The organism is Ralstonia sp. RRA, assembly GCF_037023145.1.
Lineage (GTDB): Bacteria > Pseudomonadota > Gammaproteobacteria > Burkholderiales > Burkholderiaceae > Ralstonia.
The window spans coordinates 287,855-341,600 of the sequence record NZ_CP146093.1; the positions used below are offsets into that span (position 1 = coordinate 287,855).

The 53,746-nt window shown below is 64.7% G+C and carries 60 protein-coding genes, 2 pseudogenes and 1 riboswitch (2 of these 63 cut by a window edge); of the genes and pseudogenes, 14 read left to right on the forward strand and 48 right to left on the reverse strand.

Going from position 1 to position 53,746, the window contains the following annotated elements; genetic code table 11:
* Together V6657_RS28350 and V6657_RS28355 are read right to left on the reverse strand one after the other, a co-directional pair.
* Nucleotides 1-1,343, reverse strand: the 5' portion of a protein-coding gene (locus tag V6657_RS28350; RefSeq protein ID WP_047219614.1) for a TonB-dependent siderophore receptor. It extends 865 nt beyond the left edge of the window; the window shows 1,343 of its 2,208 coding nt (coding positions 1-1,343); its start codon is at nucleotides 1,341-1,343; its stop codon lies beyond the left edge, outside the window.
* A 12-nt stretch (nucleotides 1,344-1,355) separates the two neighbouring features.
* Nucleotides 1,356-1,772, reverse strand: coding sequence for a hypothetical protein (locus V6657_RS28355; protein ID WP_039016599.1), 417 nt, complete (start codon nucleotides 1,770-1,772; stop codon nucleotides 1,356-1,358).
* A 182-nt stretch (nucleotides 1,773-1,954) separates the two neighbouring features.
* Here V6657_RS28355 and V6657_RS28360 point away from each other — a divergent pair, with 182 nt between their 5' ends.
* From V6657_RS28360 to kdsA, 3 genes are all read left to right on the forward strand, one after another.
* Complete coding sequence (locus V6657_RS28360; protein WP_338755778.1) at nucleotides 1,955-2,653, forward strand: DUF305 domain-containing protein; 699 nt, start codon at nucleotides 1,955-1,957, stop codon at nucleotides 2,651-2,653.
* Nucleotides 2,654-2,663: 10 nt separating this feature from the next.
* Complete coding sequence (locus V6657_RS28365) at nucleotides 2,664-2,921, forward strand: glutaredoxin family protein (RefSeq protein WP_017512741.1); 258 nt, start codon at nucleotides 2,664-2,666, stop codon at nucleotides 2,919-2,921.
* Between the two features lie 170 nt (nucleotides 2,922-3,091).
* Nucleotides 3,092-3,964, forward strand: a complete 873-nt coding sequence (gene kdsA, locus V6657_RS28370; RefSeq protein ID WP_017512742.1) for a 3-deoxy-8-phosphooctulonate synthase — start codon at nucleotides 3,092-3,094, stop codon at nucleotides 3,962-3,964.
* A 50-nt stretch (nucleotides 3,965-4,014) separates the two neighbouring features.
* Here kdsA and mobH read toward each other — a convergent pair whose 3' ends face one another.
* On the reverse strand, nucleotides 4,015-5,886 hold the full coding sequence (gene mobH, locus V6657_RS28375) for a MobH family relaxase (protein WP_039016600.1): 1,872 nt from the start codon (nucleotides 5,884-5,886) through the stop codon (nucleotides 4,015-4,017).
* Between the two features lie 316 nt (nucleotides 5,887-6,202).
* Between mobH and V6657_RS28380 the strand changes: the two genes are divergently transcribed.
* The 3 genes from V6657_RS28380 (at nucleotide 6,203) to V6657_RS28390 (ending at nucleotide 7,924) form a co-directional block, all read left to right on the forward strand.
* A complete protein-coding gene (locus tag V6657_RS28380) occupies nucleotides 6,203-6,829 on the forward strand; it encodes an integrase (RefSeq protein WP_003821129.1) in 627 nt (208 codons plus the stop codon).
* Between the two features lie 12 nt (nucleotides 6,830-6,841).
* On the forward strand, nucleotides 6,842-7,474 hold the full coding sequence (locus tag V6657_RS28385) for an RES family NAD+ phosphorylase (RefSeq protein ID WP_039016601.1): 633 nt from the start codon (nucleotides 6,842-6,844) through the stop codon (nucleotides 7,472-7,474).
* 84 nt (nucleotides 7,475-7,558) lie between these two features.
* Nucleotides 7,559-7,924, forward strand: a complete 366-nt coding sequence (locus tag V6657_RS28390) for a DUF3742 family protein (RefSeq protein ID WP_003821127.1) — start codon at nucleotides 7,559-7,561, stop codon at nucleotides 7,922-7,924.
* Between the two features lie 11 nt (nucleotides 7,925-7,935).
* Here V6657_RS28390 and V6657_RS28395 read toward each other — a convergent pair whose 3' ends face one another.
* The 16 genes from V6657_RS28395 to V6657_RS28470 all read right to left on the reverse strand — a co-directional run bounded on the left by V6657_RS28395 (nucleotide 7,936) and on the right by V6657_RS28470 (nucleotide 21,985).
* Nucleotides 7,936-9,456, reverse strand: coding sequence for a conjugal transfer protein TraG N-terminal domain-containing protein (locus tag V6657_RS28395; RefSeq protein WP_003821126.1), 1,521 nt, complete (start codon nucleotides 9,454-9,456; stop codon nucleotides 7,936-7,938).
* A gap of 15 nt (nucleotides 9,457-9,471) precedes the next feature.
* Entirely contained in the window at nucleotides 9,472-9,843 is a 372-nt protein-coding gene (locus V6657_RS28400; RefSeq protein ID WP_039016602.1) for a hypothetical protein, read from the reverse strand.
* On the reverse strand, nucleotides 9,840-11,237 hold the full coding sequence (locus V6657_RS28405) for an integrating conjugative element protein (RefSeq protein ID WP_039016603.1): 1,398 nt from the start codon (nucleotides 11,235-11,237) through the stop codon (nucleotides 9,840-9,842). The genes V6657_RS28400 and V6657_RS28405 overlap by 4 nt, the downstream gene beginning before the upstream one ends.
* A gap of 9 nt (nucleotides 11,238-11,246) precedes the next feature.
* Entirely contained in the window at nucleotides 11,247-12,194 is a 948-nt protein-coding gene (locus V6657_RS28410) for a TIGR03756 family integrating conjugative element protein (protein WP_017640439.1), read from the reverse strand.
* Nucleotides 12,191-12,637, reverse strand: a complete 447-nt coding sequence (locus V6657_RS28415; protein ID WP_026083770.1) for a TIGR03757 family integrating conjugative element protein — start codon at nucleotides 12,635-12,637, stop codon at nucleotides 12,191-12,193. Before V6657_RS28415 ends, V6657_RS28410 begins: the two co-directional genes overlap by 4 nt.
* A gap of 154 nt (nucleotides 12,638-12,791) precedes the next feature.
* The gene (locus tag V6657_RS28420) at nucleotides 12,792-13,286 is read right to left on the reverse strand and encodes a JAB domain-containing protein (RefSeq protein WP_003821118.1); all 495 of its coding nucleotides are present in this window, start codon (nucleotides 13,284-13,286) and stop codon (nucleotides 12,792-12,794) included.
* Nucleotides 13,287-13,468: 182 nt separating this feature from the next.
* The gene (locus V6657_RS28425) at nucleotides 13,469-14,254 is read right to left on the reverse strand and encodes a thioredoxin domain-containing protein (protein ID WP_012614069.1); all 786 of its coding nucleotides are present in this window, start codon (nucleotides 14,252-14,254) and stop codon (nucleotides 13,469-13,471) included.
* Nucleotides 14,255-14,267: 13 nt separating this feature from the next.
* Entirely contained in the window at nucleotides 14,268-17,144 is a 2,877-nt protein-coding gene (locus V6657_RS28430) for a conjugative transfer ATPase (RefSeq protein WP_039016604.1), read from the reverse strand.
* Entirely contained in the window at nucleotides 17,144-17,584 is a 441-nt protein-coding gene (locus tag V6657_RS28435) for a TIGR03751 family conjugal transfer lipoprotein (RefSeq protein WP_003821115.1), read from the reverse strand. Before V6657_RS28435 ends, V6657_RS28430 begins: the two co-directional genes overlap by 1 nt.
* Entirely contained in the window at nucleotides 17,565-18,983 is a 1,419-nt protein-coding gene (locus V6657_RS28440; protein WP_003821113.1) for a TIGR03752 family integrating conjugative element protein, read from the reverse strand. The genes V6657_RS28435 and V6657_RS28440 overlap by 20 nt, the downstream gene beginning before the upstream one ends.
* Nucleotides 18,973-19,890 (reverse strand): TIGR03749 family integrating conjugative element protein, encoded by a 918-nt coding sequence (locus tag V6657_RS28445; protein WP_039016605.1) that lies wholly within the window; start codon nucleotides 19,888-19,890, stop codon nucleotides 18,973-18,975. Before V6657_RS28445 ends, V6657_RS28440 begins: the two co-directional genes overlap by 11 nt.
* Nucleotides 19,887-20,579, reverse strand: coding sequence for a TIGR03746 family integrating conjugative element protein (locus tag V6657_RS28450; protein ID WP_003821110.1), 693 nt, complete (start codon nucleotides 20,577-20,579; stop codon nucleotides 19,887-19,889). Before V6657_RS28450 ends, V6657_RS28445 begins: the two co-directional genes overlap by 4 nt.
* Entirely contained in the window at nucleotides 20,576-20,986 is a 411-nt protein-coding gene (locus V6657_RS28455) for a TIGR03750 family conjugal transfer protein (RefSeq protein WP_039016606.1), read from the reverse strand. Before V6657_RS28455 ends, V6657_RS28450 begins: the two co-directional genes overlap by 4 nt.
* 12 nt (nucleotides 20,987-20,998) lie before the next feature.
* Entirely contained in the window at nucleotides 20,999-21,358 is a 360-nt protein-coding gene (locus V6657_RS28460) for a TIGR03745 family integrating conjugative element membrane protein (protein ID WP_003821107.1), read from the reverse strand.
* A 16-nt stretch (nucleotides 21,359-21,374) separates the two neighbouring features.
* The gene (locus V6657_RS28465; RefSeq protein ID WP_003821106.1) at nucleotides 21,375-21,608 is read right to left on the reverse strand and encodes a TIGR03758 family integrating conjugative element protein; all 234 of its coding nucleotides are present in this window, start codon (nucleotides 21,606-21,608) and stop codon (nucleotides 21,375-21,377) included.
* Nucleotides 21,605-21,985 carry an RAQPRD family integrative conjugative element protein gene (locus V6657_RS28470; protein ID WP_003821105.1) on the reverse strand — a complete coding sequence of 127 codons (381 nt, stop codon included), beginning with the start codon at nucleotides 21,983-21,985 and terminating at the stop codon, nucleotides 21,605-21,607. Before V6657_RS28470 ends, V6657_RS28465 begins: the two co-directional genes overlap by 4 nt.
* 208 nt (nucleotides 21,986-22,193) lie before the next feature.
* On the opposite strand from V6657_RS28470, the gene V6657_RS28475 reads away from it, so the two are divergent.
* A complete protein-coding gene (locus V6657_RS28475) occupies nucleotides 22,194-23,123 on the forward strand; it encodes a hypothetical protein (RefSeq protein ID WP_039016607.1) in 930 nt (309 codons plus the stop codon).
* 46 nt (nucleotides 23,124-23,169) lie between these two features.
* On the opposite strand, the gene V6657_RS28480 is transcribed toward V6657_RS28475, so the two are convergent.
* From V6657_RS28480 to V6657_RS28515, 8 genes and pseudogenes are all read right to left on the reverse strand, one after another.
* Entirely contained in the window at nucleotides 23,170-23,931 is a 762-nt protein-coding gene (locus V6657_RS28480; protein ID WP_003821103.1) for a TIGR03747 family integrating conjugative element membrane protein, read from the reverse strand.
* Nucleotides 23,928-26,120 carry a type IV conjugative transfer system coupling protein TraD gene (gene traD / locus V6657_RS28485; protein WP_039016608.1) on the reverse strand — a complete coding sequence of 731 codons (2,193 nt, stop codon included), beginning with the start codon at nucleotides 26,118-26,120 and terminating at the stop codon, nucleotides 23,928-23,930. Before traD ends, V6657_RS28480 begins: the two co-directional genes overlap by 4 nt.
* 4 nt (nucleotides 26,121-26,124) lie before the next feature.
* Nucleotides 26,125-26,664 carry an integrating conjugative element protein gene (locus V6657_RS28490; RefSeq protein ID WP_039016609.1) on the reverse strand — a complete coding sequence of 180 codons (540 nt, stop codon included), beginning with the start codon at nucleotides 26,662-26,664 and terminating at the stop codon, nucleotides 26,125-26,127.
* Nucleotides 26,661-27,251: a transglycosylase SLT domain-containing protein gene (locus V6657_RS28495; RefSeq protein WP_039016610.1), complete on the reverse strand. Its 591-nt coding sequence runs from the start codon at nucleotides 27,249-27,251 to the stop codon at nucleotides 26,661-26,663. Before V6657_RS28495 ends, V6657_RS28490 begins: the two co-directional genes overlap by 4 nt.
* Entirely contained in the window at nucleotides 27,233-27,958 is a 726-nt protein-coding gene (locus V6657_RS28500; protein WP_039016611.1) for a TIGR03759 family integrating conjugative element protein, read from the reverse strand. Before V6657_RS28500 ends, V6657_RS28495 begins: the two co-directional genes overlap by 19 nt.
* A gap of 14 nt (nucleotides 27,959-27,972) precedes the next feature.
* Nucleotides 27,973-28,614, reverse strand: coding sequence for a hypothetical protein (locus tag V6657_RS28505; RefSeq protein WP_039016612.1), 642 nt, complete (start codon nucleotides 28,612-28,614; stop codon nucleotides 27,973-27,975).
* The gene (locus V6657_RS28510) at nucleotides 28,611-29,210 is read right to left on the reverse strand and encodes a PilL N-terminal domain-containing protein (protein WP_039016613.1); all 600 of its coding nucleotides are present in this window, start codon (nucleotides 29,208-29,210) and stop codon (nucleotides 28,611-28,613) included. Before V6657_RS28510 ends, V6657_RS28505 begins: the two co-directional genes overlap by 4 nt.
* Nucleotides 29,211-29,413: 203 nt before the next feature.
* Nucleotides 29,414-30,503, reverse strand: a pseudogene (locus tag V6657_RS28515) (MFS transporter); the annotation flags it as partial.
* A gap of 80 nt (nucleotides 30,504-30,583) precedes the next feature.
* Nucleotides 30,584-30,656: riboswitch (Fluoride riboswitch) on the forward strand.
* An 83-nt stretch (nucleotides 30,657-30,739) separates the two neighbouring features.
* Here V6657_RS28515 and V6657_RS28520 point away from each other — a divergent pair.
* The 7 genes from V6657_RS28520 (at nucleotide 30,740) to V6657_RS28550 (ending at nucleotide 35,550) form a co-directional block, all read left to right on the forward strand.
* A complete protein-coding gene (locus V6657_RS28520) occupies nucleotides 30,740-32,098 on the forward strand; it encodes a voltage-gated chloride channel family protein (protein ID WP_048935067.1) in 1,359 nt (452 codons plus the stop codon).
* Complete coding sequence (locus V6657_RS28525; protein WP_048935054.1) at nucleotides 32,095-32,490, forward strand: hypothetical protein; 396 nt, start codon at nucleotides 32,095-32,097, stop codon at nucleotides 32,488-32,490. The genes V6657_RS28520 and V6657_RS28525 overlap by 4 nt, the downstream gene beginning before the upstream one ends.
* A gap of 2 nt (nucleotides 32,491-32,492) precedes the next feature.
* A complete protein-coding gene (gene crcB / locus V6657_RS28530; protein ID WP_039016614.1) occupies nucleotides 32,493-32,882 on the forward strand; it encodes a fluoride efflux transporter CrcB in 390 nt (129 codons plus the stop codon).
* A 10-nt stretch (nucleotides 32,883-32,892) separates the two neighbouring features.
* Nucleotides 32,893-33,216: a DUF190 domain-containing protein gene (locus tag V6657_RS28535; protein ID WP_039016615.1), complete on the forward strand. Its 324-nt coding sequence runs from the start codon at nucleotides 32,893-32,895 to the stop codon at nucleotides 33,214-33,216.
* 41 nt (nucleotides 33,217-33,257) lie between these two features.
* Nucleotides 33,258-33,545: a hypothetical protein gene (locus V6657_RS28540; protein WP_039016616.1), complete on the forward strand. Its 288-nt coding sequence runs from the start codon at nucleotides 33,258-33,260 to the stop codon at nucleotides 33,543-33,545.
* Nucleotides 33,546-33,613: 68 nt separating this feature from the next.
* On the forward strand, nucleotides 33,614-34,897 hold the full coding sequence (gene eno, locus V6657_RS28545) for a phosphopyruvate hydratase (RefSeq protein ID WP_039016617.1): 1,284 nt from the start codon (nucleotides 33,614-33,616) through the stop codon (nucleotides 34,895-34,897).
* A 35-nt stretch (nucleotides 34,898-34,932) separates the two neighbouring features.
* Nucleotides 34,933-35,550 carry a histidine phosphatase family protein gene (locus tag V6657_RS28550; RefSeq protein WP_039016618.1) on the forward strand — a complete coding sequence of 206 codons (618 nt, stop codon included), beginning with the start codon at nucleotides 34,933-34,935 and terminating at the stop codon, nucleotides 35,548-35,550.
* A 67-nt stretch (nucleotides 35,551-35,617) separates the two neighbouring features.
* Here the strand turns inward: V6657_RS28550 and V6657_RS28555 are convergent, their stop codons facing one another.
* The 21 genes and pseudogenes from V6657_RS28555 to V6657_RS28655 all read right to left on the reverse strand — a co-directional run.
* Nucleotides 35,618-37,897, reverse strand: a complete 2,280-nt coding sequence (locus tag V6657_RS28555) for a helicase-related protein (protein ID WP_039016619.1) — start codon at nucleotides 37,895-37,897, stop codon at nucleotides 35,618-35,620.
* Between the two features lie 103 nt (nucleotides 37,898-38,000).
* Nucleotides 38,001-38,312 carry a hypothetical protein gene (locus V6657_RS28560; protein ID WP_048935055.1) on the reverse strand — a complete coding sequence of 104 codons (312 nt, stop codon included), beginning with the start codon at nucleotides 38,310-38,312 and terminating at the stop codon, nucleotides 38,001-38,003.
* Between the two features lie 102 nt (nucleotides 38,313-38,414).
* Complete coding sequence (locus V6657_RS28565) at nucleotides 38,415-39,524, reverse strand: DUF6094 domain-containing protein (RefSeq protein ID WP_039016620.1); 1,110 nt, start codon at nucleotides 39,522-39,524, stop codon at nucleotides 38,415-38,417.
* Between the two features lie 63 nt (nucleotides 39,525-39,587).
* The gene (locus tag V6657_RS28570) at nucleotides 39,588-40,238 is read right to left on the reverse strand and encodes a hypothetical protein (RefSeq protein ID WP_039016621.1); all 651 of its coding nucleotides are present in this window, start codon (nucleotides 40,236-40,238) and stop codon (nucleotides 39,588-39,590) included.
* 76 nt (nucleotides 40,239-40,314) lie between these two features.
* On the reverse strand, nucleotides 40,315-40,575 hold the full coding sequence (locus V6657_RS28575) for a hypothetical protein (RefSeq protein ID WP_011347578.1): 261 nt from the start codon (nucleotides 40,573-40,575) through the stop codon (nucleotides 40,315-40,317).
* A gap of 16 nt (nucleotides 40,576-40,591) precedes the next feature.
* Nucleotides 40,592-40,999 carry a hypothetical protein gene (locus tag V6657_RS28580; protein WP_039016622.1) on the reverse strand — a complete coding sequence of 136 codons (408 nt, stop codon included), beginning with the start codon at nucleotides 40,997-40,999 and terminating at the stop codon, nucleotides 40,592-40,594.
* Between the two features lie 103 nt (nucleotides 41,000-41,102).
* Nucleotides 41,103-41,444, reverse strand: coding sequence for a hypothetical protein (locus V6657_RS28585; protein WP_039016623.1), 342 nt, complete (start codon nucleotides 41,442-41,444; stop codon nucleotides 41,103-41,105).
* A 93-nt stretch (nucleotides 41,445-41,537) separates the two neighbouring features.
* Nucleotides 41,538-42,230 (reverse strand): DUF3275 family protein, encoded by a 693-nt coding sequence (locus tag V6657_RS28590; protein ID WP_039016624.1) that lies wholly within the window; start codon nucleotides 42,228-42,230, stop codon nucleotides 41,538-41,540.
* Between the two features lie 95 nt (nucleotides 42,231-42,325).
* The gene (locus V6657_RS28595; RefSeq protein WP_039016625.1) at nucleotides 42,326-43,153 is read right to left on the reverse strand and encodes a DUF932 domain-containing protein; all 828 of its coding nucleotides are present in this window, start codon (nucleotides 43,151-43,153) and stop codon (nucleotides 42,326-42,328) included.
* Between the two features lie 150 nt (nucleotides 43,154-43,303).
* Nucleotides 43,304-44,221 (reverse strand): DUF3577 domain-containing protein, encoded by a 918-nt coding sequence (locus tag V6657_RS28600; RefSeq protein WP_039016626.1) that lies wholly within the window; start codon nucleotides 44,219-44,221, stop codon nucleotides 43,304-43,306.
* A gap of 342 nt (nucleotides 44,222-44,563) precedes the next feature.
* The gene (locus V6657_RS28605) at nucleotides 44,564-44,842 is read right to left on the reverse strand and encodes a hypothetical protein (protein WP_039016627.1); all 279 of its coding nucleotides are present in this window, start codon (nucleotides 44,840-44,842) and stop codon (nucleotides 44,564-44,566) included.
* Nucleotides 44,843-44,932: 90 nt separating this feature from the next.
* The gene (locus V6657_RS28610; protein WP_039016628.1) at nucleotides 44,933-45,670 is read right to left on the reverse strand and encodes a hypothetical protein; all 738 of its coding nucleotides are present in this window, start codon (nucleotides 45,668-45,670) and stop codon (nucleotides 44,933-44,935) included.
* A gap of 210 nt (nucleotides 45,671-45,880) precedes the next feature.
* Entirely contained in the window at nucleotides 45,881-46,273 is a 393-nt protein-coding gene (locus V6657_RS28615) for a hypothetical protein (RefSeq protein ID WP_039016629.1), read from the reverse strand.
* Nucleotides 46,274-46,294: 21 nt separating this feature from the next.
* The gene (locus tag V6657_RS28620; protein WP_039016630.1) at nucleotides 46,295-46,519 is read right to left on the reverse strand and encodes a hypothetical protein; all 225 of its coding nucleotides are present in this window, start codon (nucleotides 46,517-46,519) and stop codon (nucleotides 46,295-46,297) included.
* Nucleotides 46,520-46,850: 331 nt separating this feature from the next.
* A pseudogene (locus V6657_RS28625) lies at nucleotides 46,851-47,081 on the reverse strand (hypothetical protein); the annotation flags it as partial.
* Nucleotides 47,082-47,631: 550 nt separating this feature from the next.
* A complete protein-coding gene (locus tag V6657_RS28630; RefSeq protein WP_039016632.1) occupies nucleotides 47,632-49,644 on the reverse strand; it encodes a DNA topoisomerase III in 2,013 nt (670 codons plus the stop codon).
* A 146-nt stretch (nucleotides 49,645-49,790) separates the two neighbouring features.
* Nucleotides 49,791-50,570, reverse strand: a complete 780-nt coding sequence (locus tag V6657_RS28635; protein WP_039016633.1) for a hypothetical protein — start codon at nucleotides 50,568-50,570, stop codon at nucleotides 49,791-49,793.
* A 180-nt stretch (nucleotides 50,571-50,750) separates the two neighbouring features.
* Entirely contained in the window at nucleotides 50,751-51,203 is a 453-nt protein-coding gene (locus V6657_RS28640; RefSeq protein WP_039016634.1) for a single-stranded DNA-binding protein, read from the reverse strand.
* 69 nt (nucleotides 51,204-51,272) lie between these two features.
* A complete protein-coding gene (locus V6657_RS28645) occupies nucleotides 51,273-51,800 on the reverse strand; it encodes a DUF3158 family protein (RefSeq protein ID WP_039016635.1) in 528 nt (175 codons plus the stop codon).
* A complete protein-coding gene (locus V6657_RS28650; protein ID WP_039016636.1) occupies nucleotides 51,797-52,603 on the reverse strand; it encodes a TIGR03761 family integrating conjugative element protein in 807 nt (268 codons plus the stop codon). The genes V6657_RS28645 and V6657_RS28650 overlap by 4 nt, the downstream gene beginning before the upstream one ends.
* Before the next feature lie 208 nt (nucleotides 52,604-52,811).
* Nucleotides 52,812-53,746: the 3' portion of a hypothetical protein gene (locus V6657_RS28655; RefSeq protein WP_039016637.1), read on the reverse strand. It continues 88 nt past the right edge of the window; only the last 935 of its 1,023 coding nucleotides appear in the window; its start codon lies off the right edge, out of view; its stop codon occupies nucleotides 52,812-52,814.

The window sequence follows — 53,746 nt, forward strand, 5'->3', positions numbered from 1 at the left end:
ATAGTGGTATGCGTGCTGGTGAAACCGTTCGCTGCGAAATTCGGTTCAGGATACTGGCCGTCATAGCCGAAAATACTCGGCATAGGCATTGAAGGATAAACAAATCCACTGTTGTATTCATCCTCCGTTCGACGAGACGCCAGAACCCCTAGGACCAGCTCATGCTTGCGGCCAAGTAATTCGAATGGACCACTGACCATTGCATCGAAGCTGTTCTGCCTGGACGGAGTTGAATCAGAGATCGCCAGCGGGATCATCCCCAAGCCGGTGTTTCGGTCTGGGTAACCGAGCGGCGAGAGGAGTCGAGCATTGGACTTCGAGCGCTGATTGGTAATGGTCGCGTTCAATTTCCAGCCATTTTCGAATCCGTGTTCGATACCAATGAACGCGTTTTCTAACCGGTTGTCCCAGCGGGTCCAATCAGGCGCCATGGATTTCGAGCGCGACCAATTTGTGTTTGATCCATCGCTAAACCAAAGCGGCACGCCGCCCCAGGTGACGCCTTTGGGCTTGATGTCCTGATAGTCATAGCCCATGCTCAGCACGGTATCGGGAGTGAGATCGACCTCGACTAAACCAAAGAAGGCGTTCTTCTTCTGCTGGTATCGATCTTGATATGAATGCCGATCTTGAGTGACGCCCACGATTCTGGCGCGAACACGGCCATCCTCGGTCATCGGGGTGGAGACATCTAGCATGCTGCGATAGTTGTCCCATGATCCTGCGCTCACCGAGGCATTTGCTTGGAACTCGCGCGTCGGCCTCTTTCTCACCAGGTTGATCGATGCAGACGGGTTGCCTGCGCCCGTGAGCAAGCCCGTGGCGCCGCGCACGATTTCGATGCGGTCATAGAAGGCCGTGTCTAGAAAGCTTGCGCCATTAACGAAGCCGGTGGGGATTCCGTCGTATTGGAAGCTATCAATAGAAAAGCCCCTTGCATGGAAAGTCACTTGCTCGCTGCCCAAGGTGCGAGAGCCGACGCCTGTTGACTGTGCTAAGGCATCCTGAATTGTGTTGAGCTGCTGATCCTCCATGTGCTGCCGGGTTATGACAGTTACAGCTTGGGGCGTGTCCCGGATGGCAAGTGGCAGTCGCGTGGCGGCAGAGGTGCGTGGTGTGGTGTAGGAGTTTGAACCTTCGGTGGTCTCCGAGGAGGTTTCCCCGGTGACCGTTACCGCTGGGAGCGTTACAGCCTCAGGCACCTCGCCCTTTCCCGGGTCACCCAGCCCTTGTGCATCTGCCCCTGGCGCGGCCAGCACCAGCGCGAGACTGAACGGGCCGATGACCTTGCGACCCACGTAATTCGTGCTTGTAGCACGCGATTTATGTTCTGATTTTTTCATGGCGCGGGCCGCTCATACCGAATCGTTCATGCGACCACCGGCGAGAACGTGCCGGCCCAGAGCCTCTGCCTCGTCACGGCTGGCGCGCGCGGCTTGCGGCGTGCCAAAGGCCTTTACGAGCATCGGCAGCATTTCCTCCAACTGCGCTCGCTTGGTCGGTTCGGGTTCTACATGTATGAGCGCCAGCAAGATGCCGTCCAGCATCTCCTTGTGGCTTTTCAGCCAAGCACCGCGCATGACGCGATCGTCGTGTGCCTCATCCGGCCCGCCTGCGACGTAGATGAGGATAAAGGGCTTGCCGCGAGCGAGGAACTCATCCATCTCCGCGCACCAGGGGGCGCCGTAGCCTTCGTAGATGCTGGAGCCTTCGAGTCGGACTATAGGGAAGTCGCTGGCGTCGTGAACTTTTGGCTGTTGCTGTTGCGACATGGTCTATTCCTTTCAGTTTATTTACATCCTAACATCCTACCTTTGTTGAGAATTACTTGCAACTGAAATGGGCATGGGCACACCGCCGTGCAGCGCCAAGTGACAGGCGAAATGAGGGCTTGACCTTCCAACAATGGGAGGCCCTACAGTGAACCCATCAACCTCATTCAAGGAGTTTTTTCATGAAGGTCAACAAGTTCAGCCTCTTGTTCATTGCGGGCGCCGTCGTGGTCGCCGCCGGCCTGGTGGCCGTCCAGAAGAAGGTGGACCCGTCGGGTGAAGCGACGCATGCCAGCGCCAGCGCAGGTCACCAGGGGCACGCGATGCCCTCCAGCGCTTCGGCCAATGACAGCCCCTCCACGACCGCGTATCGCGCCGTGAACGACCAGATGCACGCCGGGATGGGGGCGCAGTTTTCTGGCAACCCCGACGTCGATTTCATGCGCGGCATGATCCCGCACCACCAGGGTGCGATCGACATGGCCAAGGTGGCGCTGCAGTACGGCAAGGACCCGGAGGTTCGCAAGCTCGCCCAGGACGTCATCACCGCGCAGGAAGGCGAGATCGCCATGATGAACAAGTGGCTGGGCGACAACGGCCAGCAGGCGACGACCGGCAGCTCGGGCGATGCCTCGACGGCCGCCTATCGTGCCGGCAGCGACCGCATGCATGCGGACATGATGATCGACTTCAGCGGCGACGCAGATGTGGATTTCATGCGCGGCATGATCCCACACCACCAGGGCGCGATCGACATGGCCAAGGTGGAGCTTCAGTACGGCAAAGATTCAGAGGTCCGCAAGCTGGCCCAGGAAGTCATAACCGCCCAGGAAGGCGAGATCGCCATGATGAAGAGCTGGCTTGCCGCTCGGGGCAAGTGAAGGTGTGACTATGCCTCAGGCCAACACCCCACACATCCTCATCTACAGCACTCCGACGTGCCCTGACTGCCGGGCGCTGAAGGCGTGGCTGTCCCAGCAGGGCATCGCGTTTGAAGAGCGCGACCTGACCGACCCGAAGATTTCCGCGGAGGCTAAGTCACGAACCGGCGTGCGCGTGGCCCCGATCACGATCGTCGGCGACGACGTGTTCTATGGCACCTTCGTGAGCCAGAAGCCGAGGCTGATGAAGGCACTCGGTCTTCAGTGAACCGCTGGAGGAAGACCGTGGTCACAGGCGGAGTCGCCGGTGCGGACCCCGGACTCTGTAAGCGCTGTTGCGGACGCGTCTGTATGCAAAGTCCAAGACCGTGGGGCATTCTTCGCCGACGACGCTCGGAGCTTTCACCTGCGGTCGTTGACATCACGAGAGGAAGTTTTATGCGATCGATATCATCAGCCACCTCCCTGCACGTCGCCATTTCCGAGGGGATCACAGTCGCTAACGACCTGCCGTTCGTGCTATTCGGCGGCATCAACGTCATCGAGGATCTCGATACGACCCTGGCTGCGGCTGAGCACTTCGCGGAGGTGACGCGCAAGCTGGGAATACCCTTCGTTTTCAAGGCGTCGTTCGACAAGGCCAATCGCTCGTCGATCCATTCTTTCCGAGGCGTCGGCCTGGACGAAGGGCTGCGGGTCCTCGATGCGGTCAAGTCGCGGTTCGGATGCCCAGTCTTGACCGACGTGCATGAGGTTGAGCAGGCCGTGCAGGTCGCTGCCGTTGCCGACGTACTGCAAGTTCCGGCTTTCCTGGCCCGGCAGACCGATCTGGTGGTCGCCATTGCCCGCACCGGTCGGGTAGTGAATGTCAAGAAGCCGCAGTTCCTCAGCCCGGGCCAGGTCAGACATGTCGTCCACAAACTGCACGAGGCTGGCAACCCGCGCGTCCTGCTGTGCGAGCGTGGCACGCAGTTCGGCTACGACAATCTCGTCGTGGACATGTTGGGCTTCCGCGAAATGAGCGTTGCCAGCAGTGGCCTGCCACTGGTGTTCGACGTAACCCATAGCCTGCAGCGGCGAGAAGCGGATGCGTTGGCTTCGGGTGGGCGTCGCCAACAGTTGCCCGAACTCGCGCGGGCCGGCATGGCGGTCGGCATTGGCGGTTTGTTCCTCGAAGCACACGCCGACCCGGCGCATGCACGTTGTGACGGACCCAGCGCTCTGCCACTGGACACGCTCGAACCGCTGCTGCGGCAGGTCAAGGCGGTGGACCAACTCGTCAAGTCGTTCGAGCCTCTTCGGATCGACTGAAGCCTGCCACCCGTTCAAACAGAACGTGTGGCACTTCCCCTCTTAGTCGGCTATTTGAGCGACAGATAAGGATTGTTCGGTGGAACGGCATCGAATATGTGCGATGGGTCTTCGAGCAAATAGCCATGCACCTGGCGCGTTTTGCGCGGTCCCATGACCTCGCACGTCCTGATGTTCAGACCCGATGGCTGTTTCCTGTGGAGTCCGAGTTTTTCAAAGCGCTTCTGCACCCACTGCCAGTCCTGCAGGGCCGCGTCCTTCGCAAGCGGCCCAATGGTTGGATGCTCTTGTGCGTAGCGCTGGAAAACACCAGGGCTGATCAGGTAAACCGTGTCGGACACGGTATGTACCAGGGCCTTGGCGTCATTGATGATGAGCTTGCGGGTCTGGACGGCCTGTTTCAGCCAGGCCATGAAATGCTCGCCCGATGGCCGCCCGGTAAATGAGGCGAAATCGTGCGGCGCAGGCGCGGCGGTCGGCGCCGAAGGACCTGGGGCCGATGCGGGAGGGTCGAGCGGCACCGCTGCATCGTCGGCACCCTCTGGCGGGGCTTCGACGGACTGCTCCGGCTCAGGCGTTGTCTCGAACATCGCCAGCATGCTTTCCAGTGGGTCGGCCGGATTGCGCTGCGTGCTGGGAGGTATGGCGCGACTTCCGCCCGACTGATCTGGACGGCTGCTTGCTGCGGGCTCCTTCTCCGTTGCCACCGCTGCTCCAGGTAGCAATGCAGCGTCGGGTGCGGACGGGCGCGGCCCGTCCTCGGCCTCGCCGGCGTTGTCCACGGTCACGGTTCCCGCAAATGGGCTGGGTCGCTCCGAGGGCTCCCAGATCAGCGCCGGGGCCAGGCGCAGGAGCGTGAAGGCATGGGACCAGCCACTCTCACTGGTAATAGTTGCGCGCCAGATGGCCTTGCCGGAGGCGGTGGGCTGCAACATGGCATGATCCTGTAGCACGTTGAACACGGCCGTGTTGTTCGCGGGGATGCCATCGACCCCCTGGGACAGCAGGTGCGCGCGCAGCTTGTCCGAGACTGTCTTGCTCACCAGCCACAGCGCGTCCTCGGTGAGCCAGCCATCGGAGGCCTCCGGCTGGTTCAGTTTCAGCTCTTCCTTGAGCAGGTAGCGCAGCCCGTTGACCAGCTTGCGTTGGAGCGAGTGCTTGGGCGCGGCCATGGCGCGCGCGGGATCGCCGCCCAGCTCCTGGGCGACGGAGGCGCGGTCGGCCTGCACGACAAGCTCGCCCAGAACCCCGGCGTGCTCGTACTGCCCAGCCAAGACGTAGAGCAGCGGCGCCCACAAGGATGGATAGCCACTGAGCCAGTCCAGCAGATCGCGATTGAGCAATTGCTGGTACAGCAAGCCTGTCGCGGCGCTATGAAGCCGGTACTCGCGGTCGTCGCGGTAGCGGAAGCGGTACGGTTGGCGCAGCGGGCCGTGCCATGGGTGCCAGGTGCTGCCGTCGGCCAGCTCGACGTGCAGATCGACGGCCACCTTGCCGATGTCATGGAGCAGTGCGGCATAGGCGACGGCCGCAGTCCAGGCTTCGGCCTGCGCCGCCTGGTCTTCGGGGCTGGCCCCGATGGGCAGCAGATGGGACTGCCGCAGCTTTAGGCTGTAGGCGACGATTTCGAGGCCATGGTCGAGCATGCCGCCCGGGTAGGCATGGTGATGCGCTTCGGAAGCCGGGAAGGCCTGGACCAGCTCGGCGTAGCGCTCCAGCGGCGCGCGGTACAGGGAGGCGAACTGCTTGCGCGAAAGCGAGGTGCGCTGCCAGATGTGTTCCAGCAGCTTCTGCCGGCGCGGGGTGGCGAGCAACGATGCGGCCGACTCCGGCCGCATCAACCCTTTCGGGAGGTCGGTGGCGGGTGCTGGCGACGGCGCGGCAGCGACCGGGGGCCGTTTTCGCTGGAACAGGGAGAGCATGTCGGTGTCCTGATGGCGGGCCGGGCGGGAGGCCTTTTGGCCTTTTCAAGGTAGGGCCTTTCCCCTTGCACCCCATTCCCTTGCCGTTTCGACCCTTTGGCCTTTAACCGTTTCGGTATAGCGGGGCCTGGGCTGCGGCTCCAGCGTCAATGCGGAACCCGCACGAATGGATTAGACGGCGACCTGGCGCTGGGCCCCGGCCTATGCTGCCGGGGCGCTACACCGCCAGGTAGGCTCCCACCCGGGCGACTAAGTTGACAAATGCGACAAAGGAGACTAGAGTGAATCCTGTCTCAAACCTACCTGGGAGCTGACCATGCCCACTGCGATCGAATTCATTGCCGACCGGCTGCCGCGAGTCACGGTGGAGGATGTGCGACGCTTCGCCGATACCGTCGAAATCCGGGATGCACCGGCGTTCGCGGCTGAGTTGCAGGCGTTCATCCACGAGCGCGTGGAGGCGGTGACGCTGCCCGCCAACCTGGAAGGTGAAACGGTGGCGCAGGCCTTGCAGCGCAAGGCGGCCGCGTTGCGCTCCGACACGCGCTGGACACCGGCTGAAACCGATGTCCAGCGAGGCCGCGCCTTGCTGCTGGAAGCCTTCAACCAGCCGGACAACCTGCCGCCTGCCGAGTTCGCCAAGCTGGCGGACAAGTCGCGCCAGCAAATCTACAAGGACATCCTCGCCCGTCGGCTGCTGGCGCTGAACGTGGGGCCGCGCGGCCAGAAGCTGCCCGACTGGCAGCTCGACCCGGTGAAGCAGCAGTTGACCCAAACCGTGCTCCAGGAGGTCGAGGGCATCGACCACTGGACGATCTACCGCGCGCTGTCCGAACCCCTCGAAGGCCTGGGTGGTCGCTCGCCCGTGGATGCGGTGACGCATGGCACGATCGATGACGTGGCCGAGGCCGTGTTCAACGTGCTGGGCGTCCAGGTGCATTGAAGCGAGACCGCCATGAGCCACGAGCTGCCTTCGTTCCTGATCGATGCCGGTGAACTGCTCCAGCATGTGAGCCGCGTCGTCTATCGGGGCAGCCCGCTGTACTATGGCCGCAGCAGCACGAATCGCTACGATGACCCAGCGGGGGCCTACGGCGTGCTCTACCTGGGGCGCGACCTGCCCACGGCGCTGATGGAGTCGGTGTTTCACAAGCACCAGTGGCTTGCGGACACGCAACGCTCGATCGCGCTGAAAGAAGTCCAAGCCCGGATGGTGCGCGCAGTAGGCGTGATGGACGACGTGTTTCTGGCCGATCTCACGGCGCCGGGCGTCATGGCGGGCTACTTCGGCCTGAACCTGGAGCAGTTGGCCAGCCGCGACTACACGCACACGCAGCGGGTGTCCGCCCAGGTGCATGCGATGCTCGGAGATGATGGCCAGGCGCTGTTCGACGGGGTGCTCTATCCGTCGCGCAACAACTATCCCGCCAAGAGCATCGCCCTGTTCGAGCGTGCGGGAGCGAAGGTTGGCGTCATCGAGGACATCGACCTGGTGGACCATGTGGACTGGCCGCGTTTCGTTGTTACCTACCGCATCGGCGTTGAACCCGACCCCGGCCCGGTGGGGCCGGATGACGAAGCGTCCTGAAGCAGCAAGAAAACACATTGAAGCCGCAAACCGAATGAAGTGGAGCAAACTGGAATAGGCATTCCTCAACAGCAGGAGACGACCATGAACACGACGACCCGCACCAGCACCGCAGAACGCCTCGGCCGCGCCTTTGGCCGCGGATGGCGTGCCTATGCGCGACGCGAACGGCGGGCGTCGAACTGGTTGGTGTCCAAGGGCATGCCGCGAGCTGGCGCTACCGCGCTCGTGTGGGTAGCCAAGCTGGCTGTACTGGGGGTGCTGCTCTACGTTGCGTTTTGGTTTGCACTCGTGATGCTGGGCGTTGCGGCGGCGGGATGGGCTGCTGCTGCAAATACTTCGGATGAGGACGAGTGGCCTTTCACCGACCTCACCGAGCTGCGCAAGACGCCGGGCTACGATCCCAACCTGTACAACGACACGTCGCACGAGTTGTACACCGACGACTGACCGGCCTCGCGCTATTTCAGTTTTCCTCCGGTGAGCGCCCCGGCACCCTTGCCGCCAGCTTGGCCGGCGCTCTTGCTGCCATCGGAAAGTCCCTGGATGACGTGCCCGGCCCGAATCCCAACCCAGGTAAGGCTCGCCAGCCAGAATCCCGGCAGAACCAGGAACATCGTGCCCATGACGAACATCAGGAGCATGTCGCCGAAGGCGTTGTTCAACCCTACCAGCGGGTCAAAGTTGGTGTGCGGCCGGTTCCAGCCAAAGCCCCAGCCATAAAGCGCGTCCAGAATCGTTGAATCGATCCAGCGTGCGAGCTGGAACCAGAAGTCCGTGAAGAACAGCGCGAACTGCACGACGCTGACGGTGACGACCGTCTTCAGGTCGTAGGTGCCCACAACCAGCACGAGCGGGATGCAGATGACCAGCGCCATCTTCAGTAAGGCGAGGATCATGGGCAGGGATTGGCGCACGACATCCATGGCAGGAAACGCGGCAATCGCGCCGACTGCCATCCCCACGTCGCCCGTGGCGCGCGTCACGATGTTCGGCAGGGTCTTGTCGATCTGGCCGCCGTAGTCCGTATAGACGCTGCCCTGGTTCAGTTTCTGCTGCCGCGGTGACGCGATGGCGCGGATCACCGAATCGTCCACCTCGGCCCGGCTGAGGAACCCGGCCCAGCCCGCCAGGCGATTCAGCAGGGTCGGGTCCACTTGCCCCAGCAGCCGCGCGCGCAGGCCGTTGCTGCCGTCTGACCACCACTGCCTGCAGGTCGGGTAGCCGCCACCATTGGCAACCTGCGCGAGGCCTGCATCGCGGGTGTCGTCATAGGGCCATGCCTCGCGCGCCGTGCTGGAGCGGTAGCTGTCGTAGTAGCCACCCGTGTCCGTGAAAAAGCGCGAGCCGATCCAGGTTACGTCGTGCATCTGCTGCTCATCGAGATCCGGGCGCTGCATGAACAATTTGGCCCGCGCAGGCCCATAGCAATCCCGCGAGAAGTCCGCGACCTCCTGAGCCAGTACCGGGTCGTCAATGCGGGTCGCGTCGATCTCCATCCTCATCTGCCGCAGGTCCGTACCGCACGGGATCGCCGCTACCGAGGCGCTCGTGACGGCGCGCGAGAGCGCGTGCATGAAAGCCCACCAGACCGGCACCTTCGCCGACTGGTTGTTGATGGTGCTGAAGGACTGCGACCAGCCGGTTTCCGTGGGCTGCGGCACGCTGACCTGGCACTGCGCCGAGCGCGAGCTGTCGTACTGGATGGTGCTGAGGTCCACGTCGATGAACGGAATGCCCGCGAACATCACCACCACGATCGCGACGAACACCCGGTTCTCGATACGGGCGGCACTCAGAACGCCTTTGTTGCCCTCGTCAGCGCCTTCCGCGCGGGCCTTCAGCCACTCCTGCACGACGATGGCGACGAAAGGCAGCGCGAACACCCCGCTGGACACCAGCACGGCCCAGATACCGTTGTTGACGATCCAGGACACGAGGGTGAGGTAGTACTCCAGATAGTCGGTCGTGAAGAGCGTCATGGCCCCGATCTCCCCTCAAGCGGCCTGCATCAACAGGCTGGCTTCCAGCGCGACGATGGCGACGACGCCGGCGACCTCGGTGCGGATCAGCCGGCGCCGCGCCTGCCCATCTGTCCCGCTTTGGTCTTCGCGGGCGAGCACCCGGCGGCGCATCCAGAACCATCCATAGGCCGTTGCCGCGTACACGCACAGCCGCCAGATGAAGAAATACCCTGCGGAGGCCGTCAGCCACCGTTCCCAGCCTGCAACGCTGCCGACTAGGTAGATGCCCGCGACGTTCGCCCCCACGGCGGCGGCAACGATCAGCACCAGCCACAGCAGCGTCTTCGCCGCGCGCCGGCTGAACAACCAGCGCAGCGGCCGCCAGGCCATGCGCGCCGGGCTCATGGCCGACTCCCCGGGTTGCCCTTCTGGAGCTGGTCGAGACGGTCCGGCACAGGATCGCCCTCGTAGATGCCGCGCGAGCCGGCCGCACGTGCGCCGTGGCGCTGGATGATCGCCATGGGTGAGTTGTTCGCCAGCTCGCGCCGCAGCTCCAGTTCGGTCTTGAGGTTGCGAATCTCACGGTCGAGCGTGTCGCTCTCGTGGTTCACCGCCTCAACGGCAAGCTCGTTGGCCGCGACGTTGGGCTCCTTCTTGCCCGTGAGCAGCGTGCGCTGCAGCAGCAGCGCTTTCTCCAGCACGGACGCCAGCGCGACTTCGGACGCCAAGCGCTGCGACAGCAGGTGCTGGTCGGGCTCGTCGCGCAGCGCCTCGATCACGCCGCGCGTGATCGGCAGCGACGCGCTGCCAGCTTCGCGCAGGTTCTCCGGCGTCGTGTTCTTGGCCTTGGTCACCAGGTCCTGGAGCGCCTGCAGCTTGGCGTCGTACTCCTCCTGGATCAGCGGCGTGAGCCCGACGCCCGGCGTCGTCTCGGTCTTGGTGCAGGCATCGCACGTGCGCTGCTCCTTCTCGCCGAGCACGCGCGTGGCCCACTCGACGGCGGCCTGCGGAGAGGCCCAGGTCTGGCACGAGAGGCTGCTGCAACTGGCCGGCGCGATGGATGAGGTGTCGGTCACGCCGCGGCCGTTGACCAGGTTGTAGCCGGCGCGGGTGACATCGCCGACGACCTTGATCGCGGGCTGGCCGGAGCCGCCCGCGTTGCTGCCCCCGACCCACGGCACGCCGTCATTGCCGCGGCGCGTCTCGGCTTGCTCGATGGCCGAGACCGCATCCGTGCTCGACACGGCATCGCGCAGCGCCAGCCCTTCGGCCATCTGGCTCCAGCCGAGCTGGCCGCCCGCCATTTCGGCCATCTTCTCGGCCATGGCACGGCACGTCAGCTTGCTGCGGTCGAAATCGAGTCGCGCCTGCAGCACGCCATTGGTGAGCAGGTTGTACAAACCGGGATCGGCCCGCTGGATGATCAGCGCGGGCAACGATGCCACCGCACTGGTGGCACTCTGGATCACCGACGACATGATTTGCTGGAAGCCGTTGGTGATGCCGTTAAGTTGGTTCTTCAACGTGGTCTGGATGCTCATGTCGCCGCAGATCAAGTTGCTGTTCCAACCCACGCCGACACCGAGAGAGCGCATGCCGGCCGCACGGCCCATCGACACGGCGTTGCCGCCACCGATCGAGTACATGACGTCATCGCCGATGACACTGCCGCTGGTCTGGTAGCCCAGTTGACCCCAGGCCACGCCGCTGCCCAGCGCGAGGGCGCCGGCCAGCGCCAGGACGATCTCCGTGCGACGTGCCCGGCGGGAGAACGGATTGAATGCAGGACGGAACTTCATGGCACCACCTCAGAGAAAATCGACGCTGCCCAGGAACACTTGGCCCCGGCGTTCGCAGCAGGCATACGGCCGCCACAGCGCCCATGCGTAGTCGCCTTGCTGCGCCTGGGTAAGAAAGCCGCTGCGCGGGAAGACCGTGCAGGACGACGACAGGACGGGCGTGAGTTCTTGCCACTTTCCGGTCGAGGCATCGCCCTCCATCAGCGCGCCTGCCGGCCAGTAGCCGTCGCGGGAGTTGGCAAGCAACGGCTGATAGACGTGGATCTGCCCCCGGCGCGTGACCACATCGCCTGCACGCTGGGCCACCACTGCGCCGGCCTTGAAGTCGTCGGTCTGGTGCAGGAAGCCGCCACGGGGATACACGTTGCCCCACAGGTTCATCGTGGTGCGTGCGCCGACCTCACGCCGGCCCGGAATCAGCGCTTCCGGGTAGGCCATCTCGGGCACGTTGTAGCGCCAGGCCAGCGTGTCCAAGGTGCTGAGCAAGTACGGCATGAACGCCGTGCCCGCGCCCTCGCAGAAGTAACCCGACGACGAGACGAACTGGTTGAACACCTCGACGCCGGGGTGGCCGATAACGTCCGAGTTTTTGAACTTGGCGAGGTTGTTTTCGTGATCCTCGTTCGTGGTTCCATCGCCGCCCGCTTGGGCGGACGGGTTGGGCGTGCTCATTGCCCGGACCTCGACCCAGGGGTTTTCGCCGGTATTCGAGTACGACGACACCACCGCATCGGGGATGTAGTGGCGCACCTTGATGGACGTGCGCACCGTGCAGCCGGTCCAGGTGCAATAGAGCCAGTAGCAGATGCCAACGACGCGGTATTCGAGGCAGTCGGGTGACGCTACCGAGCCGACGATGGTGGCAGTGTTGAGGGCGTAGCTGCCCGTGGCGCTGAGCAGCAGCAACGAAGCCACGCCAGCATGCAGACGGCGCATCAGGTCGAATGGTCGGGTCACGGCTGGGTCCTCCGGTGCTGCTCGATGCGCGCGACAGCGCGAGCCACATCCGACTCGCCATAGACCACATAGCGCCTGTCCACCACCACGGCCGGGAGGCTGGTGATGCCGAGACTCCATGCGTCGGTAACGCTTTGGTATGCGGAAGCGATGCGTCGCTGCAGATCGGCACCGCCGCCATTCAGCCGGCGCTTGACGATGGCCGTCGCCTGTTCGGGGTCGGTGGGCAGTCCCGCGGAAAGCTCCGCTTCAATCCTGTGGGCTTCGTTCAGTTCGATCAGCCGCTCGCCGCCCATGGTCTTGACCGGGTGGCGGCTGTCGGTGACGACCACCACGTCGGCGGCGAAGGTGGCCGGGCTGAAAACGGCCAGGGCTGCCGGCAGCGCCACGGCCAGGCCGAGGGTTCGCCAGCCCGGCGCGAACCTGGAAAGAGATGCTGGCATGTCGCGTGCCCTTGAAGTTGATCAGAGCAGTAGTCAAACGCGAAGCCGACGCGGCCCCAACAAACAATGCGCATCGCGCACTGCCCGCATACCTGCTTGTCTCGCGCCCATGAAAAAGCGGAGGCCGAAGCCTCCGCGTGGATCAAGGAGCGGGCTACAGCAGGCCGGATTCCGCGAACGAGTACGGCGTGCCCTGGCCGACGATGAGGTGATCCAGCACCCTCACGTCGATCAGCGACAACGCGGCCCTCAGCGTTTGGGTCAACGCACGGTCCGCGCTCGACGGCTCCGTGCAGCCCGAAGGGTGTTGGTGAGAAAAAATGACCGCTGCCGCATTCAGTTCCAAGGCACGCTGCACGATCGGACGCGCATGCACCGAGGTCGAATGGATCGTGCCTCTGAACATCGGCTCGTAGGCCAGCACCTCGTGCATGCTGTTGAGGAACACGATGGCGAAGACTTCATTGGGCTCGGCGGCCAGTTTCAGGCGCAGGTAGTCCTTGACGGCGGCAGGCCTCTCCAGGGATGGCCCCTTCTTGAAGACCCGCTGCTCCAGCAGCGCGATGGCTTGCCGGATGATCCAGTCATCGGATTGGGACATGGGGGCAAAACGTGGCTCCACGCAGGAGTCGTTGGCGACGAGAGACATGGCGGACCTCCAGAAAGTGAGCGGAGGGCGCCACCCTGGGAGGGCAAGCCCTCCTGGGGATGGAAACAGCGGAACAAGGTGCATCCATCACCGCGCGGCGGTGATTGTTCGCGGCCAGGATGCGAAAGCGAACGGGTAGCGGTCAGCGCGGCGAGCCGCGCCGTAGCCTTCAAGACCGAGGGCTACCTGGGCATGTCGCCGACAACGTCGGCAGGCATTTCGGATGTGGGGGTGGCGGGCGAACCCGGCGCGTCGCTGGCCATTTCCCCGGCCGCCAGCAGGTCCATGGCCGAGAGCAAGGCATCGCCCTCGATCGGCCCCTGCAACAGGATGGCCTGGCCCGTCTGGCGATCGAGCAGTCGCAGCGACGGCGTGGCGGTCACGCCGCTCTTGGTGGCTTCCGCGGCCTGCGCGCGGATGGCCACGTTGGGGCGCTCGCTAGCCATGCACTGTTCGATGGCTGACGTTGTTTCGGGGTAACGCAAGCCATCGGGCAAGCCCTGGCCGTCGCTGCGCGTGTGGGCATAGACCCATTCGACCGCCTGCCAGAACGCCGCATGCCCGCCCGCTTCGGCGGCGCACTCGGCCAGACGTGCCTCGGCCGACGCGGCAGGCTCGTGCGCGGCCAGCGGCTGGTGATGCCATTGCAGCGCCACGTCGGTGTTGTTGCCGACCCAGCGCTTGAGCTGCGGGAAATACTCCCGGCAGAACGGGCATTCCAGGTCGGCATAGAGCGTCAGCGTGAAACGGCCTTCCGGGTTGCCCATCTGCCAGGGTGGCCCAGCGACCTGCGCCGTGCTGACCGGCGCGCGCGACGGCGCTGAGGATTCGCCGGGCGTCCGGGACACCAGCCAGATCAGCAGCAGCGCGACCAGCGCAGCAGCCAATACCCAGGGCCAGCGAGGCCGCCAGCGGCGACGGCGGAACGCCTGGACCTGCATCGGAATGGAAGGACGTTTCTGTTCCATGGCGTTCTCCGGTTTACGACAGTTCCAGGGCCGGCGACTCGATGCCGCGGGCCTGGTCGATCTTCTCGGCCACCTTGAAAGCCGCTTCCAGTTCGGTGCAGCCGTACTGCTGCATGAGCTGGTAGCGTTCGGCCTTCTCCTCGGGTTCTGTCTGCGCGAGGGCGAGGTACAGGGACGGCGGCACGGCGCGGAACAGCACTTCCATGCTCTTGGAGAGGATGACGCCTTCGGTGAATTTCCCCGCTTCCTTGCGCGCCGAAAGCATCAGCGCCTTCTGCGCGGGCGAGAGTTCGCGGAACCGCGCGATCTTCTCAACTTCATCGGGCGGCATGCTGAGACAGATCCACCACTCGATCATGTTGAGCATGGGCTCCGCGGCGCGCGGCAGGTCGTCGATGTTCTGCGTCGCGAGCCAGAACCAGGCCCCCAATTTCCTCCACATCTTTGTAATTTTCACGACGTAGGGCGCGAGCAGCGGGTTCTTCGTGATGATGTGGCCTTCGTCGGTGACGTTGATGATCGGGCGTCCCAGGTATTGGTCGCGCTCGGCGATGTTGTTCACCGTGCTGATCAGGCTGATGTAAGCGATGGAGAGCTGCGCGTTGTAGCCCTCGCGGGCGTATGTCGCGAGGTCAACCAAGGTGATGTCGGCTTCGGGCCACGGCGTGCCGTCGCGGTCGAACATTTCGCCGTCCGTGCCTTGACAGAACATGTCCATCGCATCCGCCATCTCCAGCAGCCGCACGCGGCGCATTTCGGGCAGCGTCGGGTCCTGGCCGCGGGCGCGCAACGCGTTGCGCACGTCGCGCGTAAGCACCGTGCGTTTGTCGGCCACGCAGTGCTCGGCGGCGTCGAGGATGCACTGACGGATCAGCGAGCGGTCAGCCCGCGTCATCCGGGCTTCCTCCTTGTCCTCTCCGCCCGTGATCATCAGCCGCGCCGTGATCTCCAGTTCGCCGAGCACGTCGCGCTGCTCGTCCGCCTCCATGGCCGAGGCATCTGGTGGCGGGTCTTCATCCAGCGCGTCGGCGTCGAGCGTCTGCACGTCGCTGGGCGTCTCGATCAGCCGACGCGCGTCTGCGAATGGCGCGAGGCTGATGCCCGAACCTGGGGCCAGCTTGACCCGGTTTACCGTCAGCCCGAGCATGCGTGCGAAGTCGCTGAACAGGCCGAAGCTGTTGCCAGCCTCCACGATGAACAGCCGCGGTCGGTAGATGGCCGTGACCTGATTCAAGAGGTTGTTGAGCGTGGCGCTCTTGCCGGAGCCGGTGGGGCCGAACAGGAACAGATGGGCGTTCATCTGCCGATCCAGGCGGCTGAGCGGGTCGAAGGTGATCGGCCCGCCACCGCGGTTGAACATCGTGATGCCCGGGTGCCCCGTACCTTGAGCGCGGCCCCACACCGGCGACAGGTTCGCCGCGTGCTGAGCGAACATCAGTTGGGTGTACCACTTGCGCCGATCCTGGCCGGGGTTGTAGCAGCATGGCAGCCACCGCAAGTAGCTGTTGAGCGGCGCCACCTCGTCGTCCTCGCGCACCGGCTGCAAGCCAGCATTGAGCATCACGTTCGCCAGGTCCAGGCCGCGCCGGTCCAGTTCCGCTTCGTCGCGTCCGCGCAGGTAGAATGCCAGCGTCCCCCGGTAGAGCTTGTGTGCGCTGCCGATGAGGGAGCGGGCTTCCTGCACGTCCTTCAACGTCTGCTCCGACGCCAGCGTCTCGCCCACGGCCTTCTTCGCCAGGTGGTTGAGATCCGCTTCCAGGACATCCTGCGGCGTGGCGACCATCGTGAGACACAGCAAGGTGTCTTCCGGCATCTGGTCGAACAGCGTGTTGATGGCATCCCCTTTGCGGGTCTCGCCGGTCAGGTGTCCGGTGCCGGGCGGCATGCGCAGCCGGTCGGTGATCAGCACGCGGTGCGGCATGCCGTCGAAATACCAGGTGCCGTGCTCCACGTCGGAGCGTGGCTGGCCGAAGAACAGCCGCTGGCTGAAATCCCGCCCGCTCGCCAGCTCGATTTCGCCGGCCTCGCTTTCTTCGGTGCTGTCGGGGTAGCGCGCCAGCGCGTAGAAGCGCTCCCGGTCCTCTGCACTCGGTCCAAGCATCGCCGGGCGCGGATTGAACCATCGCAGCAGCCAGTCGTGGACGTCGGCTGCGACCATGCGCCGTGCCTGGATGCCGGCGTTCGCCAGGCCGCCGCACAGGCGGTCGCAGACGATGTTCAGCATCTGCTCGGGCGTCTGGCCGCGGCGGCTTGCCTGCCCAGTTGCACGGCGATAGATCACCATGCGCACCCGCCGCGTCTGGCCGCGCCAGCGCAGCCGCGTGACCACCGTGTCCTCGAACAGGCCGCCCGGCTTGGCGACCGCGCGCAGGTGGTGGCCGAAGAAGCGCAAGTAGAACTCGGTGAAAGCGGTGCCGCGGGCACGCGGCTGCACGTAGTCGCGCAGGGTCTGCATGTACTGGTCGAAGCTGGGCTCGTCCTGGGCATAGAGCTGGAGTACCCAGGGGTTTTCGTCCAGCTCATCGAACGAGTCCTGGAGCGCGTTCTCCAAGGCATCGCGGGCATGTGCGAGCCAGCCGGGCTCCCGCCCCTCGGTGCCCAGCGGCACCAGCTCGTAGAAGGCAGCGACCGACTGCCCATCCTCCAGCAGCATGGACTTCGACTGCGGCAAGAACTCCACCCAAGGCAGCAGTTCCGCGAACGACGGCGCGACGTCGTACAGCGCCTGCTCGTCGGCTACCGTCGCCGGCCTGCGGCCCTGGACCGCTGCGCCGGGTTCAGGGACGCCGGCCTGGCGCAAGGCCTCGACGTGGCGCTGCCAGCCGTCCGGCTTCTCTTCGTCGCCGGTGCCGGATGCGGCCAGCTTCGGCCAGGGAAGTTCACAGCGCATCAATAGTCCTCCAGCCGTTCACCGGGCATGGCGTACTGCACGCGCTGGTACAGGGGGAAGACCGTCGTGTAGCCCGGAACCGGCACGGGGTCCGTGCCCGCCAGGTGCGGGTACACATACATGACGAGATCGGGGTTGGGCAGGCGCTGGAACTGGCGATAAACCTCGTTGCGCGCCGTGCGCGTGTAGCGCATCTGCTCGACGGGCGCAGCCTGCACATCGGCGTCGGTCAGCGGCCGGCGCAGGCTCTGGCGCGCGTCGAGCAACTGCCGGCGCGCGACCTGGCCGGTGCCACTGCCGCCGCCACCCGTTTCCTGCTGCCAGATGTCCATCATGGTGCGGTCGCTATGGGTCAGCAGTTCTTCCTTGCTGGTGGCGCAACCGCTGAGCACGGCGACGGCCGCGGCCAGCGCGAGGCCCTTAATCGAGTTCGAGCGCATGGCTTTCTCCTGCACGGTGATCGACGCGCCGGCCTTCGGGGTCGTGATCGATGGCCAGCGGCTTTTCGAGGTGGACGGCGACCTTGGCGCCTGGCTGCACATAGACGGCGGCGAAAGCCTGTCCGTAGAGCTTGTTGACCCAGGTCGACATGTCCCGGACGCCGCCCGCGAGGATCTGGCCGACTGCTTCCTTGCCGCTGATGCCCACGGTGCCGATGGCGCCGTCCGAGCCGACGTAGGACATGCGGCCGCTGTCGCTCTCGATGAGCGAGGCCACGCCGGCTCCGGCCGCGGTGATCAGAGCTTGCGACCCGAGGTACTGCTGGGCGTTGCTGCGCCGTTCGCCGCTGACGCACGGGATGCCGTGCGGGTCGCTGATCCAGCCCAGGCCGTCGCGCTGCTGGTTGTTCTGCTGGTTGCCTTCGCGGTCTTCGGGAATCGTGCGGATCGTGCCGTCGTTGAAGACGAAGGTGATGCTGCGAACCTGGCCGCGCACGCACGAGAGCGTCCAGTCGCCCGATGCGGTTCCGGAGAACACCGCGCCGGCCACGTCGGGAATGTCGATGCCGTTGGCAGTCAGATTGTCCGGCCCGACCAGCACCTTGAAGGGGTACGGATCGTTCACCGTCCCGTCGATCGGCACGCGCCCAATCAGCGCCGTCATCGCCACGGAGCCCATCAGTGTCGAGTTGGTCGGCACGGTATAGACCGGCTTGGCGCTCTTGACGCCTGCCGCACCTGCGCCGGCGTTCGCCACGGTTTCCGCGGTGGTTTCCAGTGTGCTTTGTGCCGGGCCGAAGCTCGTCGGGAAGCTCATGCCGCTGCCTGCGCCACGACTGCCATTGCGGCCCTCGGCCTTCTTCGCGTCGTCCGGTTCGACCCAGCGCATGCCGCCTTCCATGCCGGCCTCGTCGCCGCCGCGCAGCCCCAGGCCCACCGGCAGATCAGCGTGACCGCCGCCGCGCCCGCCAATGCTGTCCAGGCGCCGCTGCAGGTCGGCGAGCAGCCCCTCGGTCTGCTGGCGCGCGCTGGCCGCCTGTTCCTGGTCGCGGCGCAGGTTGGAGCGCTCGGATTCGAGGGCCGAATTGATGCGCTGATCAATGGAGTTCTCCCGCTGGCGCAGCCGCTGGTTTTCCTCGCGCTGCGACTTGTTGTCGGTCAGCGCGGTCTGAAGCTCGGTGCGCAACTGTTTCACCTGGGCGACGAGCGTTGCCACGGTATCGCGCGGGGTATCGCCTTCGATGCCCAACGCCTTCATTTCCTCGGGCGTGAGCTTGGAGCCGGCATCCGCGGCGGGCGGTGCCGACGTGCTTCCGCCGGAGAACAGCCGGATGGCAACGAACAGCACCAGCAAGGCGACCGGGATCATCAGCCACTTGAGCAAGCCGTTACTGCGCATGGCGGGCCTCCTTGCCGTCGTCGGCTTCCGCTTCCGGCTGCGGCAGGAGCGCAGCCGGGTCGAAGCGGTGGATCGCCGGCAGCAGCGATTGCGCGAGGCCGTGCCCGCGCGTCACCAGGTACAGGACGGTCGTGTCCTCGGGCGTCCCGCGCGGGCCGAGCGCTTCGTGCTGGAAGGTGGCGGTGAGGAAATCGCCTTGCAGCACGCGCGGGTCGAGCGTGACCGAGCCGCTGCTGCTGTTGGTCAGACGCACGGCGGTGACCCACTGGTCTTCCAGACGCCACGACGCGAGAGCGACCGCGCGCACGGGCAGCGTCGGCATCAGCGTGCCGAGGTCGAGGCCACGGCGCAGGTTCACCCGCATGACGCCCGGCAACGGCTCCACGGTGCGCAGCGGCGCGTAGAGGTTCTGCGCGGCAAAGCGCGTCAGGACGACCGGAACCGGCGTCTCGCGCCGCGCTGCCAGCGTACCTGCCTGATCCTGGGCGCGTGCCGGGGCCTCATCGGCACCGCCTGGCTGATCGCCATAGCGCGCCGGGGTGCTGCTGCCCTCGACGATGCGCACCGGCTCCAGCTCGGCTTCGCCGTCCTTGGGCGGCTCGGCCGCGATGTCGAGCAGGATCAGCGCGCCCGTGTCGGCGTCCTGCAATTGCAGCCGCGTGGGCTCGATCGGCTCGCTGGCGCGCAGGTACACCGCGCCACCCGCGCTCTGCACGCGCAGGCGCTCGCCAACGCCCGCAGGCACTCCCACGCGGACGTTCCGATCGATGAACACGATGCGCTCCTGGCCGACTTTCAGCGGCACCGCGAGCGGCATGCGTTCCCAGCGCAGAATCTCCACAGCATGGGAGACGGGTGCCGCGGCCGCGGCCAGCAGCCCCAGCAGCACGAGTACAGGATGCTTCATGGGGTGTTTCCTCCTTGGGGCGCTTGCGGAGACAGGCCGCCAGGCGCCGGGCGCGTCGGCTCCGGGGCGCTGATGCGCTGGGGGGCACCGTCGTAGCAGTCCAGCGCCAGGCCGAACGGGTTGCGGGCGGGGTCAACGTCCACCCGCGTGACCTTCACCGGGTAGCGCACGAGCGCGCGCTTGACCTGCTCGGCGCCGTAGTACTCGTCGGCGGTGATGTCGAGCGTCACCACCCAGTCGCGGTCGGAGACCACGCGCACGCGCGCCGTGGGGTCGTCGCCGTAGCCGCGGCCGGGTATTTCGTAGATGCCGCGCACGCGCTGGCGCAGTTCGCCCGTGCTGCGGCGGTAGTCGTAGTCCGCGCGCAGGAAGGCCTGGCAGGACGGGGTGAGATACGGCGAGAGCGTATGGAGGTTGCGCGGGTAGTCCTCTTCGCCATTCGTCGGCCAGCGGTTGAGGGTCTGGAACACGTAGAACGTGAACGCATAGACCGATTCGGGCGGCACTTCCCACCACTTTCGGGTACTGCCGGAGCGCAGATCGGGCGGGACGTGGATGGTCAGGTCGCGCGGCGCGCTCCACCAGCCGCCGCCCATGACCAGGGCGACGATGACCAGCGCACCGGCCCCCAGGCGAAGCGTCTTGATGTGCGCCTGCAGGTGGGTGATCTCATTCTTGAAGCGGCTCATCGTGCTCCCCTTGAGGCAGACCTTCGGGTGGACCAGAAGCCGGAACGCGAGATCAGCACGTGGCCGCCTACCCATCCCGCCATCAGCGGATGGCGCGTGGCAATGCGCCATTGCAGTTGCCGGTACAGCCAGGTGTCGGGGCGCCCGCGCTTGAGGCGGCGCAGGATGCCGCCGCCGATGAAGACGCCCAGGGCCACGCCCAGCACGACGAACGTCGGCGCGATGGCGATCGTGCGGAACACCCAGGACAGAGGCGCGCCGACCAGCATGCCGGCGGCGCCGGACAGGCCGCAGCAGATCCACAGTTCGTCGGCGGTGAGGCCGCGCACGACCATGGGGTGGCGGTTGAGCCGGTGCGGAAGGAACGTGACCGTCCCGTCCGCACGGACGTGCTGCTGCTCGGACATACCGGCCTCGCCTTACAGGATGCCGGTGGCTTCGGTGAGCAGCCAGATGCCGATCACGAGCAGCACGGCACCGATCGCGACGGTGAGGCCGAACTGGCCCCAGGTCTTGCGGCCGGTGTGGATTTCGGCGTAGGTGCCGTAGGCGTGGTAGCAAACGCCGATAAACATCGACGCCACGACCAAGAGGGCCACGAGCATGATGATGTCGTAGCCATAGTTCCTGATCGTTTCCATGATGCCGTTGCCAGTGCCGCGGGTCGGGTTTTCCAACTGCGGCAAGCCTTGCGCGAACGACAGCGCGGGCAGCGCGGCGGAGCCCAGTGCCACAGCGGCGCGCTGGGCAAGGCGGGAATGGAGGATGCGGTTTTGCATGGTCGTGCCTTTCAGGTCAGGAGAGGAGGAAGAAGCTCAGGACGAGGTACATCGCGACGAAGCGGATGCAGACGCCGAGGAACTGGCGCTGGTTGAGGCGGCTCTCGGACCACCCCACGTAGGCCGTTCGGATGGCCCAGACGCCCCAGACGAGGAGCACCGCGAACACGGCGCCGACCAGGACGGTCGCCATCGCCGAAGGCGCGATGCCGCTGTTGGCTTGAAATGCCGAGACCTGGGCGCCGTTCATGGCTTGGCTTCCGTAGTCGTCGGCGATGGCGAAGCGGACCGCTCGGTGCGGTAGTCGCTGGCCAGTTCGGAGGGGTCGCGCGGCTGGGCACGCGACGGTGTGAGATGGGCCTGGATGCCGGCGCGCACGCGCGCCAAGTCAGCCAGCAACCGCGGGTAATCGAAGTGGTAGCGCTCGCCCGGCTGGATGGGGGCACGCGCGGCGCTGTCGGCGACGGTGCGCTCCAGCGCGTCGAGTTGGCGCAGCGCGGCGACCAGCTCCTGGCGCTGTGCGGGGGACTCGGCCAACGCCATCGGGGACTGACCCAGCAGCAGGGCCGTCACGAGAAAAATGGGCACGCCGCGATGCGCGGCGCGCTGCCAGATCGGAGCCAACATCGCGCCATTCCTGTGTGATCAGAATAGTGCGATGGTGGAGTTCAGGGTGACTGCAGGCAGCAAACAATAGGAAACTGCGCTGATCGGTTTGATTGGCAGCGTGCGTCCAGTTCGCTCAGGGAGTGGTCGTCAGGCCAGAATTCAAGAAGGGAATTTCCACCGGCCGCGTGGCAAAATATCAACGCTCTTACAAAGATCCAGGATAAAAATGCAAGGACTGACCTTTAGAACTGATCAAGATTTTGAGGAAATTTGCTGCTACCTCATGAGGGACTGGGTCGCGCGGAATATGAGGTATGACGTGCAATTCAGAAGATACGGCGGAAATGGGCAAAGGCAGCATGGCATTGACATTTTTCCTGCCGTTGGCGGCTACTCAGTGTTTGGGCAGGCAAAATTTGTTAATCAACTAAACTCTACAGACGTTACGGCTGAGTTGAGTAAGACCGATTCCTTCCCTGAGCCGATTGGTTGTTATGTGATTTTCACAACGGCAAATCGCCATACCAGCATAAATCATCATCAGTTCCATGGCACTCAACACAAAAGGCTGGATGGATCGACTTTTCCGGTTCACGTGGTCTATTGGGGTGAAATTTCTGATATTAGTTTTATCCCACAAGATGTCTGTAAGAGAATTTTCCCATCAGCATTTCAAGTTGCCAGGAGCGCATTAACGCCTCAGCAGATGGCGGATTCCATAGCCACACTTCAAAATATTGTTCCTTCATATTTCAGGTCTGACTTTCTCGACTGGCTCGAAACATGGGACTTTTCATGTGGTTACATTCCATCTGTGCATTATGACGCCGTGGACAATCTTTACATTGAGTTGGATCGGGTAGGATGGGGAATGAAGGGTGTCAATGATTTTTTATATGCCCAAGGTCGCATTGACTTATCTCGTGCGCTTCCGGCTGGCGATGCCTTCTTTTATGCTCTCACTGAGTTTCGAGATTCAATATATAACTACATAGCTTTTGTACGCGGACAGGATGGGCAGGGCTACGTTACATTGCAAGGAATGGATGGGCGCGGCGCAACAGATTTCCCAAAGATTACAGAGCAGTGGAGCATGAGGGCGCGCCATTTGGCCAATATGTATCGCGAGAAAATCCTTGGTCAGCAAATTCAATAAATAAGAAATACTGAATGAGTTGCCTAATGATCTGGTTTCTCTGTCATCACAAGTATTTTTTGAAGCTGCCCGCAGTCAGGCTCACGGCCAGTCCCAGCAAGGCTGCGCTGGGCAGCAGGATCAGCAGTGGATGCACAGAGATCGGCAAGGCCAGGTACGTGACCCACGGCAGCACGGCCAGCGGCATCAGGCTCGCCTTCGCGCGGTGGTAGATGAAGCCGGATTCCCGGCCTGCGCCGAACCGGCGCACGTCCCGCCGCACAAGACCGTCGATCAGGCCGACGAACGCCGCGGTGCAGATCAGCGGCAACGTGAGCACCAGAACCAGCAGGCGCACCAGAAACGTGAGGGTGGTGAAGGCCGCGGCAATCAGGTAGTTCTCGGTCCAGACATAGACCTGGCTGATGTAGTAGCGAAAGTTGCGCCCCCCGTCCTGGATCCTCCCGTGGCTCGGCGCGCGGGCGCGCTCGGCGGTCTGGCTCATGCGCTCCAGCAGCCCGGAGCGAACGAATACCCATTCGTAGCCGGTATCCACCAGTTCGTGCGCGGTGCGCCCCGGCTCCTGCACGACGACGCTGCGCGTGAAGTGGCTGGACAGGTGCCCCAGTTCGTACTGCAACATCTGCTGCGAGTGCCGCCAGCCCTGGTCCTTCCAGAACAGGTGCATGCCGACGCACTCCACGACGATCGAGAACAGCAGCGAGCCGATCAGCACCCCGAGCAGCCGGAACGGCAAGGTGATGGTGCCGACGATCAGGCCCTGGCGCTGGTTCTGCTCCCGTTGTGCAGTCGAGGCGGCGTCCTTCATGGCGAGGCCTTGTTGCCGGTGTCCTCGTCGGTGGCAATGGCCACCGCGGGAGGTTCGGCCGCAGCGGCGTCATCCAGCAGGTCGTCGGGCAGGCCCGTGTCCTGCAAGGCGGGGGAACTGGTGAACTCCCACCACTGCGTCGCTTCGCTGTAGCTCTGGCGCATGTACCCGGCCAGTTGCTGCAAGTCTGCCGGCATCACTTCGTCCGGGTCCGGCGCCGGCAGCGGCATGCGCACTTTCCAAAGCTGGCCGCCCTGCAGCAACGCGAAGCACTGGCCTTTCGGCAGGCCGACGACGTGCGACGGCTCGATCATCGGCACGCTGGACATGCTGATGCGGTCCTGAGTGTTCGACGTGAAATCCGTCGCCCCGCGAATGTCCGAGCTGTCGGTCGCGCCGCTGACGATGGTGGTCGTATAGACCTCGACCTTCGGCAATTGCCGGGTCAGCAGTTCGGCGGTCGCGGTCTCGCGCACGCGCAGCATGAACAGGTTGTTGAAATTCCCGATCACCTGGCCTGCCTTCGCGCGGTTGCCGATGCGGGCCTCGATGTCCGACAGGGTCTGCGTGTACGCAGTGACTTGCAGGCCGGCACCGCCGCCCTTGTTGATCAGCGGGATGAACTCGTCGCCCATCAATTCGTTGAACTCGTCGGCATGGACGTTGATCGGCACGCGCGCACCGGCCGATGCGCCCGGCAGGCCATCGTCGATCCCATGCTTGTAGATATGCCCGGCGACCGACACGAGATCGCTGAACATCGAGTTGCCGACCGCGGTGGCGACCTCGGCGTCGGAGAGCGCATCCAGGCCCACATAGACGATGGCCCTCTTACGGATGATCTGCATCCAATCGAAGATCGGCCTGGGGTCGTTGAGGTCGGAGTAGTTGGGGGCCAGGAGCTGCGAAATCTTGCCGCTGGTGAGCTTCTCCAGCAGCGGCAAGAGACTGGCGACGATCTTGTCGAAGTACGTCTTGTCGTAGCGCACCGCAGAGCGCAGGCCGTCGAGCACCGGGTCGTAGTTGCGGGCTTGGGACAGGTACTGCTCCAGTGCCACGATGCGCTTTTCCCGCCCGATCATGTTGCGCGGGATGTTCTTCTCGTTGATCTTGGCCTCGATCTGGACGATCACCTCCCAGGCCTTGGGCTCGGTCTTGGCGAAGTAGTGCTGGGCGTACTCGATGAACAGCGCGTCGATGTTGATGACGTGCCGCTGGATCAGCATGTAGTCCGGGCGCTGTCCCAACTCCACCAACGCGCGCGCAATGATGTTGACGAAGCGCCAGGCGAACTCGCGGAACGCCGCACTGTTGCCTTCGCCGGAAAGCTGACCCGCAACGCGGGTGGCGACTTCCGATATGCGCCCGAAACGCCCCACGGCGTTGTAGCGCGCGGAAATATCCGGCCAGCCCAAATGAAAGACGTAGAACTCGCCTTCGCGGCCCGCGCGCTTGGCCTCGACGTACATCCGCTTCAGGAGATCGGCATCGCCCTTGGGGTCGATGACGATCACCACCTCGTGCTCGCCCGCGGCGTTCACGCGCCGGATGTCCTGGGTCACGAACAGTTCGGCCAGCCGGGTCTTGCCGACGCGCGTGGTGCCCAGTACCAGGGAGTGGCCGACGCGCTCGCCCAGCGGCAGGCTGACGTCCACCTCTTCGGGTTCGATGCCCTGCAGGCGCGGCAGACCGCCCACGGGCGGCAGCGGCCGCACCGGGTTGAAAGGCACGTCCCAGCCGGTGAGTTTCGACAGTCGGGACAGCGGGAACGGCGCGAACTCCAGCCGTTCCTCCAGGCGCCGCGCCAGCCGGTACGCGGGTGTCGGTTCGACGTAGCGGCGGAACTCCGGCCGGTACGTCTGCATCAGCCTATGGGTGTGCTTCTGCTCCCACAGGAACCCGCGCCCCACAAACAGCCGTTGCTGGCTGACCGGCACGTCCTTGCTGGTCATCACGTAGCGCGGCAGCCTGCGGATGTTGCGCCGGTAGCGCAGGATGACGCGGGCATCGCGGTAGCGGATGGCGCCGTAGGCACCGAACGCCAGCGCACCTCCGACGCCCATGGCGGGGCTCAGCGCGAGCGACCACGGGGCCACCAGGGACAGAAACGCGGCGCCTGCACACGCCGCGACGGTATATAGCTCCACCGCTGGGCGAAGCAGCACCTCGACCGGCTGTTTCCCCGACATGGCTTCATTGCTCGATGCCGGTGGCCGTGATCAGCACCGGGTAGTGCCGCAGGCCCAGGCGCTCGGCCAGGTCATCGCCGGACACGGGCGCGAGGGGTACGCCGGGCACCAGGGCGCGCAGCCGCGCCAGGCCCTGCACGGTCTCGACGTTGACCACCAGGCCGACCGCGCCGCGCTCGCGCAGCGCTGCCGCCTGGCGGCGCATCCAGGCCCGGGAGGTTTCGTCGTCGCCGACGACCACGAAAGGCCGAAGACCCGGAGCCTCGATGACCCGCCGCGCGACGGTGCCGGGCGCGAGCTTGGCGCTGCGTACCGGCAGCATTGCGGCCTCGCCTGCCGGGGTGGCGGGAACCTGGGTCGTCGGGATCGGCGGCCGGGCCGGCCCGTTGGCGCGCGGCTGGAGGTTCAGGGCTTCGTAGTACGGCAGCGCCGACGTGCCGCCGCGGTCTTCGACCACGATCAGCGGCTCGCCGGCAAGCGAGGCCAGCGGCAGACTCGCCAGCAGCACGAGCAGGCCTCGTAAGGCCAGATGGGATGTCGTCATGGGGATGTCTCCTGGCGCGCGGCGAGGACCGCGGCGGTTGGGCGCGGGCCCTGCACGCGGGCAAGGTGGCGGGATACGCTGCGCCGGTAGCGGGCGGCAGGCTCACCCCCGGCAGGACGGTGGTAGCGGCCGATCGCCAGCAACCAGTCCTCGCCGGGGGTGTGCTGCTCCCGCAGGATCTCGGCGGCGATGGCGAGGTTGCGGTACGGGTCTAGCAAGTCGCACGCGCTGGTGTAGCGCTGCTGGTGGTAGCCGAGGTTGATCTGGCCCAGGCCCGCGTCGATGCGCGTGTGCGGCGTGGAGCGCATTGCCCGCTGCAAGCCCGCGCAGGCGTCGGCACGGGTCGCGTAGCGGTGCGACTGGCCGGCGACATTAAGGGACCACGGCCACGGAACGATGCGCCCGTGGCGGCGGATGCCGCTCTCTTGCAAGGCCACGGCGTAGAGCACCGTCGAGGGGATGCCAGCGCGCTGCGCGGCGAGCTGATAGGCCGGTGGCGGAACCTCCTCGGCCTGGGCAACGCAGGCGCAGAAGCCGGCGATGAGCACCAGTGCGCGCAGGAGAGCGGCTACGGCTGGCGCTGCCATTGGCCGTTCACCTCGCGCACGACCGCCGGCAGATCGCCGGGCACCCCCAATGTTAGCCAGCGACCGCCGTCGTGGTTGAGCGTGATGCTTCCGCTGCGCACGCGTGCCGGATCGACGTTCGCGCGCTTGGCCCAGTCGCGGATGCGCGCGTCATCCTGGCGGCTGCCGACCATGTACAGGTCGAATTCGGCGCCCGTAGATTGCAGGCGCTGGACGAGCTGGCTGCAGGCCACGCAGCCGTCCTTGACGAACACTGCTGTGCGGCCGGAGCCGCGCGTGGCGCCGGCGACCGGCTTGTCGTCCGGCAGGTTCACCCGCTGCATTCCGGGGTTCAGGCGCTGCCAGGCCTCGTCGTAGGCGCGCTGATAGGCAAGCAGCTTCTCGACGCGGCGCGCCTCGACCTGCACCTGCAGTTCTGCGTAGCGGCGCCGCTCCTCGTCGGTGCGGGCCTCGATGCCTAGGGCCGACAGCGGGTCCAGGTTGGGCGAGTAGATGCCCAGCGGCCCGTCCATCAGTTCGCGGTAGCGCGCCCACTCCTGCGGTTGCAGGCCCCAGTCGCTTGACACCCGGCCGTCCAGAGCGCGTGCGGCCAGCGGGCGCTCCTGGCTCTGCGCATTGCGGGCCGGAGCCGTGGCCGGCTGCTGAGCCCACGCGGGAAACTGGGTGGATGCCAGCAGGAGCGCGGAAAGGACGATCGATGGCTTCATGCGCTGTACTCCGGTCAGGGAATCGCCACGCGGCGGGTCTGGTCGCCGGCCTGGAACACCGCGGTGTTGCCCTCGACGGCCTGCAAGCGCCACGGGCCGACCGCATCACCTGGCAGCAGCACTTGAAGCTGGTCGGGCGTGAAGTCGCCACTGCTCGGCGCGACGGACACGCTGCGCTCGCCGGCACGCAGTTCGGCACCCACGATGCGGAACGGGAGCGGCGGTGGTTCGGGCTTGGCGGTGGGCTTGTTCCCGCTGCGCGGCTGGGCGGGTGCAGCGGCGCGCGCAGCGGTCTGCCGCGTCTTGACTTGCTCGACTTCGGCGCGCAGCGCCTGAAGGTCGGCGGCGGCGGCATAGTCGCTCAGCGATTGCTCGACCTGGGCGGCGCGTGCCTCCAGGATTTGGCGCGTGTCCTTGAGGTCCGCCGCCGTGGCGACGGCTGGACGCTGCTGGATGGCCTCGACGGTCTCGGCCAGGCCCGTCGCCAGCGCTTCGAGGCGTTGCAGGCGGGAATTGAGGCGATCCTGGTCGGCCTGATCGTTCATGGCCTGGTAGCCGAGGGCAATGAGGACACTGAGGCCGATCAGCCAGAGCCACATCAGGCTCTGCACCACCACGGCGGCGGTTGAGCGCTGGGCGGGCTGCGGGCCGTTCATGGCTGGCCTCCCGATGCCGCGGGCGCCAGCGGAAACGTCTGCACCGCCTCGTTGGCGGGCAGCGCGGGTGCCTTGTCGGCGGTCATGCTGTCGTTGGGACGCTCGAAGCAGATTTGCCGCGCGCGGTCATCCGCGTGCAGTTCCCAGGCCGGACCAGCAAGGGTGAGCAGCGCTTCGCGCAGGGTCATGGGGCCTAGGTGCAGGTGCGCCGCCGGCAGCGGCAGTGCGTACAGCTCGACCACCGCGTGCGCCGTCTGGCACAAGCCGTAGCCGCTGCGCTTGAGCACATGCCGTAGCCCGTCGCCGACCGTGGCGCGGGCATCCTCGGGCATCGACACGTCGATGGTCTGCAAAAGCAGGTCGCGCTGCGCTGCTGTCGGTGCCAGTTCCACGAGGGTGTAGCGCCCGTAGCGCACGACGGGGATGTATTCGGGCGCCTCGGATGCGGGCGCGGCCGAGGATTCCTCGATTGTGTCGGGCGCGACCGGCGCGCTCGTCGTCGCGCAGCCGCCAGCCAGCACCGACCAAAGGAGGCCGAGAAAACCCGCCAGCAGGCGGCGTTCGGGGTGGTGAAACCAGGGTGGTGAGGGGCACATGGCGCGTCGTCCTGAAACATCGAGCCCTCACCATCGCCGCTGCGTGAGGTTGCGACAGCAAACAATGCGAAATGAGGGCCGTCCGATTTCCTGGCGCCGACCAAAACAAACGGCCCCGAAGGGCCGTGGGCATAGAAGGTCGGTCGCTGGGGTGCATCAGGCCAGACGCGACATCGCAGGGAATCGATCGACGTGGCGCATCCTCATCGGTTGAGGCGGCCCAGTGCAACCGTTCCGGTCAGCATCAGGACGACAGCCAACCCTAAGCCCAGTACCGGCGAGGTCATCGTCCATACGGTGCCTACGACCGCACTCGACAGGAACTTGGCGCTGCCATCGACGGTGCCCAGCGCTCCGTAGCTCATAGTCAGCGCTTGCGGTTCGATCATGCCCGCGGCGACCGTGGATTCCAGCGCCTCCTGCATCGCCACGTAGAGCCCCGCGGCCACAAAACTGGTGGCGAGCAGCGGCAGGCTGCCTATGCCCAGGCAGAAGGCGAGTGCCGCCAGCACAGCAGTGGCCGCGCCCAGCGCGTAGCCCGCCACCCATAGCGGCAGCGGGCCGATGCGATCCGCCCAGGCGCTAACCGGATAGGAAGCCAGCACCTGCACGGCGTTGCGTCCCACGTAGAGCAGCCCGGCGACCTGTGTCGCATGCATGATGTCGATCGAGGGCGCCAGCAAGTGCGTGGCGGCCAGGATCAGCAGGCTGTGCGAGAAGTTCCCCAGGCCAGACAACCCGACCGCGCAGAGGTAGCGTTTGAACCGTGTTGGCAGCTCGTGCAGCGCGCCGAAGAAGCGCAGGCCGGGATTGGGCGATTGCTGGGGGGCGTTCACGAGCGTCAGGAAAACCAGCACGGCCAGCAGGCCAGGGATCACGGACAGCCCGAGCACCACGCGGAACGGGCTGGCTACGTCGTCTCAATGCAGCGTCTGCGCCCACCCCAGCGCAGCCACGCCCAGCAGCTGCCCGGCGACCGCACCCACCGTATCCATCGCCCGGTGAAAGCCGAACGCGCGTCCAGGGGTCTGCGCGCTCACCGCCTGGATCACGATGGCGTCGCGTAGCGGCCCGCGCAGTCCCTTGCCGAATCAGGACAGCAACTGACCCAGGAGCAGCAGCGGCCATCCCACCGCCAGTGCGATGAAGACCTGGACGAGCGGAGTGAGCGCATAGCCGAGCAGGACCAGTGCTTTGCGATGGCCGAGCGAGGTAGCCCGACACCATCTTGGTGAAGCTGGCCACCGCATCGGCCGCGCCCTCGATTAGGCCCAGCGCCGCGGCCGGCACCCCAGCACCGCCAGGGAGCCCGGCAGGGATCCGAAGGGATTCACTGAAACTGCGCTCGACCATTTCGTCACGAAAGGGTATAGTGCGCGCTTGGAGATGGCGTTCCTCCTGGGAAACCGAACCGCAGCATTCGCTGCCGATGACGCCTACAGTTACCTGACCTTCTGTCGGGGCTGTAGGCGTTCACGTCCACATCTCTTGCATGGGTCAGCCCGATGGATTTCGAGCGAACCGACCCCATGCCTAATCGCCGTCTAGAACAGCTTGAGCTGCTGCCCTACGTGGGCAAGTGGCTTCTCATCGCCAGCGTTGTTGCCGTCCTGGCCGGCAGCGCCTCCGCCTTCTTCCTCGTCTCCCTCGATCATGCCACGGCCTGGCGCGAGTCCCACCCTTGGGTGATTTGGCTGCTGCCGCTGGCCGGCCTGGGCGTGGGCCTCGTGTATCACCTGCTCGGCAAGACGGTGGACGGAGGCAACAACCTCATCATCGACGAGATCCACGACCCCAAGAAGGTGGTTCCGCTACGCATGGTGCCGCTGGTGCTGGGCGGCACGGTGGTGTCACACCTCTTCGGTGCTTCCGTGGGCCGCGAAGGCACTGCGGTGCAGATGGGCGGCGCGCTGGCCGACCAACTCACCCACGTGTTCCGCCTGGAACATGAAGACCGACGCATCCTGCTGATGTGCGGCATCGCCGCAGGCTTCTCGTCGGTGTTCGGCACGCCCATGGCGGGCGCCGTGTTCGGGCTGGAAATCCTGGCCATCGGGCGCATGCGTTATGACGCCCTGTTCCCCTGCATGGTGGCGGGCATCGTGGCCGATCAGGTATGTCTGGCCTGGGGCGTGCACCACGCCCATTACGCGATCGGGCAGATCGTGCCGGTCGGCGCTTGGAGCGTGGTGGCGGTCGTGCTCGCCGGGGTCGTGTTCGGCATCGTCGGCATGCTGTTCGCCCGCGTCACTCACGCGCTCGGGGCGCGGGTCAAGCGGCTCATCCATTACGCACCCCTTCGGCCGTTCGCCGGCGGCATCGTCATCGCCCTCGCGGTCTGGGCGCTCGATGGCTACCAGTATATCGGTCTGGGCATCCCGGAGATCGAGCGCGCCTTCCAGGAGCCGATGCAGCCGTGGGATTTCCTTGGCAAGTTCGGCTTCACGGTCGCGTCGCTGGGCACGGGCTTCAAGGGCGGTGAGGTCACCCCGCTGTTCTACATCGGCGCTACCCTGGGCAACGCACTGGCGCCGATCCTGCAGATGCCGTTCGCTTTCATGGCCGGCATCGGCTTCGTCGCGGTGTTCTCCGGCGCGGCCAACACCCCGATTGCCACGACCCTGATGGCGATGGAACTGTTCGGTGCCGAGATCGGTCCGCTGGCGGCCATCGGCTGCGTCACGGCTTACCTGTTCTCGGGGCACACCGGCATTTACCACGCGCAGCGCGTAGGCCACAGCAAGCACCGCCGGCATCGGGCCGCTGTCCCTGAAGACCTGCGCATCGCCGATCTTGCCGCCTTCCTCAAGAAGCGCCGCGAAACCTCGAAGTCTTCCGCCGCAGATCCTGTGGCACTGCCCCCTGTCTCCAAGGAAAGCGTTGAATGAAAACAGACACGTCCCAGACCATCGCGGCGCTGCGGCTGTACTTCCCGACCGCAACCCGGGCCAAGGTCACCCGTTTCTGGCACCACCTGAGCGCGCCTGCACTGGCGCATCACCTGCTTACCGTGGCCAAGAAGGCCAACATCCTGCAGGCCATGCTGCACCGGGTCAGTTCGGGCTACCTGCCAGGAGAACGCTTGTCGCACCAGCACCCCGAACTGACGGGCATGCGGCACCCGGAATGCCTGGAATTGCTGGACACCGAGCAGCGGCTGCGGGCGTTCATGCACGAGCACGGGGACGAGTTGAAGAAGGTCCACGCCGTGCTGTTCCTGTGTGAGCTGCCGCTGTCGCACCTGAGGACCGCCTCCGGCAATGCGACCCGGGGCGTTTGACGATGAGCGGCGCATACGCAGTCCTGGCCATCAGCCTCGGCTCCATCATCGGCGCGCTCCTGCGCTACGGCCTGAGCGTGGCGATGAACGCCCTGGTGCCGCCGATCCCGATGGGCACCCTGGCATCGAACCTGATTGCGGCCTACATCGTGGGTTTTGCGATCGCCTACTTCGGGATGGCACCGGGCTTGTCGCCCGTGTGGCGCCTGTTCGTGATCACCGGGCTCGCTGGTGGTCTGTCCACCTTTTCCACGTTCTCGGCCGAACTGCTCACGCTGCTGCGCGACGGCCGCCTGGGCTGGTCGGCCGGCATGCTGGCGCTGCACGTGGGCGGCTCGCTCACGATGACGGCGCTGGGCATGGCGTCCGCATCCGCTACTCGCCAATCGTAAAGGAGACCCCATGAAAGGCTACCAACTGACATTCTTCACGGCGCAGGACCGCCGCCACGGGCACAAGCCCATCGGTGACTGGCTCCTGGAGTTCGCCAAGGACCATGGCGCTGTCGGCGGCACGCTGGTGGGCGGTGCGGAAGGATTCGATCACGTCGGCCGCTTCCACTCCGCGCACTTCTTCGAACTGGCCGACCAACCGCTGGCGGTGACCGTCTCCGTAGACGAAGCGGCCTGCCGGCGTTTGATGGACGCGCTGGCGCAGGAAGCGATCGACCTGACCTACGTGAAGGTGCCCGTCGAGTACGGACGCATCGGTCTGGGCGCGAAGTAAGCACCTTTGGCGCGACTCATGACTTGGTCCAGGAGACTGCCATGTTGAGGGTTTACAACCTGCCGCCCGAGCCGGGCATGCGCGATTGGCTGCGGGAAAACGGTCGGCTGATCGCTGCGCTCATCGCCTGGTCCGTCGTCATGGTGTGCAGTGCCAGCGTTGTCGCTCCCCTGAGCGACACGGAGTGGTACGCAGTGCGCACCGTGGAAAACGGCTTGATCTACGAACGCGCGAACGGCGAGCACGGCTGTCTGGCGCGCGTGGCTGCTGGCGACGCGATCACCTGTGGGCAGGGCAAAGACCTGACCGGCAAGCTGCGGGCTGATTGAAAGCGCGGGCAGATCCGGACACCAAGGCCACGCGTCCCGCCCGTCCAAGTTCAATTGCAGGGGGTTATATGGTTTCCAAGATAAAGATGATTCACGCGCGTGAAATCCTCGATTCGCGCGGCAATCCGACCATCGAGGTCGATGTGCACCTGAGCAGCGGCGTGATGGGACGCGCCGCGGTTCCGGCCGGAGCTTCGACCGGCATCCACGAGGCCGTCGAACTGCGCGACGGCGACATCCGGTGTTTCGACGGCAAAGGGGTCCGTGCCGCTGTGGCCCATGTAAACAAAGGCATTGCCGCGGTGCTGCTCGATGCCGACGCCTTCGATCAGGAGACGATCGACCGGCGGCTGCGGGACTACGACGGCACGGCGAACAAGAGCCGCATCGGCGCCAACGCGATCCTCGGCGCGAGCCTGGCCGTGGCGCGGGCGGCATCGCAGGCCGCCCAACAGCCACTGTTCCGACATTTGGGCGGACCCGAGGTCCACCGCATGCCCGTGCCCATGTTCAACGTCCTCAACGGCGGGGTACATGCGAACTGGCAGGGAGTGGATTTCCAAGAGTTCATGATCGCTCCGGTGGGCGCTTCGAGCTTTGCCGAAGCGATGCGCTGCGGTGCCGAGATCTACCACCGTCTGCGCGAAGTCCTTAAGGACAAGGGCCACTCCACCACTGTGGGCGACGAAGGCGGGTTCGCGCCGCCGCTCAAACGCAACAGCGACGCGGTGGAGTTGATCCTGGCGGCCATCTCGCGGGCTGGTTACGAAGCGGGAAAGGATGTCGTCCTGGCGCTGGACCCTGCATCGAGTGGGTTCTATCACGACGGGATGTACCACTTGCGCAGCGAAGGGCGCACGGTCACGGCCGAGGAACTGGTCGCACTCTACGTCGAGTGGGTGGCGCGCTACCCCATCAAGGTCCTGGAAGACGGCCTGGCGGAAGACGACTGGAGCGGCTGGGCGCTGCTGAACCAGACCCTGGGCAAGAAGATCGAACTGGTCGGCGACGACCTCTTCGTGACCAACGTCGAGCGCATTGAGCGCGGTATCCGCGAGGACGTGGCCAACGCGGTGCTGATCAAGCCCAATCAGATCGGCACGCTGACAGAAACCTTGTCTGCCGTCGCCTTGGCCTACAACGCCAACTGGGGTGCGATGGTGTCGCACCGCAGCGGCGAGACCGTGGACAGCTTCATCGCGGACCTGGCAGTCGCGCTGGACACCGGGCACCTCAAGACCGGCGCGCCTTGTCGCGGCGAGCGCGTCGAGAAATACAACCAGCTCCTGCGCATCGAGGAAGCGCTGGGAAGCGCGGCCACCTATGCGGGGACCCACGCCTTCGTCCGTTGATGTCTTGAAAACCTGTTTTTATGGAGAGTGAATGAATGACAAACGTTATCCTGACCCGTCATGGTCATGTGGACTGGATCGCGCCTGAGCGCTTTCGCGGGCGTGCCGAACTGCCACTTTCGGAGCTGGGAAAGCGGCAGGCTGAAGCGCTCGGCAGGCGCGTCGCAGAGGGCTGGAAGCCCGATGCCATCTACGCCAGCCCGCTCTCGCGGTGTGTTCACACGGGGGAGGCCATCGGCCGCGCCACGGCCTCGAAGGTGCACGTGCTCGAAGACCTTGCCGATACCGACTACGGTCAGTGGCAGGGACTCACGCACGAAGAGGTGCGTTCACGCTGGCCCGACGAGTCGCGTCTGTGGTTTGAGGCACCCGATCTTGCCGTGATTCCGGGTGGCGAGACGATGGCCGGTGTGCTGGGGCGCGCCATCAACGTACTGCGGATCGTGCTGCGCAAGCATCGGGACCAGACGGTCGTCCTGGTGGGCCACGACAGCATCAATCGCGTCCTGCTGCTGCATAGCCTGGGTCTGCCACTGTCGCGCTACTGGCGCATCAAGCAGGACCCGTGCTGCCTCAATGAGATCGAGCTGCAGGACACGGTGTTCACCATCCATCGTGTCAATGAAAGCCACCACACCGCGAGCCTCGCCTGACACGGCAAGGCGCTGACTTCGTCAAGGAGAAAAGCCGGCGCCTGATGGCGCCAGCTTGTGAGACGGATCACGCCGCCACGAGTTGCCTCGCGAGAGCGACCTCTACCGAGTCTCCATCCTGATTGAGGACGTCGAGCCCGGATTCGGGCACGTCTCCCGACGTGCTCTGGGACACCATGATCTTCTTGGCCATCAGCTCCAGGCAGGTCATCTGCGAGGAACCGGCGTAGCCGAGGTAGATCACGCGCACCGGCTGTTTCTGTCCGATGCGCCAGGAGCGGCGTGCCGCCTGCTGGAGCGAGTACACGTTGTAGCCCGACTGCATGAAAACGATCGTCGGGAAGTCCAACAGGTCCAGTCCCGTCTTGACCAGTTCGGGATTGGTGATGAGCACGTCGATGCCACGGTCCAGTTGCTCGGCGATCCAGTCCTCGCGTCGGCTGGCGTCCACGCTTGCGCGCAGCACCGCCACCCTAAAGCCTTCCTGCTCCAGCAGCACCTTCAAGCGCGACGTGGTGTCACGCGTGCCGGTATAGACCGTGTAGGCCAGGACCTTGCGGCCCTGCGCCTTCTCTTCCTTGCAGATGTCGATCAGCTCGCGCTCTTTCGGCGTCACCTCGAACTCGTTGAACTGAGCCGGGACGAACGCCAAGGTGTTGCGCGTGCGCGGATGCACCACGGTCTCCGACCGGAAGCAGCAGTCCGGCCAGGCCAGCAGTACGTTGAGCACCACACCCAGCAGCGTCGTATCGCGTCGCGCAAGAGCCTGTTTCAGCTCCGCGGTCAGCCGACCCGCCAGGTCGCGGTAGGCCGCGGCTTGTGCCGTGTCCATTGCGACTTCACGGAACTCCTCGTCATACGGCGGCAGGACGTTGCCGCCGATGTCCTTGAGCTTGAGGAAGATCGTGAACGGCAGGATGCACCGCAAGACCCCCTTCGGCCCGAAGCCCGGAGCCTTGACCGTGCGCACCGATACCTTGGTGCCCCTGGCCGTCTTGTGCGCCGTGCCGGTGTTTTCGGAGTAGATGTCCTTGAGGACCCCGTGGTCCCTCATGAACGCCATGGCCGCCGAGGTCATGCTGCCGCTCGTGGTCGGGCGGTAGCCGTCTTCGATCATCCGCCCAGGCAGGGCTCGGAACAGCAGGTAGAACAGGTCGTCCCCGTAGCCGCCCATCAGCGTGCCTGTCAGCAGCAAGGTCTTACGAGCCTTCGCCGCCAGCACGCCCATGGCTTGGCCCTGGGCACTGCCACCGTTCTTGTACTCGTGTGCCTCGTCCGCGATGCACAGGTCGAACGTGCCTTGCGGCAGGTAGCGCTTGATGAACTCGGACGGCTGGTAGCCGCCCTCGCCAAAGCCGAGCTCCATGTTGGCCATCGCACGCTCCATGCGCGTGGCCTGACGGTCGGAAAACACCAGTTCGCCGTTGCCGTCCATGAGGTTGATGAACTCATGGATGTTGTCGCCCAGCATCGACGCCAGGAACCCGTCGCCGAACTTCTGCATCAGCTTCTGCGCGGTGACTTCCCCGATCGTCGGGATGCGCTTCAAGGCTTTCAGCACGGCCGAGGACCGGTCGCTGCCGGACAGGCTGCGCGGGCGGATCAGTGTCCACAGGGGTGCGGCGCAATGGCTGCACTTCCTGCGGTATTCCTCGGCTTGGAGCGCGACCGGGTTGACCGGCTCGCCGTCGAGGTCGGTGATGACCGTACCGCAGTCCGGGCACGCCGCCACGTTGCCATGGCGGGTACGCCGCTGGGTGAAGACAGGCTTCCAGTGGAACCCCATCCGCATCCTGACCCGGCCCAAGACGAAGAACTCCTGGCCCGTGGGCTGGACATTCAATTGCTCGCGCAGCTTGATGAGCTTGACGAGCGTGTCCGGCCCGTTGAGCACCCACACCTTGGCGCCTGCCACTGTCTCCTGGATCTCGCGCCGCCACTTGTAAACAAGGTGCGGTGGCGAAAGAACCAGGGTGCGGCGGTAGCCTTCGGCGTTGAGAACGGCGGCCGTGGCGATGCCGACGGTCGTCTTGCCACAGCCCATTTCGCCATTGACAATCGCGGCGCGTTCGCCACGGTCGATCAGCAGTTCGGCGGCGGCGTGGACGACTTCGGCCTGGGCCGGGAACAGCTTGCGCTTGAGGCTGGCGACGACGAGTTGCCGGTGCGCCTGCGGCTGGCCGTTATAGACCGGCGGGTTGGCGCTGTTGAGGGCGTCGAGCAGTTCGTCGCCGAACTCGCCGACGAAATCCTGAAGGCTCAGGGTCAGAGGGGAAGATTCCGCATCGAGCAGTTCGCCCTGTACGGGTGCGGCTTCAACGGCAGTGGTTTCGAGATCGAGGGACATGGTGATGTTCCAATAAAAAATGGGGCATGCCCCCCCACAGCGGGGTGATGGCATGCCCCGTGGTGGGATGAAGAGACGGCAGGCGGCCGTCGGGTGGAGAGAATCAGTACTCGCTAGGCAGCAGCAGCGTGGTCACGCTGCGATCCGATTCGGTGATGATCCAAAGCTGCAGGCCGGGTGCGATCTGGTAGGAAGAGAACAGGCGGTCCTCGCCGGACTCCAGCGCGGCTTCGTTCTGCCGCTTGTCGTAGTCGTCGAGGTCGCCCCAGTCGCCATTGAGGTGGCGGTGCAGGTACGGCACCGGGTTGAGCCGGCCTTGCTGGACCAGGGCGTCAACGCCGCAGGTCACGACGGTCTCGCCTGGGAAGAAGCGCCGGCTCGATGTCTGGCCGATGGGAAGTGCTTGGGCTGCCATGGAAGGCTCCTTGAAGATGGAGGGGCCACGGCGCCCCATCGGGGCGACTGGACCCCGGTGGGTGGAGGAAGCCGACGGTGACCGTCAGCGGTAGAGAAGCGATCAGCGGATGGTCAACACCTCGCCCCGCGTGGGGGAGCCAGGCGTCATGTCCCACGCGCGGATGACGGGCACGAACTTGTCGGTGAGGATGCGGGTCTCGGCGATGGAGCCGTCTTCGCGTTCGGTGAATTCGCGTTGAAGCGTCTTGTCCTTGTGGGTGTCACCTTTGACGACGAGTACGCGCCCGGTCTTGGAGCGCACAACCCCCGAGATCGCGCCCGCGGCCAGGGCCAGCGCGAGATGCCAGTGGGACAAGGCATGCGCCGGTGGACGCAGCGACTGCTGCGCGGCCCCCAGGTGCGTGTCTTGCGACGGCCAGAGGCCTTGCAGCCGGCCGACTTCATCGGCGAACTGCTCAGGCTCAATCGTCACGCGGAAAAAATGCTCCGGCTCGGCCGGACTGGCGGGGACGATGTACGGCAGGAACGGCCATTCGCTCGGCAGCTCCTCGGCTTCGACTTCACCAAGCCCGACCTGCAGCAGCAGATTGCGCACGGCCTTGAGACCATCGGGTGCCAGCTCGCGCTGGCGCACCCTGCGGCCGAAGATCACCACCTGCTTGAACTGCGGTTCCACCGCTCGGTAGATCCGCAGGTCCGTGTAGTGGCGTGTCAGCCAGCCGACCAGCTCGGCGTCGAGCACGTAGCCAGGGACGATGAAGACCAGCACGCCGCCGTACTGCAACAGCGACAGGCTGCGCTGATAGAACAGCTTCTCGAAGCGTGCACGGCTCTGGCCCTGATAGCCGATGTTGCCGTTGACGTCCTTGGACAGATCGCCATACGGCGGGTTGAGCCAGAGCAGCCCGAACGACTGCTTGGAGATCATCGTGTCCATCAGGTCCGCGTGCAGGCAGTGATCGACCAGGCCGCGGGCATGGCGTGCCCGTTCCGCGTCGAACTCGACGGCGAACGCCCTGGCCTGCTCGCGCCCGAGGGCATGAGCGGCTTCAGCGATCGCCACGCCTTCACCGGCGCAGGGATCGAGGATGCACATCGGCCCATCGCTGGGCATCAGTGCGTTGAGGGCTCTTTCGAGCGTGGGTTCGTCGGTCGGGTAATACCCGTTCTTGGCGAAATTGCGGGCGAGCCGCGGGAACATGAGAGCCATGGAAGTCTCCTGGTTGGCGGGGATGAAGTGCGAAAGCACGCCTTGGCCTGCTTTCGAGGGTGGTCAGGCCGCTACCGCTTCCGGCGTCCAAATCTTGGCCGGATAGGGATAGGCGGTGAGTACGTCACTGCGGATCAGGGAGCCCAGCGCCAGGGTCAGCGCCGGCACGTCGATGGCGAGCCGATGGCCTTCCAGCGGCCCGAGGGCGAACGGAAGGCGGGCCAGCATCTCGCGGGTCTGTAGCAGTTCCAGCACGGTTTCGCGCCAGTGGTCGAGCAGCGGCAGTGGGCAGGTGTCCCGCACCAGCATCCACAGGCGGTCAAGCCGGTGGGCGCTGCCCTTGGGCAGCAATGCCAGTGCGCTGGCGTTTGCCTTGTCGGGCTTGATGCAGCGGCGGTCGAACAGCCACACGTTGGACAGCGAACCGAACAGCGTTCGCCGGTAGGCACGGGTCATGCGCTTTTCCAGGCGATCGACGTTGCTGACGAACACCGGGACGCTGCCGCCCTGGTCGGTGATGACGTGGAACTGGTCCAGGCCCTGTTCGTCGCGCCCGAGGGTCAGACGAGCGAGGAACTGCTGGACGGCAGTATCCCGCGCCCAGATCGACAGGAAGATCAGATTGCCCTGGTCATCGCCGACGCAAGCGTCGGCCATCACGTCGGAGCATTCGTCGATGCGATACAGCGTGGTGGAAGAGGTGTTTGCGGGCATGGTGGTGTCCTCGGATGAACGGGAACAGCACCGCCCGCTGGGGCAAGTACTGCCCCAGGGGGTGGAAGAAAGCCGCTCAGTCCGGCTCGAACTGCCGGGTGTGCGGGTTGAAGTGAAGCGCCTCATCTACCGAAGTGATTGGCGTGAAGCCCTCCAGGTAGATGTTGTTGAGGTACTGGTCGCGGTAGGTCAGTGCCTGCCGCGCCTGTTCCTCGGTGAGGCCGTTGCTGATGAAGTACTCCAGCATTTCCTCGTCGGAAGAAACTTCGTCGTTGGACAAACTCCCTTCAACGAGCTTCAGCAGCGAGGGCGGAAGCGCAGCCAGGATCGGGTCCATGTCGGTTCCTCCTGGCTCAGGCCATCAGCGCTGCGGTGGGTGCCGCAGGTGCCGTGGGTGTGCGCCGGCGCGCGTGGTAGGCGCGAACGCCTGCACGCCAGTCGGCGGACTGCTCTGGTGCGAGGTCCAGATAGGACAGCGGGCACGTGTAGTAGTACGGGTGCATGGACTCGTCCAGTGGCTTGTAGCCCCACTGGTTGCCGCTGCGTTCGAGCAGATCACAACGGATGTAGCGCAGGGATTGGCCTGGCTCCAGATGACGATGCACGCCTTCGACCTTGGCCGTCACTTCCGTGACGGACCACAGGACGTTGCCGCGCAGCGCGTGGACGATGACCTTGACGCTGGCGCGCTCGGTCTCTTGCGGTGCGATCAGTTCCGCGATCAGTTCAGACCGCGATTGGGGGGAGAAATACCAGCCCATGAGAGGCCTCCTGAAGAATGGAGCCGGAGGCCTCCCCGTGGGGGAGAACCCCCAGCGGGTGATGGAATGCCGCGCGTGCGGCGAAGGAACCTATGCTTTACCCTCAGTCCCAGTCGTCATCGTCGCGATCACAACCGGCCGGGCAGTAGCCGAACTCGATCCCATGCGAGCAGTAGCCATGCTCCGCATTCCAGTCTTGGGTTTCCTGCCGCTCGGCAGGCGTTGCGTAGTCCCATTCCCGGGCTGCGATCTCCAGCGCTTGAGTGCGCTGGTCCTGCGGCAATCGACCGGCTTGCGTGTCGATCTCCGAGCTGAAAAGCGTGACCCAGTGATCCCAGGACAGGCCGCAACCACGCTGGGCGTGCTCGGCGGCTGTCTTGCAGACAGCGCGCCAGGCGGGTTCGTCCAGCGTGCAATGAGGTACATCGCAAGCGATGGTGGACATGATGGAGACCTCCAGAAGAAAGCCGGAGCCTCCCCGCATGGGGAAGAAACCCCGGCGGGTGGATGAAGAACACCGCGGATGCGGCGTCTGCGATCACGCAGGTTGCAGTCCGGCCTGGCGGCTCCACTCCTGCGTCTTGAAGTCCAGCGCGTAGCCCAGTTCGCCCAGGCGGGCAATTTGCGTGCGCAGGGTGCGGCGGTCGATGGTCGAATCCAGTTTTACGGACTCTCCCAGCGGCCAGAGCAGACCGAACAGACCGGCGTCGCCGTCTTCGGTGCTGCCGGAGGCAGCAGCCGCAGCGGCCATCGGCGCATCCACGCCGAAGGGCGTGGTATCGACGAGAGGGTCCGCGGACGCCTGCTCGGGGGCAGGCTTGGCGGGTCTGGATGCTTTGGCGGGCTTGGCCGGCGTTGCCACAGGCTGCGCTCCTTGCTCTTCATCAAGTGGATCGACTTCCTGGGTGCCGAAGCTGCGTGCCTCGTCACGGCTCAGTTTGTCGATGCCGAGAAGCGTCATGCCGTCCAGGTTGGCGCGCATCTCGGAACGCATGCTGCCGTCGCTGATCGGATAGCTTTTGAGGAAGATGTAGCGAAGGACGAATTCCCCTTGGTACTTGCCCTCGGGGTACTGCTCCAATTCAGCGTCCTTGATCGTGAACTTGCCGAGTTGGCAGTCGAGCTTGCCGACGTTGAACTTGCCGTTGCGGCCATGGATGGTGCGCAGCGTGAGCTGGCCCGGGACGACGATGGGCGATACCGATTTCTCGGGAGCCGATGTGGTTGCCATGATGGTTCTCCTGATGATGAATGACGGGACGCCGACGGCACCCGGTGGATGAAAGGGAATGGGCCTCGCCCGAGATGGGCGAGGTCCGCTTGGCATCACGCCTTGAGCTGGCGCATGCCTTCGGCCAGGAGCCACAGCGCCCGGTTCAGGCGCAGGTTCTGGTCGATTCCTTGCACCGGACGGGTGCGTTGATGGCGGCCGCTGGCCGAGCGTCCGCTCAGCCCCCCTTTGACGAGGTTCTCCTGGACGCGGTTGAAGACGGCCCACAGGTCGCCCTTGCGGTCGTCCCAGCGTCGCGGGGCCAGCAGTTGGCTTTCCGTGACAGGCGTGGACTTGGCCGGGTCGTCGTACTTGAGTGCGAGGGCGGAATGCGCAAATATTTCCGCTTCGCCCTCATCGAGGGTGATGGTGCGCATCGCATCGCGCGAGTTCTGCACGCGCTCGAAGCCTTCGAGGACTTCGTAAGCACCTTCGATCACCTGGCTTGCCACGTCGCCCTTGTGGGGCACGCGGATGTCGGCGGTGGTGTCACCGCAGACCAGGCCGTTGTGGCAGACGAACCGGAACATGCCGGCCAGCATCTGGTAGCTGCTCGTGCCGTCGTGGCTGTTGAGCAAGATGATCTCGTTCGCCTCGTCGCCATTGATCTGGCTGGCATGGCGAAGTCGGATGAGATGCTTGGTGTATTCACGCCGGTCTTCGTTGCGCACGCGCGTCTGGCACACCATGAAGGGCTCGAACCCCTCCTGGCGCAGCTTGGTCAGCACGGTCGCGGTCGGTATGTAGGCATACCGATCGGACCGGCTCCCATGCGGGGCGTCGGCAAAGATCGATGGAGCAACAGCACGGATGCGGTCATCCGAGAGCGGGCGATCGGAACGCAGGATCGGGGACTGCGGGGCAAAACGGGATGCCAGAGACATGGTTGTTCTCCTTGGAGAAATGCGACAACCGCGCGGTCCTGAAACCACGCGGAACTCGGGGGATGAAGAGCGCTGACGCGCTGGGAGCCAAGGGGCGCAGCGGTTGCGGGGGATGAGAAGCGACAAGGCCCCGTGAGGGGCCATGCCGGTTCAGAACGAAGCAGCCAATGCCGGCTCCTGCTCCTCGACTTCACCTGCGGGCTCGCGCTCGGCGGGCAGGGCAGGCTGGTCGGCAGCGGTGTCGGCGGCAACCTCGGCTTCGGGCGCGGGTGCGCCCTCGGCTTGCGGTGCCTCGGCTTGCGCCTGGCTCGTCGGATAGACCTGGGTGCCGTCGATCTTGATGAGACCGATGTGGACCAGCGTCGATTCCAGGCTCGCTCCCGGTTCCCCGGCGCGCTCGCCCTTGGTGCGGATGTACGGATCGATCTTCATGTCGTTCAGACGGAAGGCGATCAGCACCTTGCGGTCCCCTTCGATGGCCTGCACGCACCGGCGAACCAGGTGCTCGGCTTCAGGGGTGGCGACGATGGTGTCGAAGTACCGATATTCCGGTTCACCGACAGGTCCGGCCAGCGCCGCGACGCAGCACGACAGGAACGGATCGCCATCCTTGGGGGAGACATCCTTCGGACGGCTGAGGTAGCCGATGCCGCGGGTGATCAGCTCGTGCTGCTTGATCGAAGCCAGTTCGGCCCGGTCAAGCGGCTCGGCCTTCAGCAGTCGCGCCTTCAGAGACGCGGCCGCCTGGCCCTTGTGCTCACCTTTGTCGCGGATGTACGCATCGCCCCAGAGGTCGCCGAGGCGGAAGCGTACCAGCGGCCGCTGCTTGGGATCGTCAACGCCGATGTAGCGCTCGACCAGTTTCTTGGCCTCGGCACCCGAGACCTTGACGTCGAAGTAGCGGTAGCTGGGGCCCTTGGCGGAACCGACCAGTGCGGCGATGGTGCATGCCAGGAAGGGCTGCGCACGGCGGCCGCCCCGGACGGGAACCTCTCGGGCACGCTGGATGTAGCCGATGCCCGAGGTGTGGAGGTCGAAATACGATTTCTCGTTGGACGTGGTGCTCATGGTGAATCTCCATTGGGATGAAGCGGAGACACACCGGCCCCACGCATGCGGGGAAAGGTGCGTAACCCCGCGGTGGGTTGATGAGGCGAAAGCATCCGCCACCAGGACTGGTGGCCGCTCGCGGATGGATGCGGTGCGAGCTGGCTCGGTCACGCAGTGGGAACTGCGCGGCAACCTCGAAGACCGATGGTTGCCTGGCATGTCGCTGACAACGTCAGCAGGCATGGGGGGCAGCATGGCCGGGCCTCGCGCGCGAGACAGCAAACAATGCGCATTCGGTCGCTCCCGTCTTTCCAGCACGCTGTGGAAAGAAAAAGCCCCTCGGATGAGGGGCTGTTGGGGTCAGGCGTCGTACACGAAGCAATGCGTGCGTTGCCGTGGAAAGAAGACATGCTTCCAAGAGTCGCCGCTGATGGTTCCGCCATCGAATACCACCATTTCGTAGCGGTCGATGTCGGTCTCAACCAGCTCCTGCATGGCGATGTGGCGCATGTTCAGCGTTCCCTTGTCGCGCTCGAATACCAGGGTCTGGCCGATGGCATCCTCCTGGCACATGGCGCTGACGCAGGCTCCCAGTTGGTGCTCGAAGTCGGTGGCGGGCGAGATGAGGTCGGGGAACATGAGATTGCTCCTATGAAAACGGACCAGCCCGGCTCCAGGGGGAGACGGGCTGGCACGGGGGAAAAGGAAGGCTGGCGCTTCGTGGGACAGCTAGGACTCTGCCAACGGCAGGCCCAGCAGCGCAGGTGCGTCGGCGTCGAGGATCAGGATGCGCACGTCGGCCTGGCCGGCCAGTTCAAGGATGTTCGCCAGGTCGTCCGGCATGCCCTTGTTTCGGTGCTCCTGCCGAAGCTGCTCGGCGGTGATGCCCTCGGCGTACTCCAGGTTCTGGTCCGTCCAGGGCGTGGAAATCAGCTTGACGCCGATCGCCGGGCTGTATGGCACCCGGAAGGCGATGAACAGCATGGCCTCCGGCGTGGCGAGGTCCGCCAGGTCGGCGAGGTAGTGCCAGGTATCGACCGTGATGTGCTCACGGCTGATTTCCCAGCACCGGCTGTAATAGCCTGTCTCGAAATTCAGGCGCTGCACGAATTCCCGCGCGGCCTCGGCCGAATAGGTGTCACCAATGTGGACCGGGCGACCGTCAAAGTCATCGCCATGGATGGCATAGACCACGGCACCGATCACGCCTTCGCCGCTGACGTCTCCGCCGGCGCCGCATTCGGCCAGAACCTCGGCACCCACGGGTTCGGGGCCATTGCTGACCACCGCGAAATCGTTGGTGACGATGCAGGACGAAGAGACCAGCTTCTCGTCGGAGAGGTGATCTTGGCTCGCGTGGATGGTTCGCCAGACATGCGGGCTTCCATCGTCGTAGCTGATGCACAGCGTGCGGACGATTTTCAGATTCCAGTAGCCACGGAGAAAGGGATTGGGTTTCTGGGACATGGGAACTCTCCAGATTGAATAATGGAGCCAATTCCCGCCACCGGGAATTGGACCCGGTGGGTTGAAAATGGAAAATGTGTCAGGCAACGCTGACCTTGGCGGTGCCAGCACTGCGCTGGACGACGGGAAATGAATCGAGGGACATGGCCTCGTGGGCGCATGTCCCTCGTGGGGCGTGAACGGAAACGCGGTGATGTGGCGGAGACCGGCTCACCAGCCGTTGTAGTTCACCAGCAGGTCGGCGAGGACCTTGCGGCGTTGCAGATCGAGACCATCGAAGTCCGACAGTCCGTTGAAGTGGCAGCGCTTGAGCATGGCACCGCCCTCGCGCGCGTTGTAGAAGCTGACCATGGCGGACAGGAACATGCGTTCGCCGCTGCTCAGGACGCCGAGGGCGTCGTTGAGCTGCAGCATGTTGGGACGCAGATCCCACTTGCTCTTGGCCTGGTTCAGACCTTCACGGGTGCCGTCGCCGAACCACTCGGGGCCAGCGATCTCGACACCGCGCTTCCAGGCCTCGAAGAAGGCTTGGGGCGCGGCAGCGAAATGCTGCTCTTCCCGCATGATCTGATCGACGACTTCCCGCGGCAGTAGCTGGTTCATGACGTGATTCCTCCAGTTGGATCAGGGAATGGCGAGCTGGGACCAGCCGCCTCTTTCGAGGGCACGTTGAGCCGCGGTGTAGCTGCGGAAGTACTCGCGGGATTCCCGCGAAACGGGGCCTTCGGTATCGCGCGTGCCGATGTAGTGACCGGCGGCGCTTTGCAGGACTTCGAGCGGCAGGAACTTGCCGCAGTAGGTCGAGGCCAATTGCCCGAAGGTTTGGCCGAAAGAGGCTTGCTGGGACATGGACTGGCTCCTTGGAAAAGCGGGGCCTCGTCCCTTACGGGATGGCAGCTCCCGCACGCGGTTGATAAACAGCATCGACGTCACGGGGACGCGCGTCCGCAGACTTGATGCGATGCGGACTGGTGGGCAACGCGGGATAGACCCGCAGCAGCCTGAAACCCTGGCTGCTGGCATGTGCTGACCGGAATCAGCGAACATGCGGGCAGCTTCGTGCGCGGGCCGTGCCGCGTCAGTTGGAAAACGGCATCCGGCCCAGCCCCGATTGATGGGCGCCGGAAAGCAAAACCCCGCATCGAGTGCGGGGCTGTCAAGGTGGCGCGTCGGAGCCGGATCAGTCGGGCCTATTGCCCAGTACATGCCGCTTCCATACGGCGAATGCCTCATCGTGTGCCAGCTCGGCGAGGATGACGATGGGCTGGGGTTGCCTGGCGCGTAGAGAAGCGAAGTACGCTTCGCGGTCGGCGATGGCCTTGAGCCTGATGCCATCAATGAACAGCAGTTTGCCGTTCTTGATGAACAGCACCTTGTTGTCAATGTCGCGCTCGAACGCGGCTCGTACTTGCTCCGGTTGTTGCATTTGTTGGCTTCCTGCTGGTGCGGCCCGCCATCGGGCCGAAACATTGATCGGCGGGAGAAACGTGCCGAAGGCCTTGCGGCCTCCGGCTCGGGAGGACGGAACCACCCGTGGGCTGATTGGCAGGCCCGGTCGTCGCTAGAACCGTCTGCTCATCAAGCATTCACACCCGGCGCATGTCGTGGTTGGCGCCGGCATCTTCTGGCGCACATCCGCGCACAAAAGGAGCCCAGTTTTTCGCCGTTGGGCACGGCATCGAATACCGCTGACCACGAAGGGTCTCCGGATGGCTCGCGCAGCATGGAAAGCCATCGGGGGACCCTTCGCAGAGGCGGAAAAAGTTCAGATCAGCAGAACGCGCCGGGAAACCCCGGACGTGGTTCGCGGAGAAGCTACCTTCAGGTCCCGCGGCCGGGGACGGCCGGGCGGGACGCGCACACGGACAAGAGAAGGCGTTGCGCGCTGGGCGTCCCGCAGGGCGTGCGGGACATGGGCCACGCCGCCGATGGCGGGCACGGCTCTCGGGGAACGGGGTCGGTCAAGAGCCTCTGCGGCCGCTACTGCGCGGGCGCGAGGCACCGCGCTTGGCCGCGCCGGTTTCGAGCGGCAGCGTGCCTTTGCAGTCGGGGTAGCGACTGCACGACCAGAAGGGGCCGGTCTTGCCGGTGCGCTGGCGCGTCGGTGCGCCGCACTGCGGGCATGCCGGCCCTTGGGGAACCTTGATGGACAGCGAGGTGCTGCCGTACTGCGCGATCAACTGCGAAATCCATGTGGCCTGCTTGCCGATAAACACATCCAGCGTGAGCTGCCCGGCCTCGATCATGTCGAGCGCCTGCTCCCACACGGCCGTCGTGCCGGGATCCGCAATGGCCGCAGGCACCGCGTCGATCAGCGTAAACGCCGCATCCGATGCGCGAATGGAGCGTCCTTTCTTCACGAGATAGCCCCGCGTCAACAGGCCGGTGATGATGTTGGCGCGCGTGGCTTCGGTGCCGATGCCCGTCGTGTCCTTCAGCTTCTGTTTCAGCCGCGGGTCGCTGACAAAGCGCGCAACGCCCTTCATCGACTTGACCAGTTCGCCTTGGGTGTAGGGCTTGGGCGGCATCGTCTTGAGTGCTTTGATCTCGGCTTCGGCCACCTGGCATGTCATGCCTTCGCGCAGCGGGGGGAGTACTTGGCTGCGCGCCGCGGCTTCCCCGTCCTCGTCCACCTGCGGCTCGGCCAGCACCAGGCGCCAACCCTGGGCGACCACCTGCTTTCCGGTGGCCGCCAGCTTCTGCTGGCCGCAGGACAGTTCGGCGACCGTGCGGTCGAACTCGTGGTGAGGGAGGAACTGCGCCAGGTAGTGCGCCCGGATGAGCCGGTACACGGCCAGCTCCTTCTCGCTCATCGCAGAGAGGTTCGCGGGTTCGAGCGTCGGGATGATGCCGTGGTGGGCTGTCACTTTGCCGTCGTTCCAGGCGCGCGAGTGCTGGGAGCGGTCGAGTTGGCCCATGATCGGGCGCAGCGAGGGGTCGGTCTTGAGCAGGCTGTCAAGGACAGTCGGCACTTCCGCGAACATGCTTTCGGGCAGGTAGCCGCAATCCGAACGCGGGTACGTCGTGGCCTTGTGGGTCTCGTACAAGGCCTGCGCGATCTCCAGGGTCTCCTGCACGTCCAGCCCGAGCTGTTTGGAACAAACCTCCTGAAGCGTTCCCAGGTCGAACAGCAGCGGCGGCCCTTCGCGCACGCGCTCGGTCTCGACCGATACCACCTGGGCGCTGCCCGCAGCGCGGATCTGCTGCGCGGCATGCTGGGCGACCGGCTGCTGCAGGCAGCGGCCGGCGTCGTCGGTGCAGCCATCGGGCGGAACCCACTGCGCGCTAAAAGCCTGTCCACCTGCGGACAGGGACACGTCGATGGCCCAGAACGGCAACGACTTGAAGGCCGCGATCTCGCGATCGCGGTCCACGACGAGTTTGAGCGTCGGCGTCTGGACGCGCCCGACCGACAGCACGCCGTCGTAGCCGGCCTGCCGGCCCAGCACGGTGAACAACCGGCTGAGGTTCATGCCCACCAGCCAATCGGCGCGCGAGCGCGCCAGTGCCGAGTAGTACATCGGCAGCGTGTCGGATGAGGGCCGCAGCTTGCCGAGCGCGGTGCGGATCGACGCATCGTTGAGCGCCGACAGCCACAGGCGTTCGATGGGGCCGCGGTAGCCGCAGAGTTCGATGATTTCGCGGGCGATCAGTTCGCCTTCGCGGTCCGCATCGGTGGCGATGACCAGATGGGTCGCCTTCGCCAGAAGCGCCTTGACGACCTTGAATTGCGTGGAGGTCTTCGGTTTGACATCGACCCGCCACTGCTGGGGAATGATGGGCAACTGCTCAAGCGACCAGCGTTTGAGCGCCGCGTCATAGACCTCGGGAGCTGCTGCTTCTACGAGATGGCCGATGCACCAGGTAACAGTGACGCCGGAGCCGCTGAGACAGCCTTCATCGCGCTGCGTCGCGCCGAGGATTCGACCAATGTCTTTGCCCTGGGAGGGCTTCTCGCACAGAAATAGCCGCATGCTGTCCCATCCGAATGAAATTCATCATGGACAGCATGTCGGGCAGCGCTGGGCACGGCAGCAAAGAATATGAATGTGAGCCGACCTTTTTGAACCGGTGTTGGGACCTGGACGCTAAGATCGGCTTGAGAAACTCTAGCGAAGGGTCAGTTGCCACTGCGAGCAAGCCGGTTGTGCAAAAGGAACCAGCACATGTTCAAGGCGAAGGAGCGTCCCAGCCGAGCCATTTGCTCTTGCGGAATGCCGATGGGGCGGTGAGCGCCAGGGCTGAGGAATCCAAAGACCCCGGCCAAGCCTTTCTCCTCTTCGACCGTGATTTCGCCACACTGGCGTAGAAATGCAATCACCGAGCCCCAGCTTGTCGGGTTGTATGTGGCGACACCTGGATGCTGCTGTGCCACGCCAGCGGCGACATCCACAGCCAGGGTTTCGAGAGCGACCCGCGCATTCGTTAAAGCTGCGTTGTAGTCCGGAGGACTGGCACGGAAAGCTTCAGCCGAATCATTGATCTTGTCGATGATGGCCTCATACTGCGGCGGAGCCGATTGACGGAGGGCTCGCACGAGATCATCCTCCATGGGGGCCGCATCGGCGATGGATGGATCGGCTTGCAGCAGTTTCTTGTCGTGGACCATATACCCATCCAGCAACAGGCACTGCGAGAGGTCATGCAAGCGCTCATCGAATACGTGCTTAGGCGAAACATTCTTGCGAAGACTTCCGATCGTTGCAACGATCTCCTGTAGTACGAGCAATAAAGTCCTGTCGTCCTGGTCGCCGATGGTGTGGTTCAGACTCATCTGCAAGTTGGCATGCGACAAGGACAGATGCTGGACGCCGTACTTGGCCAACAGCGTGATTGATACGGCGACTTCCTGTTGCGCCAGAAACTGAGCAAGGGAATACCGGGTCCTGATACTGATCATTTGAGCTACTCAAGGAAGAACCAGCCTTCAGTATGCCGTCAAGGTCGGCAGTTTGATCGGAACGAGCTTCGTCGTGTAGCCGCCGATCGACTGGGCTTCCGTGGACGTTGATAGAGCTATCCCCTGGGGAAATCTTGCGTAAGCAGGAGGGAAGCTAAGAGCTTCGCCCCCCATGTTGGGTCACTTCCTCCGCTTCGCCTCCTTCGGCGCAGCCGGCTCCTGGGCGGCCTGGGGCTTCGACTCCTCCTCCTGCACAGCCTCCTTCGACCTGGGGCTGAGGGTCACGGACTCGATGCGGAACGGCAGAATGCCGACGCTGCGCGCGTTGACCTGCCAGGTCTCGCGCGGCTGATCCTCGTTGTCCGTCCAGGGCTCGCGCTCCATGCGGCCGATGACCAGTACGCGCATGCCCTTCTGGTAGAGGTCCTTCCAGTGCGCGGCGTCGCGGTGCCAGATTTCCACCGGCGCCCAGAAGCCGCCGCGATCCTCGAAGGTGCCATCCTTCTTGGGAATGGGGTTGTCGAAATAGACGTTCAGGCGAAGCAGGCGGCTGGGTTCTTCGTTGCCGTTGGGGAACTCCCGGTACTCGGGGGGTGAACCGATGTTGCCTTCGCCGATGAAGTGTGTGCTCATAGTGCAATCTCCGTGGTGGTTGAAATACCCGCGCCTGGTCGGCGCCGGGCGCGGGGGTACCCGACGCGATCACCGATCGCGCATTGCGGTTGGGATGGACTTGAGCCTGCGTAGGTAGACCTCTTCCGCCTCCGCAGCCTTGCTGGCGCATTCCTGTGCCTGCCTGCCCAAGGTGTGCAACAGGCTGATCTGCATGTTCAGCGTGATGCGCTGCAGCTCGATCGCGTGCAGGTCGGCCAGCAGGTTGACCGGCATGCTGGTGCTCGCCATCAGCTCCTGCCACAGCGCCACGCCCATGGCCGAGCGGTCGTGTCTGCGCCAGCGAAGAAAGGCGGTGCCTGCGCCAGTGGTCTGCTGGGCCAGCTCGATGGGCAACAGGTGGAAGGGGTGCCCGTTCGCCTGGGACAACACCTGCCGCTGCGACAAGGCGATGAATTCGTCGCGCATGGCGAAGCACTGGCTGGCCCAATCCTCCAGAGGCCCCTTACCTTTAAAAGGCTTTAAAAGGCCTTTTAGAGAGGCCGCGTGTTCCAGCCGCATGAAGGCTGCCTGTTCCAGAGCGCGGAAGTAGCGGGTGTCCTGATTCAGATCGCTCATGCCTGCGCGTCCTCGTCTCCGGCGCCTTCAGGTGCTTCGGACTCCGGTGTCCCGGCAACGATGTTCTCGTCGCTGGGGATGCTGGAAGGAGCCGCTGTGGCAGGATCATCGCCACGCTGCTGCAGGCCACGGCGCATGATGGGCGGCGCGAACTTCGAGCGGCGCGTGCCTTCCACGACTTGCTGTGGCAGTTCGCCGAACTTCTCCAGCGCCGCCCGCGCAGCAGCGTTCTTCGAGGCGAAGTCGTCGCGAGTGCAGCCCGAGTATCGGTACTGCTGGGCCAGTGAGAACAGGCTGCGAAGTGCGTGCGCGCCCTCGTTGAGCCAGCGCTCCAGTGTGCTGCGGTCGATGAGGGCGGTGTGGTGCGCGAGGATCAGCTTGCGGGCGATGTCGTCGTAGTCGGCCAGCAAATACACGGCGGCAAAGCCGAGTTGGGCATTGACGAACAGCGGCAGCTTGACGGGCTGCACGTTCAGGTTCTCGCCCAAGCTGAGAGCGGCGGGCACACCGGCCAGTGCCTGGTCCACCTGCTCGCGCAGCGATTGCAGTGTGGTCCTGGTCTGGTCGAGCTTGTCTTCGATGCGCAGCATCCACCAGTCCGAATACGGGTCGTCCTGCTCCGAGCCGCGCTTCATCTTGTTCATCACAGAGATGTAGCCGTTCAGGCCGACGATGCCCGGTCGCCCTTCGGCGGCGGCACGTCCGTGCCAGATGCGGGAAGCGTGGTGGGTATGCAGCGTCAGCGACATCGCGCTGCGCAAGGAGCCGAGATTCAGTTGCAGGGGGTCGTTGGTAGTTGCCATGGTGTCCGCTCGCTGTGGGAAAAGAGCCGTCAGGATCGGCACGCAGCGGAAGGCAGTCAGTCAACAAACCGAAATCAACCAGTCCCCGGTTGTCGTAGCGATGAGCAGTTCGCGAAGCGCCAGGGGATTCGGCTCACTTACATGCAGTTGCATGTCTATCCCCTGGGGATAGCTCCACTGAGCGCTATGAAGGCCTACAAGGCTTGCGTCAAGCGCGGAACCGCACAGAACGAGCCGTGATCTTTTCGCCGTCGGAGCTGAGCTGTATGACCCAGTTGTTCGACGAGTTGATGAAAACGTCGTGAAGCATCTCGCCGAATTTTTCCTTCGAGTAGGACATGTCCGAACCGATATCGGCCAAAGCCCCGGCCAGGTAGTCCGGCAAGCGGATCAACGGATCAAACCTGTGCTTTCCCGTTGGATTCGGAAGCTCGAACATGGTTTTGGGCAAATCGAGTATCAGGAGTCCCTCGGCCGTGTGCTCCAGGTCGGGCAGGCTCGACGACATGAGCATGAAGTAGAGGTAAGCCAGGTCGTAGACCACGGTCTCGTTGTGCTCTATCAATTTATCCCTGTCGGAGATCCAGCGAAGGTAGCCAGCACCCGTGGCCTGCGTCACGAGATAGAACATCGTTGCCGCGAATCCAGATGCCAGATGAATCTGTCGAGACAGCTTGGCATTCACCTGCTTGCGGGCCAGATCCTTCTCAAAGGTTCGGAGCCGCTGCAGGACTTCATCGAAGTAAGCCGGGTCCAAGGATGCGCTGGGAGGCGAGTTTCTCCGGAAGGTCTCGATCAACTCGCAGGCGTCCGGAATAAAGCTGGCCATGTGCTCTACCTTTAGGTAGTCGCGCAAAAGAGCTGCATCTCGGTCAATGACGAAGGACACGCTGAACGTGATCGGCTTCGGGCAGGTCAGATACTGCTTCAGTCCTAGTGGAATCTGCCTGACATTCTTGATGTCATTGGGGGCTGCAGCCGAGAGGTATGCAGAGATGTTGTCCGTAGTGTCGTGATTGGCGATGACCACGAAGGAGAAGACGTCGTTCTTCTTGCCTTCATCTCCGATGCAATAGTCCGAAACGATGGTCCACGGCATCCCGGCGGGATAGCCAGAGAACCACTGCTTCATCAGTTGCTGGA

Excerpts from the sequence above, each read along its gene's own strand:
- V6657_RS28445 (WP_039016605.1), bottom strand. The coding sequence starts at position 19,890 with ATGAAGCATCCTGTACTCGTGCTGCTGGGGCTGCTGGCCGCGGCCGCG.
- V6657_RS28465 (WP_003821106.1), bottom strand. The coding sequence starts at position 21,608 with ATGAACGGCGCCCAGGTCTCGGCATTTCAAGCCAACAGCGGCATCGCG.
- V6657_RS28535 (WP_039016615.1), top strand. The coding sequence starts at position 32,893 with ATGAAAGGCTACCAACTGACATTCTTCACGGCGCAGGACCGCCGCCAC.
- crcB (WP_039016614.1), top strand. The coding sequence starts at position 32,493 with ATGAGCGGCGCATACGCAGTCCTGGCCATCAGCCTCGGCTCCATCATC.
- V6657_RS28645 (WP_039016635.1), bottom strand. The coding sequence starts at position 51,800 with ATGAGCGATCTGAATCAGGACACCCGCTACTTCCGCGCTCTGGAACAG.
- V6657_RS28585 (WP_039016623.1), bottom strand. The coding sequence starts at position 41,444 with ATGTCCACCATCGCTTGCGATGTACCTCATTGCACGCTGGACGAACCC.
- V6657_RS28620 (WP_039016630.1), bottom strand. The coding sequence starts at position 46,519 with ATGTCCCAGCAAGCCTCTTTCGGCCAAACCTTCGGGCAATTGGCCTCG.
- V6657_RS28380 (WP_003821129.1), top strand. The coding sequence starts at position 6,203 with ATGCCCACTGCGATCGAATTCATTGCCGACCGGCTGCCGCGAGTCACG.
- V6657_RS28460 (WP_003821107.1), bottom strand. The coding sequence starts at position 21,358 with ATGCAAAACCGCATCCTCCATTCCCGCCTTGCCCAGCGCGCCGCTGTG.
- V6657_RS28420 (WP_003821118.1), bottom strand. The coding sequence starts at position 13,286 with ATGTCTCTCGTCGCCAACGACTCCTGCGTGGAGCCACGTTTTGCCCCC.
- kdsA (WP_017512742.1), top strand. The coding sequence starts at position 3,092 with ATGCGATCGATATCATCAGCCACCTCCCTGCACGTCGCCATTTCCGAG.
- V6657_RS28525 (WP_048935054.1), top strand. The coding sequence starts at position 32,095 with ATGAAAACAGACACGTCCCAGACCATCGCGGCGCTGCGGCTGTACTTC.
- V6657_RS28505 (WP_039016612.1), bottom strand. The coding sequence starts at position 28,614 with ATGAACGGCCCGCAGCCCGCCCAGCGCTCAACCGCCGCCGTGGTGGTG.
- mobH (WP_039016600.1), bottom strand. The coding sequence starts at position 5,886 with ATGCTCTCCCTGTTCCAGCGAAAACGGCCCCCGGTCGCTGCCGCGCCG.
- V6657_RS28565 (WP_039016620.1), bottom strand. The coding sequence starts at position 39,524 with ATGGCTCTCATGTTCCCGCGGCTCGCCCGCAATTTCGCCAAGAACGGG.
- V6657_RS28575 (WP_011347578.1), bottom strand. The coding sequence starts at position 40,575 with ATGGACCCGATCCTGGCTGCGCTTCCGCCCTCGCTGCTGAAGCTCGTT.
- V6657_RS28580 (WP_039016622.1), bottom strand. The coding sequence starts at position 40,999 with ATGGGCTGGTATTTCTCCCCCCAATCGCGGTCTGAACTGATCGCGGAA.
- V6657_RS28635 (WP_039016633.1), bottom strand. The coding sequence starts at position 50,570 with ATGATCAGTATCAGGACCCGGTATTCCCTTGCTCAGTTTCTGGCGCAA.
- eno (WP_039016617.1), top strand. The coding sequence starts at position 33,614 with ATGGTTTCCAAGATAAAGATGATTCACGCGCGTGAAATCCTCGATTCG.
- V6657_RS28395 (WP_003821126.1), bottom strand. The coding sequence starts at position 9,456 with ATGACGCTCTTCACGACCGACTATCTGGAGTACTACCTCACCCTCGTG.
- V6657_RS28600 (WP_039016626.1), bottom strand. The coding sequence starts at position 44,221 with ATGAGCACCACGTCCAACGAGAAATCGTATTTCGACCTCCACACCTCG.
- V6657_RS28455 (WP_039016606.1), bottom strand. The coding sequence starts at position 20,986 with ATGTCCGAGCAGCAGCACGTCCGTGCGGACGGGACGGTCACGTTCCTT.
- V6657_RS28475 (WP_039016607.1), top strand. The coding sequence starts at position 22,194 with ATGCAAGGACTGACCTTTAGAACTGATCAAGATTTTGAGGAAATTTGC.
- V6657_RS28605 (WP_039016627.1), bottom strand. The coding sequence starts at position 44,842 with ATGTTCCCCGACCTCATCTCGCCCGCCACCGACTTCGAGCACCAACTG.
- V6657_RS28385 (WP_039016601.1), top strand. The coding sequence starts at position 6,842 with ATGAGCCACGAGCTGCCTTCGTTCCTGATCGATGCCGGTGAACTGCTC.
- V6657_RS28610 (WP_039016628.1), bottom strand. The coding sequence starts at position 45,670 with ATGTCCCAGAAACCCAATCCCTTTCTCCGTGGCTACTGGAATCTGAAA.
- V6657_RS28490 (WP_039016609.1), bottom strand. The coding sequence starts at position 26,664 with ATGACGACATCCCATCTGGCCTTACGAGGCCTGCTCGTGCTGCTGGCG.
- V6657_RS28415 (WP_026083770.1), bottom strand. The coding sequence starts at position 12,637 with ATGCCAGCATCTCTTTCCAGGTTCGCGCCGGGCTGGCGAACCCTCGGC.
- V6657_RS28400 (WP_039016602.1), bottom strand. The coding sequence starts at position 9,843 with ATGAGCCCGGCGCGCATGGCCTGGCGGCCGCTGCGCTGGTTGTTCAGC.
- V6657_RS28355 (WP_039016599.1), bottom strand. The coding sequence starts at position 1,772 with ATGTCGCAACAGCAACAGCCAAAAGTTCACGACGCCAGCGACTTCCCT.
- V6657_RS28570 (WP_039016621.1), bottom strand. The coding sequence starts at position 40,238 with ATGCCCGCAAACACCTCTTCCACCACGCTGTATCGCATCGACGAATGC.
- V6657_RS28430 (WP_039016604.1), bottom strand. The coding sequence starts at position 17,144 with ATGCGCTGTGAACTTCCCTGGCCGAAGCTGGCCGCATCCGGCACCGGC.
- V6657_RS28425 (WP_012614069.1), bottom strand. The coding sequence starts at position 14,254 with ATGGAACAGAAACGTCCTTCCATTCCGATGCAGGTCCAGGCGTTCCGC.
- V6657_RS28630 (WP_039016632.1), bottom strand. The coding sequence starts at position 49,644 with ATGCGGCTATTTCTGTGCGAGAAGCCCTCCCAGGGCAAAGACATTGGT.
- V6657_RS28555 (WP_039016619.1), bottom strand. The coding sequence starts at position 37,897 with ATGTCCCTCGATCTCGAAACCACTGCCGTTGAAGCCGCACCCGTACAG.
- V6657_RS28360 (WP_338755778.1), top strand. The coding sequence starts at position 1,955 with ATGAAGGTCAACAAGTTCAGCCTCTTGTTCATTGCGGGCGCCGTCGTG.
- V6657_RS28520 (WP_048935067.1), top strand. The coding sequence starts at position 30,740 with ATGCCTAATCGCCGTCTAGAACAGCTTGAGCTGCTGCCCTACGTGGGC.
- V6657_RS28595 (WP_039016625.1), bottom strand. The coding sequence starts at position 43,153 with ATGTCTCTGGCATCCCGTTTTGCCCCGCAGTCCCCGATCCTGCGTTCC.
- V6657_RS28450 (WP_003821110.1), bottom strand. The coding sequence starts at position 20,579 with ATGAGCCGCTTCAAGAATGAGATCACCCACCTGCAGGCGCACATCAAG.
- V6657_RS28560 (WP_048935055.1), bottom strand. The coding sequence starts at position 38,312 with ATGGCAGCCCAAGCACTTCCCATCGGCCAGACATCGAGCCGGCGCTTC.
- V6657_RS28405 (WP_039016603.1), bottom strand. The coding sequence starts at position 11,237 with ATGAAGTTCCGTCCTGCATTCAATCCGTTCTCCCGCCGGGCACGTCGC.
- V6657_RS28365 (WP_017512741.1), top strand. The coding sequence starts at position 2,664 with ATGCCTCAGGCCAACACCCCACACATCCTCATCTACAGCACTCCGACG.
- V6657_RS28650 (WP_039016636.1), bottom strand. The coding sequence starts at position 52,603 with ATGGCAACTACCAACGACCCCCTGCAACTGAATCTCGGCTCCTTGCGC.
- V6657_RS28510 (WP_039016613.1), bottom strand. The coding sequence starts at position 29,210 with ATGTGCCCCTCACCACCCTGGTTTCACCACCCCGAACGCCGCCTGCTG.
- V6657_RS28540 (WP_039016616.1), top strand. The coding sequence starts at position 33,258 with ATGTTGAGGGTTTACAACCTGCCGCCCGAGCCGGGCATGCGCGATTGG.
- V6657_RS28550 (WP_039016618.1), top strand. The coding sequence starts at position 34,933 with ATGACAAACGTTATCCTGACCCGTCATGGTCATGTGGACTGGATCGCG.
- V6657_RS28390 (WP_003821127.1), top strand. The coding sequence starts at position 7,559 with ATGAACACGACGACCCGCACCAGCACCGCAGAACGCCTCGGCCGCGCC.
- V6657_RS28480 (WP_003821103.1), bottom strand. The coding sequence starts at position 23,931 with ATGAAGGACGCCGCCTCGACTGCACAACGGGAGCAGAACCAGCGCCAG.
- V6657_RS28495 (WP_039016610.1), bottom strand. The coding sequence starts at position 27,251 with ATGGCAGCGCCAGCCGTAGCCGCTCTCCTGCGCGCACTGGTGCTCATC.
- V6657_RS28435 (WP_003821115.1), bottom strand. The coding sequence starts at position 17,584 with ATGCGCTCGAACTCGATTAAGGGCCTCGCGCTGGCCGCGGCCGTCGCC.
- V6657_RS28500 (WP_039016611.1), bottom strand. The coding sequence starts at position 27,958 with ATGAAGCCATCGATCGTCCTTTCCGCGCTCCTGCTGGCATCCACCCAG.
- V6657_RS28590 (WP_039016624.1), bottom strand. The coding sequence starts at position 42,230 with ATGGCAACCACATCGGCTCCCGAGAAATCGGTATCGCCCATCGTCGTC.
- V6657_RS28440 (WP_003821113.1), bottom strand. The coding sequence starts at position 18,983 with ATGCGCAGTAACGGCTTGCTCAAGTGGCTGATGATCCCGGTCGCCTTG.
- V6657_RS28640 (WP_039016634.1), bottom strand. The coding sequence starts at position 51,203 with ATGAGCACACACTTCATCGGCGAAGGCAACATCGGTTCACCCCCCGAG.
- V6657_RS28615 (WP_039016629.1), bottom strand. The coding sequence starts at position 46,273 with ATGAACCAGCTACTGCCGCGGGAAGTCGTCGATCAGATCATGCGGGAA.
- traD (WP_039016608.1), bottom strand. The coding sequence starts at position 26,120 with ATGTCGGGGAAACAGCCGGTCGAGGTGCTGCTTCGCCCAGCGGTGGAG.
- V6657_RS28470 (WP_003821105.1), bottom strand. The coding sequence starts at position 21,985 with ATGTTGGCTCCGATCTGGCAGCGCGCCGCGCATCGCGGCGTGCCCATT.